Here is a 55,745-nt window from a genome sequence, read left to right as displayed (position 1 = left end):
GGCACGTCCGGTCATCGTCGGAGTCGATGATCCGCGCACGGCCGGCGACGCGGTGGATTGGGCGGCGGCGGAGGCGCAGCTGCGCGGGGAGCGGCTGCACCTGGTGCACGCGTGGCTCTGGGAGCCGCACCAGGCACCGGAGTCGCTGGACGCCGTGCGGGCCCGGCGGGCGGGGGAGGAGGCGCTGGCCTCGCTCGCGGAGCGGGCGAGGGCGCGCCACCCGGGCCTGGAGATCAGCAGCGGAGTGGTGGCCTCCGACGCGCGCGAGGCGCTGGTCGCGCTGAGCGCCGCGGCGGGGGTGCTGGTGGTCGGCTCGCGCGGTACGGGCGGCTTTCCCGGCCTGCTGGTCGGCTCGACCGGGCTGTACGTCGCCGCGCACGCGGTCGGCCCGGTGGTCGTCGTCCACGACGGCCACGCGGGGAGGGCGGGCGGTGTCGTGGTGGGACTACAGGGACGGGAGCCGGACCAGCACCTGCTGACGTTCGCCTTCGACAGCGCTCGACGGCGCGGGGCCGCGCTGCACGTGCTGCACGCCTGGAGCTTTCCGCCGGTGCTGGGGCCCGGGCACGACTTCCCGCCCGTGTACGAGGCGGAGCACGTGGCGGCGGAGGAGGAACGGCTGGTGGCCGAGCGCCTGGCGGCGTGGCGGGAGCGGTACCCGGAGGTCGAGGTCTCGGTCGAGGCGGTCCGCGCCGGGCCGGCGAAGCGCCTGGTGGCGCTCTCGGAGCGGCACCGGCTGGTGGTGGTCGGTCGGCGTGGCCGGCCGGAGGGGCTGCTCGGGCGCCTCGGCTCGGTGAGCCAGGCGGTCGTCCAGCACGCGCGCTGCCCGGTCGCGGTGGTTCCCGACGAGTGGTCGCCCGAGGAGTAGCCGCTCCGACGCCGTGGGCGAGGCCGCGTTCGCCGGGCCTGGACGGTGGTCGAACAGGCACGAAAGGACCGGTGCGAACAGCGCACCGGCCCTCGTCACTCCATCAGGAACCTGCAAGGTGGGCTTCCTACGCCGGTATTGTCCGGATCAGGTGATGGAGGTCGCCGTCAGGTCTTGCATGCACCGTCCGGCCTCTCAGGCTGGTCGTTGAACGCTGTCTCGCGATGGCCCGTTCGTCATCTCGGGGCTGCTGCGGCCAGGCTCCCTCGCTCGCCCTGCAGGCTGTTACCTACGCTACTCGCTTCTGGCTCGCTGACAAGGGGGTAGACGAACATTCCGGCCGGCTGACACCGCCGCCCCCGAGTTGCCGGCCCGCACTACCCCAACCTGCGGGTGGATGGCATCATGGCGCATCGCATCGGCGTCCTGCGCGATGTCCTGATCGAGCGCGGAGTCCGTCTTTTGCTCACCTCTGTTCGCGGCACGGCCGCCCCGGCCGACCTTCGGCGTGTCCAGCGCGGCTGGTACCTCAACGACTGGGCCAACGCGGCCTTCTCGGCGACCGTCCTCACCGTCTTCCTGGGGCCCTACCTCACGGACGTCGCCACCAGGGCCGCGGACGCCCACGGCGACGTCCACCCGCTGGGCATCCCGGTGCGGGCCGGCTCGTTCTTCCCCTACACCGTCTCCGCGTCCGTGCTGCTCTCGGTCGTCGTGATGCTGCTGGCGGGGGCCACGGCCGACCGGACCGGACGGCACCGGACGCTGCTGGGCGCGTTCGCCTACGTGGGGGCTGCGGCGACGGTCGGGATGTTCTTCCTCGACGGCGACCGCTACCTGCTCGGCGGCGCGCTGCTGGTGGTCGCGAACATCTGCTACGCGGTCTCGGCCGCGCTGGCCAACTCCTTCCTGCCCGGACTGGCCGCGCCGGCGGAGCGGGACGCGGTCTCGTCCAAGGGCTGGGCCTTCGGTTACGCGGGCGGCGGGCTGCTGCTCGTGCTCAACCTCGCGCTCTTCCTCGGCCACGGCGCGCTGGGGCTGTCCTCGGGGACGGCGGTGCGGCTCTGCCTCGCCTCGGCGGGTCTGTGGTGGGCCGGCTTCACGGTGTTCCCGATGCGCCGCCTGCCCCGCCGCCCGGCCACCGCGCCCGTGGGGCAGGCGGACGAGCAGCCGCTGGACGAGCACGCCGGCGGCACCCTGCGCGAACTCGCCGGCACGCTGCGCGGGATGCGCCGCTTCCCGCTCACCCTGCTCTTCCTGGCCGCGTTCCTCTGCTACAACGACGGCATCCAGACCGTCATCTCGCAGGCCTCCCTCTTCGGCAGCGAAGAGCTGCACTTGGGCCAGACCACGCTGATCGCGGGCGTGCTGCTGGTGCAGATCGTGGCGATCGGTGGCGCGCTGCTGCTCGGTCGGATCGCCCGGCGGTACGGCGCCAAGCGGACCATCCTCGGCTCGCTGGTCGCCTGGGTGGTCACACTGGCCTTCGGCTACGTGATGCCGGCGAACCAGCCGGTCTGGTTCTACACGCTGGCCGCCGCCATCGGCCTGGTCCTCGGCGGCAGCCAGGCGCTGTCGCGCTCGCTCTTCTCGCACCTGATCCCGGCGGGCCGGGAGGCCGAGTACTTCAGCCTCTACAAGATCAGCGACCGCGGGACCAGTTGGATGGGCCCACTGGTCTTCGGCCTGGCCTTCCAGATCACCGGAAGCTACCGGGTGGCGATCATCTCGCTGCTGATCTTCTTCGCCATCGGCTTCGCGCTGCTGGTGCGGGTCCCGGTCCGCCGGGCGATCGAGGCCGTCGGCAACCAGGCCCCCGACCTGCTCTGAGCGACCCGCTCCGAGCACCTGAGGGGCGCTCACGCCGGGCTGGCGTCCACCGCCAGGTCCCGGCCGATCGTCTCGGGCAGCGCGCGCAGACAGAGCACCGAGACGACGCCGAGACCCACCAGGTACCAGCCCATCGGGGCTGCCGTCCCGTAGTGCGCCGTCATCCGGGTGGCCAGCAGCGGGGCGGTGGCACCGCCGATCACCCCGCCGAGGTTGTAGGTGAGCGCGGCGCCGGTGTAGCGGACCCGAGTGGGGAACAGCTCGGGCAGGTAGGCGCCGGTCGGGCCGTGCAGCACGCCGAGTGCCAGCGCCGAGCCGAGCATCGCGAGCAGGATCAGCGCGGGCCGCAGGCTCTCCAGCAGCGGGAAGATCGCCAGCGACCAGCCGGCCGCCAGCACGATGCCGATCAGCAGTACCCGACGGCGTCCCCATCGGTCGGACCGTCCGGTGCCGTACCAGACGGCCAGCGCGCCCACCGGCGCGACCAGCAGTTGGAGGACGAGCATCAGGGTCCGGTCCACCCGCAACTCCGTGGTCGCGTAGGCGAGGACGTACGAGCTGCTGAGGTAGAAGAAGGCGTAGCCGAAGGCGAGCATGCCGGTGCCGAGCAGCACGCCCCGCCAGTGGTCGCGCAGCACCTCGAACACGGGCACCGCGGGCCGCCCGGTGGTCGTCTGCCGGGCGAAGGTGGGGGTCTCGTCGATCCGCAGCCGGACGAACAGCCCCAGCCCCACCAGGAGGATCGAGCCCAGGAACGGAAGCCGCCACCCCCACGAGGCGAACTCGGCCCCGCTCAGGCCGGCGGAGAGCGTGACGAAGACCGCGGTGGCGAGCACCGACCCGGCGAAGCTGCCGAGCTGGAGGTAGCCCGCGTACCGGCCGCGCCGGCCGTGCGGGGCGTGTTCGGCCACCAGCAGCGCCGCGCCGCCCCACTCGCCGCCCAGGCCCAGGCCCTGGCAGAACCGCAGCAGGACCAGGGTCGCCGGGGCCCAGACGCCCCAGCTGCGGTAGCCGGGCAACGCGCCGACGGCCGCCGTGGAGAGGCCCATCAGCAGCAGCGAGATCACCAGGACGCCCTTGCGTCCGAGGCGGTCCCCGAAGTGCCCGAAGACCACGGCTCCGACCGGACGGGCCACGAACGCCACCACCGAGACCGAGAAGGACGCCAGCAGGGAGTTCGCCACGCCGAGCTTGGGGAAGAACTGGTGGCCGAAGACCAACGCCGCGGCCATCCCGTAGAGATGGAAGTCGTAGTGTTCGACGGCCGTTCCGGCCAGGGCCGCGACCGTGACGCGGGAGAGGTTCGGTGAACCCGAAGGCGCCTGGGTCCGGTCCACGGCCCGGTCCAGTGGCTGGCCGTGAATTTGCTGTGACGTGATATCAGTTGCCATTTGCCCACCATGCGACCCGGGCCGTCACGACGGAAACCGGAGTGCCACCGCCCGGGTGAAAAGCGGCAGAAGTACCGGGAGAACCATAAAAGTTAACCCAAGAAATGCTGAAGCCAGTGGAACTGGTGCGTATGCAATCCTTGTTGGTCCGGCTTCCGCTGTCCGGCCGGGCGTGATGGGCGTGGTGGCGGTTCGCGACGGCGCCCGGAGCGAGTTGGACCTCGCCGGCGTGGACAACGCGCCCACCACGCCGGCCGGTTGTCGGTCAACCGGCACCAAGCAGCGCTCCACCGGCGGGACTTGTCCGGTCCTCGGCGCGCACCCGGCGAGCGGTGCGGTGACCCGGCGCCGCTCAGTCGGCGGCGATCAGCGTCCACGGGGTGGGCCGGGCCAGCGCCAGCCGGGGCCGGCGGGCGGCCCAGTAGCGGACCGCGCCGGCCATCACCGCGGCCGGGTCCGCGACGGCGTGGGTGGGCTCGAAGGGTTCGCCCATGCTGGTGTAGCTCTGGAACATCGCCAGCAGCTTGACCGCCTGGGTCTGCAGCGGCGAGAGGTACCGCTCCGCGAGCGGCAGGAAGAACCGGTTCCAGCCGTCCACCGGGACGATCGGCGGCCGCTCGATCGGCGCCGCGCCGTGCGCCGCCCGGCACTCGTTGATGGTCCGGCAGGCGACGTCGAGCAGGGTGTCCAGTCGCAGGCTCCGTTGCCCGCCGGCGATCACCTCGGTGCGCGGGGACGACGGCGGCGTGCCGCGCACGGCGCCGGCGATCACGGCGGCGACCTGGTCCACGGGGCTGATCTCCGCACGGCCGCCGGGATCCCCGACCACCACGGCGGCCAGGCCGGAGACCAGCGCCTGCAACAGCGTGTACGGGCCGGAGAAGCGGGAGATCCCGCCGTCCGTCCGCCGTCCCACGATCAGCGGCGGCCGGACCACGGTCAGCGGTCCCCGGTGCTCCTCGCGCACGATCTCCTCGCAGACCGCCTTGGACCACTCGTAGCCGTTGCGGTAGCCGGCGAACTCCTCGCCGCGCAGGTCCTCCGGGTTGCGGGCCCCGCCGACGTAGGCGGTGGACACCTGGACGAGGTGGGTGTCGGTGTCGGCCAGGGCGAGCACCGCCCGCAGCGGTTCGATGTTGGCGGCGACGGCCTCCGAGCGGCTGAGCGTCCAGCGGGTGGAGGCCGCCGCGTGCACGATGACGTCCCAGTGCCCGGACAGCTCGGCGGGCGGCGGCTCGTGTCCGATCCGCCAGCTCACCAGGGCGGGGTCGGTCGGCCGCCGGGCGGTGCGGACGACGCTGGGCCCGCCGTCCGGACCGCTCAGCTGGTCCACCAGCTCGACGCCGACCACGCCGGTGGCACCGGTGACAAGGGTTCGCATGGGCTTCGTTTCCGGCTCGAAGGGTCGAAGGGGTGGACCGTGGGCTGCTGGGGATTCACGGCGGCGCGGCCAGCACCAGGCAGGCGTTCTGCCCGCCGAAGCCGAAGGAGTTGGAGAGCACCGGAGCGGAGGCGACGGTGCGGGGCGTGCCCGCCACCAGGTCCACCAGGTCGCCCTCCGGGCTGGCGGCGAGATTGGCGATCGGCGGGACCACGCCCCGCGCGGCACAGAGCAGCGCGATGGCGGCCTCCAACGCCCCCGAGCCGCCGATCAGATGGCCGGTGACGCCCTTGGTCGCGGTCACCGGTGGCGACTGGCCGCCGAAGCACCGCTCGATCGCGTGCGCCTCCGCGCGGTCGTTGAGCACTGTCGAGGTGCCGTGCGCGTTGATCTGGCCGATGTCGGCCGGTGTCAGGTCGGCGTCGGCGATGGCGAGGCGCATGCAGCGCTCGGCGACCTCCCCGTCGCGGTGCGGGGCGACGATGTGGAACGCGTCGCAGGTGTTCGCGTAGCCCGTGACCTCACCGAGGATCCGCGCGCCGCGGGCTCGTGCCGAGTCCCAGCGTTCCAGCAACAGCACGGCGGCGCCCTCGCCCAGCACGAATCCGTCCCGGTCCGCGTCGAACGGACGGCTGGCCAGCTCGGGGGCGGTGGTACGGGTGGACAGCGCCCGCAGCCGGGCGAAGCCGCCCATGATCACCGGAGTGACGGCCGCGTCCACGCCGCCGGCCACCGCCAGGTCGAGTTCGCCGTACCGGATCCGGCGCGCGGCCTCCCCGATGGCGGTGGTGCCGCTGGCGCAGGCGGTCGAGTAGGTGGTGCACTCGCCCTGGAAGCCGTGGCGCAGGGCGATCCGGCAGGCAGCCGAGTTGGCCATGGTCTTCGGGACGGTGTGCACCGGCATGCCCATCGGGTCGGCGTCGTGGTTCCGGGTGGTGGCCTCCATGCTCGGCAGTCCGCCGATCCCGGTGCCGATCTGCACGCCGATCCGCTCCGGCGGCAGCCCGGTCGGCGGCGGGGCCCCGCCCAGCGCGTCCGCCGCCGCGCAGAGCAGGAGCTCGGTCACGCGGTCGATCTGGTGCGCCTCGCGCCGGCTGACGTAGTCGCCGGTGTCGAACGGCGGTACCAGGCAGCCGAACCGCACCGGGAGGTCCCGCCCGGCCAGCTGCGGCACGAGCGCCGCGGCGGACCGCGCCGCCAGCACGGCGGCGAACGCCTCCTCGACGCTGTTGCCGGCCGGCGACTTCACCCCGATGCCGGTGACCGCGACGCGTTGCCGGCCGCGGGCGTCGCGGCCGCTCAAGGTCGCCCGGCCAGACGGGCGTCGAGCAGGTCGATGGCGTGGCCGACGGTCCGGGCCCGGGTCAGGTCCTCGACCTCGATCCGCAGGTTGAGCGTGCGCTCCAGGCGGGCGCCGATCTCCATCAACTCCAGGCTGTCGATGCCGTAGTCGGTCTCCAGGCTGGTCTGCTCCTGTACCTCGGCGATCTCGGTGCCGAGCACGTCGGAGATGGTCTTCCGGACGGCGATGGCGAGTTGCTCGCGGGTGGGCAAGGCGGTCACTCCTTCCGTTGGGGGCGCACGGGAACCGGCGGGTCGGGTGTGGTGCGGGCCGCGACCGCGAGCGCGGCGTCCAGGATCCCGACCGCCTCCGCGATCTCCGCCTCGGTGGCGACCAGCGGTGGCAGCAGCCGGACGGTGGTCGGCCGCCCCAGACAGGGCGAGACCAGCAGCCCGGCACCGGCCAGTTCGACCACCACCGAGCCGGCGGCCTGCGGCGTGCGGAAGTCGACCCCCCAGAGCAGTCCGCGGCCCCGCACCTCGCCGACCAACTGCGGGTGACGGCGGCCCAGTTCACTCAGCGCGGTCTCCAGGGTCTTGGCCAACTCCGCGCCATGACAGGCGAGTTCCTCGATCACGCCGAGTGCGGCCGGGAGCGCCGCACAGCTCAGCGGATGGCCGCCGAAGGTGGCGGAGTGCAGGAACGGATCGGCTGCCAGCGGTGCGTAGAGCTCCTCGGAGCAGAGCACCGCCGACAGCGGCACCACCCCGCCGCCCAGCGGCTTGCCGAGCAGCACCGCGTCCACCGGCAGGTCCTCGGCCAGCGCGACCGAGCGTTCGCCGCACCGGCGCAGGCCGCACTGGATCTCGTCGGCGATGACGAACGCGCCGTGCCGGGCGGCGTCCTGGCACCACCGCCGGAGCACCGGGACCGGTAGCGGCACGGCGCCGTTCTCGCCCTGGACGGGTTCGAAGACGACGGCGGCCACCTCGCCGGCGGCGATCTCGCGGCGGACCGCGTCGGGATCCGCCGGGTCCACATGGACCACGTCCACCGCGCAACCGAGCAGCCCCACCCGGTACAGCGGACTGTGGGTCAGCGCGAGCGCGCCGAGCGACTTGCCGTGGAAGCCGCCGTGGACCGCGATCACCCGCGCCCGCCCGGTGGCCACCCGCGCCAGCTTGACCGCCACCTCCACGGCGTCGGCGCCGTTCAACCCGAAGTACACCTTCGGCAGCGCGTTGCCGAAGTGCTCGGCGAGCCGGGCCGCCGCCTCGGCCGCGACCGGGTTGGCCAGACTCCGGGTGGAGGTCGGCATGGTGTCCAGCTGGCGGCGGACCGCCGCCAGCACGGCCGGGTGGCGGTGGCCGAGCAGGGTGACCGCGTAGGAGCCGAAGTCCAGCACCGAACGGCCGTCGGAGAGCACCACCCGGCAGCCGCCGGCGGAGGCCTCGACCGCGCCGCGCCCGGCGAACGTCCCGGTGAGGGCCAGCTTCGGGGAGAGGTGGCGGCGCAACCGGTCGAAGGCCTCGCGGGCGTCCAGCGGCGGCGCGGTCATGCCGTGGCCCCGGAACGGGGGCGGCCGGCGGTCAGCCGTTGTTCGAGCGCCGAGAGCATCTGGGCGGCGTTCTCCCGCAGCGCGTCGGCGGCCACCGGGTTGAGCATCTCGGCGAGCAGCGGGATGCCGATGTCGAACTCGACGTGCAGTGAGACGGTGCTGCCGCCGGGCGCGGGGCTGACCGCCCAGTGCCCGACGAACTCGCCCAGGTCCCCGCTGACCTGACGGAAGTCGAAGCGGCGGGCGACCGGGTCGAGCACCTCCGCCTCGCTCCAGCGCAGCACCGATCCCTTGAGCCGCACGGACCAGGCGGTGGTGCGGCGCAGCTCGTCGATCTGCTCGGTGAGGACGACCGAGTCGACGCTCTCCATGCACTCCGGGTAGCTCTCCACGTCCACCACCGCGGCCCAGGCGGCCTCGGGCGGCGCGGCGATCCGCAGGTCCACTTCAACGCACGGCATGACGGTGTCCTTCCTTCTCCGGACGGCCGGTCCGGGCCGCCTTCGTCGCCCGGGCCAGCGCGGCGGAGAGCGCGGCCGGGAGCAGTCGGCGCAGGATCGCCCGGGGCACCGGGCGCAGATGGGTCATCGCGTGGCCCTGCTCGACCAGGTGGCAGCCGAGCTCCAGCTTGGGCTCGTACGCGGTCTGGGCGAACCGGATCCGCTCGCAGCCCGCGGCGATGGCGAGCCTGATCGCCGCGTAGTGCACGTTGTGGTACAGCCGGGCGTCGTGGGCGATCCGGTAGTCCAGGCCGATCCGGGCGCCGGTGGCCCCGCCGCCGGTGAACAGGCAGAGCAGGAAGGCCACCAGACGCTCGCCCTCGAAGCAGGCGACCAGCTGTCGGCGCAGCTCGCCGTCGGCGTGCAGGGCGGCGAAGAAGGGGCCGTCCAGGACGTCCAGGGTCTGGTCGGCCCGGTCCATCACCTGGCGGTAGAGCGCGAGGACCTCGGGCAGCAGGTGCGCGAAGTCGTCGAGGACCTCGATCCGCAGCTCCGGCCGGGCCTGGAAGCGGCGGATCTTGGCGCGGGCGTTGCGTCGGGGCCTGGCCGGCAGTGCGGCCAGGTACTCCTCGAACGAGCTTCGTGCCAGAGGGAGTTCGGTGTCCGGCAGGCTCGGCAGGAAGAAGAAGCCGGAGCTCTCCAGGGCCGGGCGCAGCGGGTCGAGCTCCATGGGAGTGAAGTCCTTGAACACCACGGTGCCCAGCCGCTGCCGCCGGGCGAAGCCCAGGGTCGCGGCCACCAGCAGCCGGCACAGCTCCGGGGGCGGCGGGTCGGGCGCGAGCAGGTGGCCCTGGCCGAGCAGGTTCCCGCAGAACAGCATCGGCACCCGGAGCAGCCGGGGGAGGAGGCGCCTGACCGGCGCCAGCAGCCGGCGTTCGCGCGGCCCGACGACGGCGTCGAGCCGCAGCTCGCGGAAGAGGCAGAGCGGTAGCACGGCGGCCACCTCGCCATCTCGACGCGCCGTCAGGTAGGCGTAGCCGTCGGGGCCGATGGAGCTGCGTTCCATGGCGCCGAAGACCGCGCGGGACCACATCGGGTCGTCGGCGGGAGCCAGTCGCTGCCAGACCTCCGGCGGCAGCGAGTCGATGCCGGACAGCACCTCGACCTGGTAGCCGCTTCGTTCCACGGGGATCACCTGCTCGGGGTCGTCGGGTGGCGTCTCAGGGGGCGATCGGCGGTCAGCCGATCCGCAGCGGCCGCCCGTCGAGGAACTCCCGCAGCGGCGGGCCCATCCGGCTGCGGGACGGTGGGTGGAAGCCGAGCGCGGCCGCGGCCGAGGCCAGGTACGCGCCGTCGGGTGAGCTGATGAACGCCATGCCGCCCAAGGCCGCCAGGCAGGCCCGGCTGGTGCGCGCGATGGCCTCCTGCGCCGCGTAGCGCGCCGTCAGGGCGGCGACCAGCAGCCGGTCGTCCCACTCCTCGTCGGCCATGGCACGCGCGACCGCCTCGACCGAGAGCATCGCCGCCTCGACGCCCACGGTGAACGGGGTGGGGTCGTCCCCGGCCCCGCCCGGTCGGTCGAGCACCCGCTCGACCAGGGCGCTGGCCACCCCGAGGTAGCCGGCGGTCAGCAGCAGCTCGAACCAGAGGAATCCGGCGATGTTCAGGTCGTCGGGGACGGCGTCGGCGCTGACCTCGGTGACCACCACCATCTGCTCGTCCAGCTCGACCTCGGTGAGGACGACCTGCTCGCTCTCGGCCCCGGCCAGGATCGGCGTCCGCCAGAACGGCCGCACCTGGAGACCGGGTGTCCCGGCCGGAATCACCGCGACGGCGAGCCGGTCGACGCCGTCCTCGCCGGCCAGCGCCACCGAGGCGGTCAGCAGGTCCATCGAACGCGCCAGGCTGCACGGCATCTTGCTGCCGTTCAGGACCACCTGCCCGTCCCGGCGCACGGCGGTGATGTGCGGCCGCAGGATGTTCTGACCGGTGTTGCCCTCGGCGAAGCCGGAGGCGAGCAGCAGCCGCTCCTTGGCGATCGCCTCCAGCAGCAGCCCTTCCAGGCCGGTGCCGTACTCGGCGGCCCGGACCAGCCCGGCGACCGAGAAGTGGTGCATGGTGCTGGCCACCGCGAGTGACGGGCAGCGGGCGCCGACGGCGCGCTGCACCCGGACGGCCTGCAGCGGGGTGGCGCCGATCCCGGCGGTCCGCGCGGGGACCAGCAGCGCGGGGCCGCCGGCCTCGCGGAACGCGCGGATCGCCGGACTCGGGGAAGTCTCCAGTTCCTCCAGCGGGTAGCCCGCGAGGGTCTCGTCCAGACCGGGGAGCAGGGCTTCCAGGGTGGCGCGCTCTGTGCGCAGGAAGTTCACGGGCGGGTCCCTTCGCGGGAGTCGGCCAGGGTCGGAGGTCACGTCCTGGACGGGATTCAGCCGTTGGTGAGCAGGGCCAGCTCCTTGAGGGAGCGCAGACTGATCGAGGCGCGCCGCACCGGCGGTCGGGCCAGCGCGAGCCGGGGAAACCTGCTCAGCAACTGGCCCACCAGCGCGACCCCTTCGATCCTGGCCAGCGCGGCGCCGAGGCAGTAGTGCGGGCCGGCGCTGAAACTGAGCACCCTGGTGTCCGGCCGCCGCACGGTGAAGCTGTCCGGGTCGGGGTGCCGCCGCGGATCGCGGTTGGCGGCGGCCAGCACGGTGGTCACGTTGGCCCCCTGGGGAATCCGCGTCCCGCCGACCTCCACGGGCTCCGCCGCGACGCGCTCGGTCATCTGCACCGGGGTGTCCCAGCGGAGCGACTCCTCGACCGCCGCGCCGGCCAACTGTGGCTGGGCACGCACCAGTTCCAGTTGCTCGGGGTGGGAGAGCAGGGCGAAGACGGTCAGTCCGAGCATCGCCGTGGTGGTCTCGAACCCCGCGACGAAGGTCAGCAACAGGGTGTCCGTCAACTCCGCCTCGGTGAGCGGGAGGTCCTCCGCGTCGGAGGCCGCCAGCAGCGCGCTGGTGAGGTCATCGGCCGGACGCAGCCGCCGTTCGCGCAGCAGGACGGTGAGGTACTCGCGCAGGGCGAGCACGGCCCGGTCCGCGCCGTGCCAGTCCTCGGCGGTGCGGACCGGCTCGAGCAGCCGGCTGGCGTCCTGGCCGAGCCGGTGGAACCGTGCCTGGTCGGCGGGCGGCACGCCGATCAGCTCACCGATCACGGCGACCGGCAGCGGATAGCCCACCAGCTCGGGGAAGTCGGCGACGCCGCCGGCCGCGGTGGCGTCGGCGAAGCGGTCCAGCAGGCCCGTGGTGATCTCCTCGACCCGGGCCCGCAGCGCGGTCACCCGACGGGCGCTGAACGCGCCGGCGACCAGCCGCCGCAGCCGCCCGTGCACGGAGCCGTTGCTGCGCAGCATCGAGGAGTAGAAGAAGTCCGCGGCCGGGTGCTCCCGCCAGTCGGGCAGCTCGCGCTCACACCAGTCGAGGTCGGGGGCGAGGAACCGCGGGTCGGTCAGCACCGACTGGCAGTCGGTGAACCGGGTCAGGCAGTAGGTGTCGAGGGTCTTGCTGTGGTGGACCGGCTCGATCCGTCTCAGCTCGGCCAGCGCGTGGTAGGGATCCTCCCGGCCGGCCGGGGAGAAGATCGAGAATAACAGTGACTCTGGATCCATCGGACCCGCCTTCGGATTCCATCGCGGAAGCTGTGACGATCGACTGCGAATCGCCGGAATTCCGGCGGTCCGAGGGAATCCACATGCCATGCGGCTTCCGTCTCGAGCAGGATATCCAAACGCCTTGCCGGGCGCCATGAAACAGGCGTGCGACCAGGCTTTTGAGCGATTTTCCGCTTTTCTCGGAGCCGGTCCGGATCGTGACCGAACTTCGGATGATCGCGGCGGGATCCCGCGCTCGGCGCGACGTCACCGGCGGCGACCGGTGGCCGCGCGGCACGAAACGGTCGAGGCGGGCCGGCTGGCCGCCGGCCCGATGTCGTGGTCCCGGCCGGGCCGGCGGCGGGGCGGCTGGCAACTCGTGGTCGCTCAGCGGGACGCGCCCTGATCCGTCACCTGGACCAGGGCAGCACCCCGGGGCGGCTCGGCTGCGAACCGGGATCGTCGGATTCGCGACCTGGGCCTGGTCGGCCGTGGGCTCCGCCCGTTCCTCGGCTGCCGCTCCCTCACCCGGGGCTACACCGAGGACCGTGTTGTCGCCCACTCGTGCTGTGGCGGGAAGCCGACCTGGGCCGGCGCATCGCTGGAGCGCTGGCTCCGGGTCGCGGCCTTGCAGCGTGCCACAGCTGGGGGAGTCGAGCTGTACGGGCGCTGGAGCATGATCGCGTCGCATCGGTTCGTCACGGTCAACCCGCGCGCCGGCGCGGCGAGTTCGTAGCAGGCGATGACCGCACCGCCGGCGGTGGCGATCGAGATGTACGGTCGGTCGAGCCGGCGGCGAACCTCCAACCGGGCACCGGTCAGATGCCTCGGCACCGCGTAGGAGTTTCCCTGGTACCGGACCAGGCCGTCGGCGCTGACGGTGCTGGTCGAACAGACCCACAGCGGAACCGGTTTGTCGGGAAGGGGGAGCAGCGGTCCGTTGCCGGCCACCTTCTGGCCGGCGACACAGAGGTGGCTGCCGAGTCTGCCGGCCGTGTCCATGCAGGCCGCGAGCTGGTCGAGGGTGCGCTGCGCGGCCTGGACGCTACCGCCGGCGGCCACCGTGCCCGACCACCAACGCCGGATGGTCGCACGGATCGCGCCGCACGCCGCACAGCGCCCCCCGCCGGGCGGCCCGGCCAGGACGCGGACGCCGTAGTGCCTGGCGACGGCGGCGAACGGCGGAGCCACCTTGGCACTGTCCGCCGAGAACACGGCGGTGGCCCGGTCGAACACCCAGCAGCCCGGAGTGCCGCCCAACCGTCTCAGGACCTGGTCGATGGCCTCGGCGAGGTGCGCGAGGTCGACGCCCTCCGCCAGGGCCGCCCGCCACCGGCCGGAGTGTGGAAGCAGACCGACCAGCAGATGGGCCCGATCGGCCCGGCCCCAGCCCGGCGGCGACTCCGGGAGCTCGACCCAGTCGAACCGCACGGTTGCCTCGGACGGTGCGGAGGCGACCGCTTCACCCTCGTGTGTGCGCCCGGCGCACTCCGGGCAAGGGGGGCGCAGGCCTTGGTTGCGCAGGACGCGCGTGAAGGTGGAGTACGCCCCCGGGTAGCCCAGCTCGACGATCTCGGTGTAGAGGCAGCGGGCCGGCAGATGGGGGTCCTCCGCCAGCCGCTGGCGGCAGTACGAGAGATATCTCAGTGATTCGTCCTGGGCCGTTCTGCGCTTCTCCGGAACACGTCTGCCCTTGACGTAGGAGCTAACCGTCTTGCGATCCCGTCCGAGTCGGCGGGAGATCTCCGCAATGGACCAGCCCTGGTGATTCAGCGCCAGTAGCTCGAGGTACTCGTCCAAGGTCAGCATGTAACCGTCCTCAGCCCTTTCGTGATCGTCACCAGAAAAATCGTGCGACCTTTTCGCTGGAGGTCCGAACCGTAACACGGATGACATCCGCTTGGAAGGTGAAAAAACGCTTCTTCTGTTGTCTTGGCCGGGTATTTTCGTAGAGCGCGTCGAGCATTGCATATCGAACGACACGGCATCCGGGCAAACCAGACGAGGAAGCCCGGAAGGGCGCCACCTCGCGCCACCCCGGTGGAATTTTGGTGAGCGTGCCTGGAGCCCATATCAAACGACTCGGGTAGGCCTCAGAAACCAACGTCGAGGGCCCTCGTTGGTGAGGTGTGAACGCACTTCGACCGGCTTTCGTGCCGACTCTTCGTTATCGTGAACCGGTCACCAGCTGTGGCAGGTGGCTCTTTGTCCCGGATCGCAGGAACATGGCCGGCGACGTCAGTACCGGATATCTCAGCAGAAACGGCGTGCGAGTGCCGCTCCCGTACACGTCGGGTCTGCTGGCCGATTTCATGCGAGAAATTCGTGAGATGGAAGAGGAATTCGCGGTCCGCTGCGGTGCGCGCCCCTCCGCGGTCGAAGGTGACGGAACGGTCGCCGTTCCGCCGGTGAGCGTCTGCTGAAAGGAGAACGATCAAACATGACGGACGACATAAGAGAGTGGTTCGGCCACACCGCCCAGCTGGGTGGTCACTCGCTGGGGGAGGAGCTCTTCCTCGATCAGCTGGACTGGTCCTGGGGGGAGGTCGACCACACCTGGTTCCGCGCGACCGACGACCGGCTTCGGGAGGATCCGCCGCCCGGGTCCGGCGCCGCCGGCGAGGCCGCGGCTGCCGAAACGGCTCCGCCGTCCTGGTTCGCGGAGCAGGTGTCCGGGGCGCGTTCCACGCAGCACCGGCCGGCTGGGAGACCGTCGCCCCGGCACCGGCAACCGGCCTGGTTCTCGGGGGTTTCCTGGACTCGTGTCATCGGATCCCTGTTCGGTCTGCTGACGGCGCTGACGGTCACCGTGGTCTGCCTCCTGGACTGGCTGTTCACCTATCACCCCCTGCAGGATGTCGCATCGGCGCGGACGCCACGCGGGCTTTCCCAGCTCTGGCCGTTAATCGTTTACGGACCGTGGCTCACCGGTTGTCTTTCCGTCCTGCGCACCGCCCTGGACCGGCGGCGCGCCGCCCATTCCTGGGCGGTGGTCGTCGTTTTCTCCGGCGTCGCCACCGGCCTCTGCATCTTCGACGTCCACCGCACGGCGGCGGACGTCATCGTGGCCGGCCTGCCGCCGATCACCGGAGTCATCTCGCTCCATCAGCTGGTGCGGCAGCTGTCCGGTAACCAACCGCCGGCGAAAAGGCCGATCGGCCGCCGCCGCTCCCACCGGGCGCGGCGCTAGCACCCGACGAGTGGAGCGGTCGCCGTGCGGGTGGCGGCCGGCGAGCTCGGAAAAGGCCTGCCCCCCTCTGGGCGGCAGGCCTCCGGCAGGCTACGCCCCCCCGATTATTCGCAGATAGCGATGGACCACGAGCGAGACCCCGATGGGCGGGCGGAGACTTCGTTGATCACCGACCTCCGGGATCGGTCCCACGGCTGGAGTCGAGCGTGCCCGAGCACCTCCGTAGTCCAGGCGAATGGCCTCCGCGACCAGCTCGGCCAGCGAGCCACCGTCCGAGGAGTAGTCGTATTTAATGTGCACTCTGCCATTCTCCTCTGCCGTCGTCCCGTCATGACTCACCATGAGAAACCCTGGCAAAGATCTATGGCATATGCCGACCCGGACCGTTATGAAAACGAGATCTACTGGGAGATCAATCCGGCGCCTCGCCGAGCCGTTGGCCGTGACCTCTACGGGCCCGGTAGAGGATTCGGTGGGAGCGCGCGGCGGCGCTGCGTCAGGCCACCCTGATGCCGAAGGTCACCGTCCGGACCTTGGCGTCCGGGTCGTCGGGGTTGGTGACGGTCGCCATCCCGCCGGACAGCTTCGAGTGCGCCGGCACGGTCGGCGACACCCGCGCCGGCACGAGCACGGCGGCCGTCCGCTGGTTGCCGAGGCCCGAGGGGAAGGCGCAGGTGACGGAGGTGCCGGTCAGGTTGCTCAGGCAGCCGGCGGGGAAGAAGCGTCCGGTGGCGACGACGTTCTGGGGCAGCGTGACGCTGACGGTGAAGGAGTTGCCGGTCGCGTTCGGCCCCTCGTTGACCAGCAGTACGCGCACCGTCAGGTTGCCGCCCGCGGGTACCGGATCGGGGTCGATGTGCGCGACGTAGACCCGTGACTTCTTCGCCGCCGCACGGCCGTCCGTCGGGACAGTCGCGTCCGCGGTCGGGGCCGCCGTCAGGACGCAGGCCGTCAGTACCGTCCAGAGCAGCGCTCGGCGGAGCTGACCTGAGCTGCGGGTCATGATGAACACCTGTCTTTCCGAGAGTTCGATCGCGCGGGCGCGGGTGCGGACGTCCCGGGTTCGCCGAGGTACCCGGGCGGGGTGGGCGAGGTCCTCATCGCCACACCTGGACGTAGTGAGCGGAGAAGCTGATCGGGTTGTTGCTCTGTGGTGCCGGGTGGTAGGTTCCGGCGCAGATCGAGAGGTTGAGGATGATGTAGGCGGAGAAGGACGTCCCCACGCCCTTTCCGTCGGAGAAGACCTTGACGCCGTTGACGTACCAGTCCACCGAGTTGGCGCCGTAGAGCGCGCCGATCTTGACCCACTTGCCGTAGCCGACCGCGCTGGAGTTGGTGTAGTAGTCCTGCGCCGCGTTGATGTGGTTGGTGAGCTCCAGCAGGTTGGGGTTGTCGGGGTGGTACTCGTACTTGTCGATCTCGGTGTCGCCGTTCTTCCAGCTCCACAGGGCGGGCCAGGCGCCGTAACTCGACGGCATCAGCACGTACCCCTCGATGTAGTCGTTGGTCCTGACCTGGAAGCCCTGGGTCGACCCCTCCGTCGTGATCAGCCCGGTGGTCCACGCCTTCTTGCCGTTCGCCAGGACGGTGGAGCTGGGCTGTGCGGTGAAGGTGACGGTGCCGCCGCCGGAGGCCACCGCACTCGGGTTCAGAAGGTCGAGCTTGTCGTCGTTCGGGTTGCTGTTGCCGTACTGGTAGGCGCTGGTCGTGTTGGCCACCCAGCGGCTGCCGAAGACGATCGGGGAGGTGAACTCCTCGTCGAAGGCGAGGGACTTCCCCGCCGTGGGCGTCCCCGGCGTGCCCCCTGAGGCGACGGTCAACGTGAGTGAGGGGAGGTTGTGGTAGCCGGCCGCGTCCTTGTAGTAGCCGAACTCCGTGTAGCTGCCGGCCGGGAAGGTCTGCGAGCCGGTGACCAGCGTGTAGCCGCTCGGGCAGATCGAGACGGTGCCGGTCGAGCCCGGGAAGTCGAAGTTGTTGCCGGACGAGTCCCGGACCGCGACGCCGAGTTGGAGGACCGTGACACACGCGGACGAGTGCACCCGCAGGGTGGCGGTGACCGGGGTGTTCGGCGCGGCACTGGTGGGTGTGAGGCTGTCCTGGGTGATGGTGGTCGCGGCACCGGCGCGACCGGGGAACGCGAGGACGAGCAGCAACGCGGCGGCCAGCATCGCGATCCGGTTCGTGAACCGCATGGTTCTCCCTTCGTAGGACGGACATGTCGCATTCACCGGGCGTCTGCATCGTCAGCCGTTCCGGCGCGTTCGGCAGCGGTGAGCGCTCAGCTGCACACGTTTTCATGCTGGCAAGTGCGACTTCGGCATTGACGTCTGACGGGAAAATCCTCATATCATCCGAGGCTGCGTCCGGGCTCGCGCGAAATGGTCCGGGGCCAGGGGAAGTCGAGGGCACGGTCCGGCCGGGCCGGGCGGCGCGGCCAAGTGGCCGGTCAGGCTTGGACCTTCGACGTCCCCGGGCCGGAGGTGGTGAACGCCGGCCGGTGCAGCGCCTCGGTCAGCGACTCGCGCCAGTCGGGTGGTTCGGCGATCCCGACCGTCGCCCAGCGGGCATGGCCGAGGACGCTGAACGCGGGCCGCCGGGCGGGGCGGGGGAAGGCCGCCGAGGTGGTCGGACGGACCCGGTCGGGGTCGAGGCCGGCGAGCTCGTAAGCCGTGCGGGCCAGCTCGTACCAGGTGGTGCGACCGGACGCCGAACCGTGGTAGACGCCGGGCGGAGCCTGGTCGGTGCGGCCGAGCGCGACCAGCGACCGGGCCAGATCGCGTGTCCAGGTGGGCTGTCCGTGCTGGTCGGCGACGACGTCGATGGTGTCACGTCGGGCGGCCAGGCCAAGGACGGTCGTGACGAAGTTGCGGCCGTGCTCGCCGTACAGCCAGGCGGTGCGGACGACGTACCCGGTGTCGGGCAGGAGCTCGGCGACCGCCCGTTCACCGACCAGCTTGCCGCGGCCGTACGCGTTGATCGGGCTGGTGGGGGCCGACTCGGGATAGGGCTCGGTGGCGTCGCCGGACAGCACGTAGTCGGTGGACACCTGCAGCAGGCGGGCTCCGGTCGCCCGACAGGCGAGCGCCAGTTGGCGAACTGCCCCTCCGTTGACAGCGGTTGCCGCGACCTCGGCACTCTCGGCGGCGTCCACGTCCGTCCAGGCGGCACAGTTGATCACCACGTCGTGGTCGGCGACGGCGCGGTGGACGGCCTCCGGATCGGTGATGTCCAGCGCCGCGCGGTCGAGTGCGGTGGTCCGCTCGTCCGCCAGCAGGGTTCGCAGCTCGCGGCCGAGCATCCCGCCGGCGCCGGTCAGCAGCCAGCGGGTCACGACAGAGCCGCCCGGGCCTTCAACGGCTGCCACCAGGCGCGGTTGTCGACGTACCACGCGACGGTATCGGCCAGGCCCTCCACGAAGGAGATCCGCGGCCGGTAGCCGAGTTCCTGTCGGATCCTGCTGAAGTCCAGGGAGTAGCGCCGGTCGTGCCCCTTGCGGTCGGGCACCTGCCGGACCATCTGCCAGCCGTGCCCGGTGGCCTCCAGCAGCAGGCCGGTGAGCTCCTTGTTGGTGATCTCGGTGCCGCCGCCGATGTGGTAGACCTCGCCGGCCCGGCCGCCGTGCAGCACCAGCTCGATGCCACGGCAGTGGTCGGAGACGTGCAGCCAGTCGCGCACGTTGCCGCCGTCACCGTACAGCGGTACCTGCCTGCCGTCGATCAGGTTCGTGATGAACAGCGGGATCAGCTTCTCCGGGAACTGGTGGTGACCGTAGTTGTTGGAGCAGCGGGTGACCGACACGTCGAGGCCGTGGGTGCGGTGGTAGGCCAGTGCCAGCAGGTCGGATCCGGCCTTCGAGGCGGCGTACGGCGAGTTGGGGGCGAGGGGCGACTCCTCGGTCCAGGAACCGTCGTCGATGGAGCCGTAGACCTCGTCGGTGGAGACCTGGACGAACTTGCTGACGCGATGCCGGACGGCGGCGTCCAGCAGCACCTGGGTGCCGACCACGTTGGTCCGCACGAACGGTGCCGCTCCGGAGATCGAGCGGTCGACGTGCGTCTCGGCGGCGAAGTGGACCACCGCGTCGTGACCCGACATCACGTCGTTCACCGTCCGCGCGTCGCAGATGTCGCCGTGAACGAAGGCGTATCCGGGGAGACCGGCCACCGGCGCCAGGTTCTCCCTGACGCCCGAATAGGTGATTTTGTCCAGGACGGTAATGGCGGCCCGGGGATCTGCTTCCAGTAGGCGACGGACGAACTCGGAACCGATGAAACCGGCACCGCCGGTGACCAGGATGCGCATGGTGGCGAAGTCTAGCTCGACTCCGGATAGCCGACATGAATCACCGTCAGCAGACTTCCGATCGACCGTCGGCGCACTACGCTGCCCTGCCATGCGAGGAATCCTGCTGGCCGGTGGCACCGGCTCGCGACTCTGGCCGGTGACCCGATCGGTGTCCAAACAACTGCTGCCGGTCTTCGACAAACCGATAGTATACTATCCACTTTCTACTCTGGTGATGGCCGGAATCAGTGAAGTCCTGATCGTCACCACGCCCGAGGACCGGCCCCAGTTCCGCCGACTGCTCGGCGACGGCGAACAGTTCGGCCTCCGCCTCGAGTACGTCGTACAGGGGAGCCCGGGGGGCATCGCCCAGGCGTTCCTGCTCGCCGCGGAGTTCATCGGCGGCGAGGCGGTCGCCCTCATCCTGGGCGACAACATCTTCCATGGCAGCGGGCTCGGCACCCGGCTGGCCCGGCAGGCGGACCTGAAGGGTGGTCGGGTCTTCGCGTACCCAGTCGCGGACCCCTCGGCGTACGGCGTGGTGGAGTTCGACGAGGCGGGCCAGGTGCTCTCCATCGAGGAGAAGCCGAGCCGGCCGAGGTCCAGGTACGCGGTTCCCGGGCTGTACTTCTACGACAACCGGGTGGTCGACATCGCCCGGGGTCTCCGCCCCAGCCCCCGTGGTGAGTTGGAGATCACCGATGTCAACCGCAGGTACCTGGAGCTGGGGGAGCTCTACGTCACCCGGCTCGACCGGGGCACGGCCTGGCTCGACACCGGCACCTTCGTCTCCATGGTCCAGGCCTCGGAGTTCGTCCGGGTGATCGAGGAGCGTCAGGGCTTCAAGGTCGGCTGTGTCGAGGAGGCGGCCTGGCGCGCCGGGCTGATCAGCGACGCCCAACTACAGCTGCTGGCCGAGCCGTTGCTCAAGAGCGGATACGGCCGGTATCTGCTCGATCTGCTGGAGGAGGACAGGCAGTGCGCATCCGTGAGCTGACCATCGAGGGTGCCTTCGAGGTCGTCCCGCAACTCCACGGCGACCAGCGGGGACTGTTCACCGAGTGGTACAGGTTCGATCGGCTGGCCGAGGCGGCGGGCCGGTCGCTGCGACTCGCCCAGGCCAACCTCTCGGTGTCCTCCCGGGGTGTGGTGCGCGGTATCCACTTCGCCGACACGCCGCCAGGGCAGGCGAAGTACGTGACCTGCGTGCGCGGTGCGGTGCTGGACGTGGTGGTCGACCTGCGGGTCGGTTCGCCCACCTTCGGTCGCTGGGAGGCCGTCCGGCTCGATGACGTCGAGCGCCACGCGGCCTTCCTGCCGGAGGGGTTGGGGCACGGGTTCTGCGCGCTCACCGACGTCGCCACGTTGAGCTACCTGTGTTCGGCGACGTACAACCCGGCCGCCGAACACGCGGTGCATCCGTTCGACGCGGAACTGGGTATCGAGTGGCCCGGCACGACGCCGCTGCTCTCCGCCAGGGACGCCGCGGCGCCGACCATGGCCGAAGCGGCGGCGGCCGGACTGCTGCCCTCCTACGAGGTGTGTCGGTCCTACCTGGCTTCGCCCAGCCACCTCCCGTGACGGGGCGGGGCCTGCGGGTCTGACATTTCAACAGCCCCCGCGACACGCAAGGGCGTTGTCGTTCGCGATGGGGAAAAAGGGCGATTCTCCGCACGGCCCGGCGCACGTCGGAGAATTTCGTCGGGGCTGACCGGGTGATCTACTGAAGGCGGAGCTCCGGTGCCACCGCAGGCCGGTGGTGCGCACACATAATTTCCTTGCTCGGCAAGCACTGCAGTGCCCGTGCGCGGTCGTGAACTTTTATGCGTGGCCTGCGTGTTCACTCTCAGTTCTGCAGGAAGGCACGGAATGAAGAAGAATTCGCTCCGCAGATCTCATATCAGGGCCGCCACCATGGTATCGGCGGCGAGTGCGCTGGCCATGGTGGTCAACCTGGCCTCGACGACGATCGCGGTGGCCGAGGCGATCGAGAAGCCCGGTGTCCACCACACTCACGTGGTGCCGGGCCCGAACGGCGCCCTGAGCGCCGACATCGCCCACCGCGCGGCGCAGCTGCTCAGGCAGGACGACCCGCCAGGGCGTGATCACCATGAGCGTCCGGGGCCGCAGGGTCCCCAGGGCGTCCCCGGTGCGCAGGGCCCCCAGGGCAACAGCGGCCCGCAGGGGGTTGCGGGGATCGCGGGCCCGCAGGGCCCGCAGGGAGTCACGAGCGTCGGTGGTGGGCCGGGCCCGCAGGGGTCCCAAGGGTCGCAGGGCTTCCAGGGCGGCCCCGGGCCGCAGGGTGCTCAGGGCAACACGGGTGGCCCGGGTCCTCAGGGTGGCATCGGTCCGCAGGGTTTCCAAGGTTTCCAGGGTGGCCCCGGTGTGCAGGGTGGGCCCGGTGTGCAGGGTGCTCAGGGTGACACGGGTGACACCGGTCCGCAGGGTTTCCAGGGTGGGCCCGGTGTGCAGGGTGCTCAGGGTGACACGGGTGACACCGGTGCGCAGGGCGGCCCCGGTCCGCAGGGTTTCCAGGGTGGCCCCGGGGTGCAGGGTGGGCCCGGTGTGCAGGGTGCTCAGGGTGACACGGGTGACACCGGTCCTCAGGGTGGCATCGGTCCGCAGGGTTTCCAGGGCGTCCCCGGTGTGCAGGGTGGCATCGGTCCGCAGGGTTTCCAGGGTGGTCCCGGGGTGCAGGGTGGGCCCGGTGTGCAGGGTGCTCAGGGTGACACGGGTGATACCGGTCCTCAGGGTGGCATCGGTCCGCAGGGTTTCCAGGGTGACCCCGGTGTGCAGGGTGGCCCCGGTCCGCAGGGTTTCCAGGGCTTCCAGGGTGGTCCCGGTGTGCAGGGTGGGCCCGGTGTGCAGGGTGCTCAGGGTGACACGGGTGATACCGGTCCCCAGGGCGGCATCGGTCCGCAGGGTTTCCAGGGTGGCCCCGGGGTGCAGGGTGGGCCCGGTGTGCAGGGTGCTCAGGGTGACACGGGTGACACCGGTCCTCAGGGCGGCATCGGTCCGCAGGGTTTCCAAGGTGACCCCGGTGCGCAGGGTGGCCCCGGTCCGCAGGGTTTCCAGGGTTTCCAGGGTGGCCCCGGTGTGCAGGGTGGCCCCGGTGTGCAGGGTGCTCAGGGTGACACGGGTGACACCGGTCCTCAGGGTGGCATCGGGCCGCAGGGTTTCCAGGGCGTCCCCGGTGCGCAGGGCGGCATCGGTCCGCAGGGTTTCCAGGGCGACACCGGAGTTGGCGGCGTCGCGGGCCCGGCCGGCCCGCAGGGTCTCTCGGGTCCCGCTGGTCCGGCAGGTGTCGCGGGGCCGGCAGGTGACGCAGGCCCGGCAGGTGAAGCAGGCCCGGCAGGCCCGCAGGGCCTCTCCGGTCCCGCTGGTCCGGCAGGTGTCGCGGGGCCGGCAGGTGAAGCAGGCCCGGCAGGTGAAGCAGGCCCGGCCGGCCCGCAGGGTTTCCAGGGCGTCCCCGGTGCGCAGGGTGGCATCGGTCCGCAGGGTTTCCAAGGCGACACGGGCGTCCAGGGTCCGCAGGGTTTCCAGGGCAATACGGGCGTCCAGGGTCCGCAGGGCACCAGCGCCGGGGCGCAGAGCCAGGTCGTCACGGGTCCTCAGGGCATCACGAGTATCGCCACGTGTCCGGCCGGCACCTTCGCCATCAGTGGTGGCTTCTCCAACCCCGGCAGCGCCACCATCCTCTCCAACGGTCCGGTTGGCGGTTCGCCGGCCACCGGCTGGCAGGTGACCTCCGTCCTCACCCCCGTCACCGCGTTCGCGGTGTGTACTCCGTAGCCAGTCGCACGTAGTGACGCCATGCCAGCCATCCGTGGTGAGCATGACGGCAGTGAGCGGTGGTGCCCCGGGTTCTCCTCCGGGGCACCACCGCCATGACCGCCGCTCTCCTGGCGGGCCGAGTCGTCCTATCCGACATCCGACATCCGACATCCGACGAACGAGGTGAACCGTGAAGCGAACTCGACTGTGGACAGGACTCGCCGCGGCAGCCGTCGCCGCCAGTTCGGTGATCGGCTGGGTGCAACTGTCCAAGGCGGACCCCTCCACCAGGAAGGTGGTGTCGTCCCGTCCCCCGACCTCCGCCGACCGGGCGCAGGCGGACGCCTTGCTCCAAGCAGCCGTCCAGCAGGGGCAGATCCATGATCTCGCCGGCGCGGCACGGACCCTCAAACGCGTGCTGGAGCTGGACGCCGGCAACAAGCGGGCCTGGTACAACCTCGGCGTCATCGCCCAGCGCGACAACCGCACGGCCGACGCCCGGGCGGCCTACGACAGTGCCCTGAAGTCCGACCCGAACTACGAACCGGCCCTCTACAACAAGGCGATCCTGATCGAGCCGAGCGACACCGATCAGGCTGTCGCGATCTTCCGGCGGATCGTGGCGGCGGACCCGAAGGCCGCCACCGCCTACCTGAACCTGGGACAGGCCCTGGCGAAGCAGGGCCGGGACGACGAGGCCCAGGGCGCCTTCGGCCATGCCGTCGAAGTCGATTCGTCGCTCCAACAGCTCGTGCCGGACAAGTTCCGGAACGCCACGAGTGCAGCACCGTCACCGACAACAGAGAGCCACTCAGGCAGGTAGCAACAGATGACGTCGTCAGCGACACCGAAGTTCTCCGTCTTCACCCCCACCCACCGACCGCGCTTCCTGGACGACTGCCTCGCGAGTCTGCAGGCGCAGACCTGCCCGGACTGGGAGTGGGTGGTGCTGCTCAACAACGGTGCGCGGTGGCGCCCGGAACACCCCGACGACCGGGTCCGGGTGGAAGTCTCGGACGATCTCAGGGGCGTCGGAGCGGCCAAGCGCCGAGCCTGCGAACTCGCGCGCGGCGAGATCCTGGTCGAGCTCGACCATGACGATCTCCTGGCCAGGGACTGCCTGGCGGAGCTGGCGAGAGCCTTCGACGCGAACCCCGAGGCCGTCCTCGTCTACAGCAACACCGCCCAGATCACCGAGGACGGCGGCCGGGACGACACGCGTTTCAACGCGGAGCACGGCTGGCAGTACGAGGAGGTGGACGTCGACGGTCGCCGGTTCCTGCAGGCGATCTCCATGGCGCCCACGCCGCACAACGTGTCGTACATCTGGTACGCCCCCAACCACGTACGGGCGTTCCGCAGGGACGTGTACCAGCAGGTCGGCGGGTACGACGCGACCCGTACGGTGCTGGACGACCAGGACCTGATGTGCCGTCTCTTCCAGGCGGGCGACTTCCACCACATCCCGCGCTGTCTGTACCTGCAGCGGATGCACGCCGCCAACACCCAGCGCGACGAGGAGGTCAACGCGCACATCCAGCGGGAGACCGTCGCGCTGTACGACAAGTACGTGGAGGCCAACGCGCTCGCCTGGACGAAGCGGCGCGGACTGCTCGCGCTGGACCTGGGCGCGGCGCACCGCAAGCCGGCCGGCTATCTGGGGGTGGACCAGTACCCGGGGGACGGTGTCGACATCGTCGCGAAGCTGCCGGACCGGCTGGACCTGCCGGACGACTCGGTCGGTCTGGTCCGCGCGGTGGACTTCCTGGAGCACGTGCCGGCGAAGATTCCGTTGATCAACGAGTTGTACCGCCTGCTGGCACCGGGTGGCATGCTGCTCACGCTGACGCCGAGCGCCGACGGGCGTGGGGCGTACCAGGATCCGACGCATGTCGCGTTCTACAACGAGAACTCCTTCTGGTACTACACCGATGACCAGTACCGGGTCTTCGTGCCGGAGATCCAGGCCCGGTTCCAGAATTCACGGTTGGTCACCTACTACCCGACGGAGTGGCACTCCAGGAACAACATCTCCTACGTACTGGCCAATCTGATCGCGATGAAGAACGGCGCCGAGCGGTGCGGCGGGCTCCTGTTGGTGTGATCCCCTGAGCGGGGCGACGTTCCGAGGCGGCGGGGACCCGTGGGGCGGCCGGTGCACGCACCCGGTCCCCGCGCCGTGCCGAGGGCGCCGTGCCGGTCGACCGTTCCGCGGAGCCACCGGTCGCCGGTCCGGCGGATTTTCTGACCCGCCGTGCGCGGGAGGCTTGCGCTGCCCGGTAAACGGGCACCTTGAAGCTGGAGGCGGCCGATGCGTCGGACCCCACGCCGGCGCTGTCACCGGCCGCCTCCCAGCGCGTCCCCTGGCCGTCCTCGGCGCCGGGTCTTCTGATGCCCCGTCGACAGCCCCTGCCCACGCCGCCCCCGGAGCCGGTGTGGGTCGTCTCCGTCCACCGTCTGTCAGCACCGGGAGCCCGCAGCATGATCGACCACCAACCCCAACCCGGGGACATCGGACTCACCACCATCACCGGCGCCGTCGGCCGGGCGATACGCGTCGGCCAGTGGCTCAACCGCGACGGCTTCGCCAACTACGAGCACGCGTTCGTCGTACTCGACGACGAGACCCTGATCGAGGCCGAGCCCGGCGGCGCCGTGATCCGCCCGCTGACCGAGTACCAGGACCGTCATGTGCTCTATGCGTCACCAGAGTTGACTCCGGAGCAGCGGGACCGGATAGTCCGGCGGGCTCGCCGGATGGTCGGCGTGCCGTACAGCTTCCTCGACTACGCGGCACTGGCCGCGCACCGTTTCCGGCTGCCCGTTCCCGGGCTGCGTCGCTACGTGGCCGCCACCGGCCACATGATCTGCTCCCAGCTCGCGGACGCGGCCTACCGGGAGGCCGGAGTGATCCTTTTCGGTGACGGCCGCTGGCCCGGCTACGTCACCCCGGCCGACCTCTACGACCTGCTCGGGCGGGGCGGGCGGCAGGGATCCGCTCAACACCTTTCCGACCAGGTTGGCCCTGACCAGGACCGCCAGTAGAGTGCGGGGTATGTCTGGGGATCTGGTACCGGGGGATGGCGGTCTGCGGGCCTCGCACGAGGATCGTGATCGCGTTGTGGAGCGTTTGCGGGTCGCGGCGGGCGATGGCCGGCTGACCGCCGAGGAGCTGGAGGAGCGCCTCGACGTGGCGCTGAACGCGCGCACGTACGGCGAGTTGGAGGTGCTGCTCACCGACCTGCCCGCCGAGCAGGTCGCCCCGGGCCAGCTGCCGGTGGCTCCGGCCAAGGAACTGGTGCGCCTGCAGGCACGGGGCGGCAACATCAACCGGGTCGGGCCGTGGGTGGTGCCGCGTCGCATCGAACTGGAGGTGCGCGGCGGCAACGCCCGACTGGACTTCACCCAGGCCCAGTTCGCCGGCTCGACGTTGGACCTGGCCATCGCGCTGCGGGGTGGCAATCTGCATCTGGTCGTGCCGCCGGAGGTGGCGGTGGACGTGGACAGCGTCTCGACGCGCGGCGGCAACGTCCGCCAGCTGGTCCGTCGCGATCCGCAGGCCGCGCCGGTGCCGATCCGGCTGCTGGTGACCCTCTCGGGTGAGGTCACCGGCGGCAACGTGATCGTGCGCGGTCCGCGTCGCGGTTTCTGGGCCCGGCTGTTCGGCCGCTAGGGGCCTGTCCCGAAGCGAGGTCCCGCACCCGCCGTCTCGTTCACGCCGACGGCCGAACCGGCGGCGCGGGCACGGGCAACAGCGGTTCCGGCCGTCAGGTCGAGCCGTCCCGTCACGGTTGGGGCGGCCACTTCAGGTCTCCGGTGTTCAGGTTCTTCCTGGTGGACGAGCCCTCCACCGGAGACCTCGCTTGCTTCACGATCACGACACGCGCGTGACACCGGACCGCGAGGTGGACCCCGGGTGCCTGCTGCCGAGGCGTGACCGACGAGCGTCAGAGCGGGTTGAGGCGGGCCTTGAGCAGGCAGAACTCATTGCCCTCGGGGTCGACCAGGACGTGCCACTGCTCCTGCCCTGTCTGGCCGATGTCGGCCGGGCGCGCACCGAGCCGCAGAAGGCGTTCGAGCTCGGCGTCCTGATCGCGGTCGGTGGCGTTGACGTCGATGTGCAGCCGGGACTTCCCCCGCTCCGGTTCGTCCCTGGGACTGAGGATGATCGTCGGTTGCGGACCACCGAAACCTTCGCGCGACCCGATCTCCACCGAGCCGTCGCCCGGGCGATCGAGCACGACGAAGTCCAGGACCTCGCACCAGAACCGCGCCAGCACCTCAGCGTCGCGGCAACCGAGCACGAGTTCACTGATACGACATGCCATGACGAAACCCGCTCTCAGCCTGGGAACTGGCGGGGAGGCCTCATGGGCTCCCGGCAGTGAGGACAACCCTGCGACCGTACCGGACGAGGCGGGCACGGGCGAGGTGTTTTCGGGGTCGACCCCGGCCGGACAGCCGGGCAAGGCCGTCGGCCGCGCGGTGGGGAAGCCGAGCTCGGGACACGACCTGGGCCGGCACAGTCGGATCGGTGCCGGCCGCAGGTGCGCCGTCGCCCCGTCGCGCAGGTGGATGGTGCGGTGGCCAGCCGGGTGAGGGTGGGCCGGTGAGTGGTCATCACGACGGACGGTGCCCCGGCGGCCGTCCCGGTGGGGCGTCAGCTCGGGTCGGTGTCGACCGGCAGGCGGATCGGGCGCAGCAGGGCCCAGCCGGCGAAGGCGGCGGCGACCAGGAGCTGCGCGATGCCGGCCCACAGGTTGATGTTGCCGCCGTCGGCCCTGGCCAGTTCGGCGGGGGAGGTGAAGGCGGCGCCCAGGACGGTCAGGACGGTGCCGTAGAGGGCGAACAGCAGGGCCAGGATCCAGCGCAGGTCGAACAGTCCCGCGGTGCGGCGTGGCGACCGGGTGTCGGATGCGGTCATCGGTGAACCTCCTTACCAGAAGAGGACGTTGAGGACGCATGCCAGTGCCAGCGCCCCCACCGCCAGCACGCCCGGGCGCCGGTACCAGCCGCCCTCGCCGATCCCGACAGCACCCACCGCGGTTCCGTCGCGCGTCGCCTGCGGGGTCAAGGACCAGACCAGGCCGACCAGTTCACTCTCCACCCGAGGCCTGGTGACCAGCGAGAGTGCGACGCTGACGGCGATGTCGCAGACGAACGCCGCGCTCGCCGCGACGAAGCTGGGCCCCTGCCCCGACAGGCGCAGCACGTGGTGCCGGCTCAGCTGGTCCACGGTGAACGCCGCCGCCGTCCCCGTGATCAGCCCCACCCCGCCGGCCGCCGGTGTCATCCGCTTCCAGAACATGCCCAGCAGGAAGGTCGCGAACAGCGGTGCGTTGAAGAAGGAGAACAGCGTCTGCAGGTAGTCCATGATGTTGTCGTAGCCGCTGGCGATGAACGCCGTTCCGATCGCCACCGCACACCCCAGCACCGTCACCACCCGTCCCACCCGCAGGTAGTAGGCGTCCTCCCGGTCGCGTACCACGTAGGTCTGCCAGAGGTCGTAGGTGAACACGGTGTTGAAGGAGGAGACGTTGGCCGCCATCCCCGCCATGAATGCGGCCAGCAGCCCGGTGATCGCCACGCCCAGCATCCCGCTGGGCAGTAACTGCCCGATCAGCAGCTCGATCGCGTTGTTGTACGTCACCCCGTTCGCCAGCGTGCCGCCGCTGGCCTTGTACGCAGCCAGCGACGGTGAGAGGACCGCCGCCAGCATCCCCGGGATCACGATCACCAGCGCGATCAGCGCCTTCGGGTAGGCGCCGATCAGCGGAGTGCGCCGGGCCGCCGACATGTCGCGTGCCGCCAGCGCCCGTTGCACCTCGGCGAAGTTGGTCGTCCAGTACCCGAAGGAGAGCACGAAGCCCAGCCCGAACACGATTCCCAACACCGACAGTGTCGCGTTCGTGATCCCGGTCAGGTTGCCGCCCGGCCACGCCTGCAGCTGCGCGCCCGCCCCCGCGCCCGTCGCCTCGATCGACCGGGTCAACCCGGCCCAGCCGCCGGCCTTGTGCAGGCCCACCACGGTGATCGGCACCAGCATCGCCACGATCACGAAGAACTGCATCACCTCGTTGTACACGGCCGCCAGCAGGCCGCCGAGTGCGGTGTAGGCGAGCACGATCAGCGCGGCCACCACGATCGAGACCCACAGCGGCCAGCCGAGCAGCAGGTTCACCACGGTCGCCAGCGCGTACAGGTTCACCCCGGCGATCAGCACCTGCGCGAGCGCGAAGCTCAGCCCGTTCACCAGGTGCGCGAACGGCCCGAACCGGCGCAGCAGGAACTCCGGCACGCTGCGCACCTTCGAGCCGTAGTAGAACGGCATCATCACCAGCCCGAGGAAGACCATGGCCGGGATCGCGCCGATCCAGTAGTAGTGCACGGTGGGGATGCCGAACTCGGCGCCGTTGGCGGTCATTCCGAAGATCTCGACGGCACCCAGGTTCGCGGAGATGAACGCCAGTCCCGTCACCCAGGCCGGCAGTGACCGTCCCGACAGGAAGAAGTCGAGGCTGGAGGAGACCGAGCGGCGGGCGAGGGTGCCGATGCCCAGGACCATCACGAAGTAGACGGCCAGCAGGGCGTAGTCGATGGGCTGGGCGTTCAGCCGCAGGTCGGCGGCGGCACTCAACTGCACCTGGGTTCCCTCCCGCCGCGCCCGGGCGCGCTCGCCGTGGTGGCCGCGTCGGCGCGGCCTGGGCCGGCCGTCAAAGGGGCGGCCCGCGTGCCGGCATGCCCGCGCCCCGCCCGGGGAGACCGGGGCGCGGGGGCCTTCCGGCACAGGGGATGCTCGCACGCCGCCGCCGGCGCCCAGCCGCTCGCGCGGCCCTTGCTCACCCGGCCGGGGGAGTGGCGGGAGCGGCCGCGCCGCCGAACGGCCGATGTCGTCCCAGATGCTTGGCGCTCTCAATTATTCAGGTCGCGGTCGTTCGCGTTGCTCGGGGACCTCAGCCATCGAGATTTTCGCGGCGCCTTCGCCGAGTACTTCGCCGCGCCCGTCGGGTACGAGGAGGGCTTGATCGAGCGTGTGCGTGCACACGCACTGGGTGGCGTGGACGCCGTGCTCGACCTCGTCGGCGGCAGGCGCTGACCGACTCCCCGCAGCTGCTGGCCTCGATCGCGGACGACGCGGTCCTCGGGCTCGGCGGGCGCTTCGTCTTCGTGCGGCGCGACGCGGCTGATCTGGCCGCGCTCGGGGAGCCGGCGGACGCCACCCACCGGCTCGCACCTTTCGATGGCGCGAAGCGTGGGGTGTCTGTCGTTGACGCCATCCGGCACCGGACCGCACGGTGGAGGGGTGGAGCAGCGCCGCATCGTCTTCGTGATCTTCGAGGGTTTCCAGCCCCTCGACCTCTCCGGTCCGTACGAGGTCTTCCAGCACGCCCACCGGCTCACCGGCGGGTACACCTGCCAGATCGTGGCACCGCAGCCGGGCCTGGTGCGCTCCGGCAGCGGCCTCTCGGTGCACGCTCCCCACGGCGTGGCCGATCTCGACCCCACCGGGATCGACACGGTGGTGGTGGCCGGCGGCGGCGGAGTCGACCGAGTCCGGCACGATCCGGCGCTGACGGACTGGATCGCCGCCGCCGGAGCCACCGCCCGGCGCGTCACCTCGGTCTGCAGCGGGGTGTTCCTGCTGGCCGCCGCCGGACTGCTCCGCGGACGCAGGGTGACCACCCACTGGGCGCGCGAGCAGCAGCTCATGCGGGAGCACCCCGAACTGGTCGTCGACTGCGATCCGATCTTCCTCAGGGACGGGCGGGTGTGGACGTCGGCCGGGGTGACGGCGGGGATGGACCTGGCACTCGCCCTGGTCGAGGACGACCTGGGCCGGACCGTCGCCCACGCCATCGCGCAGGAGATGGTGCTGTTTCTGCGCCGCCCCGGCAGCCAGTCGCAGTTCAGCGTGCCGTTGTGGTCCACGCAGCCGACCACCGACCCCATCCGTGCCGTGGTGGCGGCGATCCACACCGATCCCGGTGCCCGGCACGGCATCACCGACCTCGCCGGGTACGCCGGGCTGAGCCCCCGCCATCTCCAGCGCAGGTTCACGGCCGAGCTCGGCGTCCCGCCCGCGGCGTACGTCGAGGGCGTCCGCCTCGAGGCCGCCAAGCGGGCACTCGCCGAGGGCGACCATCCCGTCGAGACCATCGCGCATCGGTACGGCTTCGGCACCGCGGAGACGCTGCGCCGCGCCTTCCACCGGCGACTGGGTGTCGCACCGTCCGACTACCGCGACCGATTCCGATCCACCAGGGAGTACCTGTGACCACTTACGGTCTACTGATCTTTGACGGAGCAGAGGAACTGGACTTCACCGGGCCGTGGGAGGTGTTCACCGCCTCCTCGATGCTGCGCGACCACGCCGACACCGTGCTGCTCATCGCCGAACGCCCCGACGCCGTCCGCTGCAACAAGGGCATGCGGGTCCTGCCGGACCACACCCTGGACGACCACCCTCCGCTGGACGTCCTGCTGGTCCCGGGCGGCAACGGGTCCCGCCGCGAGGTGTCCAACCCCGCGCTCATCGACTGGATCCGCGAGACCGCCGCCGGCGCCGTCTGGACCACCAGCGTGTGCACCGGCGCCCTGCTGCTGCACGAGGCGGGCCCGGCCCGTGGTCGCAGGGTGGCGACCCACCACCTGTTCGAGGGCACCCTGGAGGCCCGGGGTGACGTCACCGTGGTCCGCGACGCCCGCTACGTCGTCGACGGGAACCTGGTCACCAGTCAGGGCGTCTCGGCCGGAATCGACATGGCCCTGTGGCTCGTCGGCCGCCTGCACGGCCGTGACCACGCCCGCGCCGTCCGGCGGTACATCCAGTACGAGCCCGCCCCGCCCTACCTCGCCGACGAGCCGGTCGCCGGTTAACCCGACCCGGGCGGGCGCCCGGCACGGGAGGCGACGTCGCCCCGATCGGCGTTCCGTCGGCGGTGTGCCCCACGCCCGGGGCGCACCGGACCGCACTGAAACCGCTGCCGAGAGTTATCTACTGACTACTCTCAGGATATGACCGCACCCGCAGACTCCGGTCCGAGAGTCCGGATCCTCCCCTCGGTGCCCGCCGCGCGGCGCCTGCCCTCCGTGCTGGCCTTCGTCGCCAGCATCGGCGTCTTCGTCACTTCCCTGCGCCCGCTGCCCGCCGGCTGGCTCGTCGCCCTCGCCTGCGCCTGGCTGCTCGCCGTCGCGGCGGGGGCGACGGCGCCCCGGCGCGGGCCGCTGATCCTGACCGTGCTCGCCGCCGTGGCGAAGGTGGCCACCGTGGTGCTGGTGGTCCGGGCGGTCGCCCATCCCCACGGGCGGCTCGGCCCGCACACCGCGTTGGCCTGGGTTTCGCTCGGCGTGCTGAACGTGGCCACCGGGTTGTGGCTGCTCACCGTGATCCGGCGGCGGGTCCGATGACGGCGGCCACCGCTCGCACGGGCGGCCGGGCCCGGCCCGCGGGGCTCCGCCGACCGTGTGTGCCAGCTCGCCCGTTGCACCGCCCGTGCGGCCGGTGCAACGGGCTGGGGGGCGCGAGCCTCACTCGGGGCGTGCGCGGCCCGGGTCGTGCTTCGGCCCGGTGGCCGGACCGTGCACGGTCGCTCTGTCGGCGGCGTTGATGCGCGCCACGCGGGCCCGCAGCACCTCCGATCGGTCCGCCGGGCGCACCTCGTCGGGCCCGCGCTGCCACTCGATGCCGCCGGCGGGTGGACGGATGTAGAGCTTCCCGTCGCGGAAGTCCATGACGATCATCGTGCGGCGGGTCTTCATGTCGACCACGAACGTCCCCGTGCTGGGGACCTTCGCCGGTACGTCGCTCACTTGGTCAACTCCGCCCGCGCGACGGGGGGTTCGGCCTCCCGAGGGGGCACGACCTCGCCCTGGATGATGTGGCCGGCGCAGTGCGCGTGGGCTTCGATGTGCTCGGCGTAGGCGCGGAGGGTTCTGGCGCTGCACCCGCCGATCTCGATGTGGGCGCCCTCGCGGGTGCTGGTGATCCGGCGCAGCTCCAGTCCCACCAGGGGTGGCAGGAGGGCCAGTTGCTGGGCGTGCTCGAAGGCGGCCGCTGCCGCTTCGGCCTCTGTGCGATGGTCCAGGGCCTGCCGATGCTCGGCGTCGTCCGGGACAAGGTGTCCAGGGCTCACCAGACACTCCTCTCTGTAGTCGTCTCACTACCAAGTGTTGACGCTCGGGGCTACGATCGGAACAACTTCAACTGGACAGTCGATCTGTGTAGCTGGTGAACCATGGTTAATCTGCGGAACATTGACCCCACGTCATCACCGCTCGCGGCGTTCGGCGTGCAGCTTCGCCGGTCCCGGGAAGCAAGGAGACTGACGCAGGTGGAACTCGGGAAGCTGATCAGGTACAGCGCTTCCCTCATCTCCCACGTCGAGCGCGCCGAGCGCACCCCGCCCCGGAGACTCGCGACGCGTGCCGACGAAGCTCTGGTGACCGGTGGCACGCTCGAACTGATGTGGTGGAACCTCAAGCACACCGCGCTGATCGACGGTTTTCCGGAGTTCGCGAGCCACGAGGCGCTCGCCGAGGAGATCAGGATGTTCGAGGTCGGCGTGCTCCCAGGTCTGCTGCAGACCGAGGAGTACGCGTCAGCGCTCTTCGAGTCAGTCGTCCGGCGAGGACACATCACTCCGCAGCAGGCTGCGGAGCGTCTGCGTGTCCGGCTGGCTCGGCAGCAACTGCTGGACCGCAGCCCCGCGCCGCGCGTTCACGTGATCCTTGACGAGAGCTGTCTGCGTCGTATGGTTGGCGGCCCGATCATTCTGGCCAGGCAACTGCGGGATCTCGAACGCTTCTACCGGCGGCCGAACTTCGTCCTTCAGGTCGCGCCGTTCGCGCTGGGCGAGCGGGTGCCGTTCACCAAGGCCGTGACGCTCATGACACTGCCGGAAGGCAAACTGGGCTACACGGAAACGATGGACCGCGGTCTCCTGGAACGTGAGGGGGCAACCCTTGCCGCTTGGTCAAGGGACTACGATCTCCTCCGGGTTGACGCGCTGTCACAGGCTGACTCCATGGCACTGATTCGTGCGACGTGGAAGGAACTACTGAACATGGCCCCTGTCGATCTCCCCAGCGCATCGTGGCTCAAGTCCTCCTACAGCGACGGGGGTGGCGGCCAGTGCATCGAGGTCGCGCGCGGTTACGCGGACGTCATGCCGGTTCGTGACTCCAAGGACCCGGAGGGACCCGCCCTCGTGTTCCCCGCTGCCTCCTTCTCCGCGTTCGTCGCCGGGGTCAAGGCCGGTCGCTTCGGTACGGCCTGATCCCTCCCGCCCACCCAGCCTCGGTGCCACTCACAGGGGCTGGGTGCACCGCGCCGACCGCCCTGGTTCGCCGAGTTGCTTGACCACGCGGTGAAGAGGCCGGTGGGTCGGGCCGTAAGCTGACTCGGATGAGGAGACACATCGCGTTCGAGCGGCTGCACAACTTCCGGGACCTGGGCGGCAATCGGGCCGCCGATGGTCGAACGGTCCGCTGGGGGCGGCTCTTTCGCTCCGACTCGCTGGGCAAGTTGCAGGGCCGGGACTGGGATCGCTTCCTCGCCCTGGGTGTCCGCACCGTGATCGATCTCCGGTATCCCTGGGAGACCGAACGCAGCGGACGCGTTCCGCAGCGGCAGCAGCTGGCCTACCACAACCTGAGCATCGAGCACCGGCCGTACGACCAGGCGGGATTGGGCCCGGAGGTCGAGCCCGCGCGCTTCCTGGCTGACAAGTACACCGAGGTCGCCCACGACGGCGTCAAGGAGCTCCGGCACGCCTTGGAGATCATCGCCGCCGACACCGCCCCGCTGGTGTTCCACTGCCACTCCGGCAAGGACCGCACCGGCCTGTTGGCCATGCTGGTCCTCGCCCTGGTCGGGGTGGACGAGGACGACATCGTCGCCGACTTCACGCTGACCGGGCTGGCCACCGAACGCATCATCGCCGAGTGGCACGCCAGCTACCCCCACCTGACCCTCAGCTGGCCCGCCTACGGCCATGCCCCCGCCGAGATCATGCGACTCTTCCTGGCCGACCTGACCGCCCGGTACGGTTCGGTGCACGGCTACGCCGCCGAACAACTCGGCGTCGACGAGGACCTGGTGGCGGGGCTTCGCAGGCAACTGCTGCAGCCCTGAGTCCGTCCCGGCGCGGGCCACCCCGGGACGGCCCCGGCCGGTCGCGGCAGTCGCTCACCGGCCGGGGTGAGGCGGGTGCCGTGACGGTCGTGAACCAGCAGCTGATCGCTCAACTCGCCTGCCGGTGAGTGGATCTGGCGTGACAACACCGATAGGACGATGCGGGGAAGCTGGGTGGCGCGGCCGAAGTTCAGCTGCTCGGCCCGGGCCATGAAGTGGCGGATCCTCCGCTGATCGAGGTCCGTCGGTTCCGCCTCGCCTCCCCATACCGGTGAAGTGTGGCAACTGGCGGAAGAGGTCTTGGACGCGCCGCGGCGTGGCGGCCGATCCTTGAGGTGTGCCGCCCGACGGCGGCGAGAACAGCACACCACCAGGAGCTCCCGCATGACCACCACCCCCGCCCAGGCCCCCGTCGCGGCGGCCGGCACGCCCTCCCTCGCCGACCGGCACGTTGTCGTGATCGGCGGCACCTCCGGCATCGGCCTGGCCACCGCCCACGCCGCGGCGGCGCACGGTGCGGCGATCACCGTCGTCTCCGCCCGTGAGAGCAGCGTCTCCCGCGCCTTGGCCGAGCTGCCGGAGGGCGCGCGGGGCCACACCGTGAACGTCCTCGACCAGGCGGCGCTGGGCGAGCTCTTCGATCGGATCGGTCCCTTCGACCACCTCGTCTACACGGCGGGCGAGGCGCTGCGCCTGCTGCCGATCGACGGGCTGGAGCTGGACGCGGTCCGCGACTTCCTGCAGACCCGCTACCTGGGCGCGCTGGCCACTGTCGCGGCCGCCGCCGGGCACCTGCGCGCCGGCGGCTCGATCACCCTGACCGGGGGCTCGGCCGGTGTGCGGCCGGGGCCGGGCTGGGCGGTGCCGGCGAGTCTGTGCGGCGCGATGGAGGCGCTCACCCGCGCGCTGGCCGTCGAACTCGCGCCGGTCCGGGTCAACCTGGTGCGGCCCGGACTGGTGCGCAGCTCGCTCTGGTCGGATCTGGACGAGGACGCCCGTGCGGAGCTCTACCGGGAGGGGACCGAGCAGACCCTGGTCGGGCACGTCGGCGAGGTGGCGGAGATCGCCCAGGCGTACCTGTACTGCATGACGCAGACCTACGCGACCGGCGCGGTCATCGCGGTGGACGGCGGCTCGGTGCTGGTGTGACCCGGCTCCGACGGGATCGCCTTCGGAGCCGGGCGTTGTCCACCGGTCTCACCTGGCGGGACGGGCGGCGGCGCGCCTTCCGTCCCGGTGGGATGTCGTGGACGATGGGGAGAATCAGTTCTGGTACGAAACGAAGGTCGGTCCCACCATGAGCCAGCACGTCCACGTCCGACTGCGTGCGGGACTCGGGGTGAGCGACGACGGGGAGCTGGTCGAGCAGTTCGCCTGTCGCTGCGGCGAGACCTGGATCAGGACGTACCAACTGGAAGCGGGTCCGCACGAGGAGTGACCGGCCGGTTCTGATGACGAACGCCCGCCCGGTGGCCGTGCCGCCGGGCGGGCTCGCCGTATCCGTCAGCAGGCACCTCGTGTCGACCGTCAGCTGCCGTGGGTGATCTCGATCTTGCGGCTGGGCTTCTCCATCTTGCTCATGGGTGCCTTGACGGTCAGGACGCCCCTGTCGTACGTGGCGGTGATCTCCGCCTCGCTCGCCCCCGCTGGCAGCTGGACACTGCGGGTGAACGAGCCGTAGCGGAACTCCGAGCGGTTGCCCTCCTTCTTCTCCTCGCTGCGTTCGGCGTGGATGGTCAGGACGCCGTCCTCGACGGTGATGTTGACGTCCCGGTCGGGGTCGATGCCCGGAAGCTCCGCCCTGACCTGGTACATCCCCTCTTCCTGCGACTCCTCGATCCGGATCATGTGCTCGTCCGAGGGCATCCGGAACTCCATGTTCTCGAACCACTCGGCCAGCGTCGGCCAGTGCGGCGTCAGCGGGAACCTTCTCAACAGATCGCCGGCCATGTCGGCCTCCTTGGTCGTGGGTTGTCCGGCTACTTCCAGGGTGCGCCGAGCGACGGCGTCCTGGCTCGGGCCCAACCGTCCGATCAGGACGGGTGGACGGGCGGGTGCGGAGTGCCACCAGGTCGTGGTGTTCGCGCACGGCAGTGGCTGCTCGCGGGGCGCAGTCGCTCAGGCACCTGGGTGTTTCCCCTGGTGCCTGGGTGGCTTGTAAGAGCGATGGTGGCCGTCGCGGTACGTCGCGTGCGGATGTCGTGTCTGGTCTGCTGTGCTGCCGTACAGGTGTATGGAATGGGGGTTCGGTTGCTGGTGAATCCCTGTGTGGCGGCTGGGACTTCCCGACTCGGTTCGGGCAGTGGCCTTGGTGGTTTGGGGGTGTGGTGTGCTGGTGGGGTTGGGGCGTCGTAGAGTTCTCGGTTACCACCGTGTGTTGTGGCGGTGGTTGGAATCCGATGAAATGAGGCAACCCTTGGCAACCATCTCTCGAGTCCACGGCGATGTGGAGTCCACGATCGCGCTGCTGGAGCGCGAGTTGCCGGCGCTGGAGGAGCAGAAGCAGCGCCTGGAAGGCGAGTTGGGCTCCGTGACGGAGCGGTTGGCGGCGGTGCGTGGCGCGTTGGAGAGCCTGCACTCGCTGGCGACGGCGCCCTTCCTCCAGGAGAAGGGCACGGAGGCCGCCGAGCCCGAGGCGCCCAAGAAGCCGGTGCGTGCGCGGCGTGCCGCGAAGGCCGCTCGTACCTCGGCCCCGGCGGCGAAGCGGAAGGCTGCCGCGCCGGCCGGTGGCGCCCGTGGCCGGGCCAAGGCCGCGCCCGTGGCCGAGGAGGCCGCCGCCCCGCAGGCCGCCGCCAAGCGTGCGTCCGGGCTGACCGAGGCCATCGTCGCGCACCTGCTCCAGGCCGGCGGGCCGGTCAAGGTCCGTGAGGTGGCCGAGGCCCTGGGGCGCGACGCCACCCCGTCGGCCGTCAACACCGTGCGCACCTCGTTGGAGCGTCTTGCCAAGGCATCCCGCGCCCAGCGTGTGGGCCGTGGCCTCTACCAGGCGCAGGCCGACTGAGCAGGTCGACCGGGTCTGCGGGCCGGCCGGGACCGGTCGCGCGGGTGGTGGGGTGGCGCCGTGGGTGTCGCGTCTCGCTCGCGCGCCGGTCCGTACCGGCATGCCCCTGTCGAACGGATATCCGCTCTGGTGATCGGGTAGTTGGCCCGGCGTCGGATCGCGCGTGCGGGGCGGAGGATTCTGCGGTCATCCGACAAGTCGGCGAGTAGGCTGTTCTGGGGGCGGTTCCAGGCCGATGGTCGGTCGAACTCCTGTGCTGTTCAATGGGGTTGATGCGCTGTCCAGAGCGGGCATGTGCCCGGGGCAGGAGATTTTTTCGACGAGGTGTCGCCTTCAGGGGTGAAAGCGGTCGTTTCGCTCTGTGTGGGCGGGCATGCTGGGAGAGTGACTGCGCAGACTGAGGCGGCCCTGTCGCCGACGCCATCGATGCCGCCCGCCGGGGGCGGGCCGCTGACCGAGCCCGACGTTCCTCCTATGACCGCTCCAGCCTGCCCGCCGATCGGGGCCGGCGCGTCGCTGCCCGGGCTGCGGTCGGGTGCCTCTGCGGCGGCCGCGCCGCGGATCGTGCGGGACCTGACCCGGGACCTGTCCCGAGCGGCCGGCGCGGTGCGGGCGCTGCCCGTGACCAGTTGCGGGAGTGGGGACGTGACGGTGGCCGCCCACAGTGTGGTGGTCTGCACCGCCGACAGTGCCGCGCGGGCGTTGGAGGAGGCGGCGGCCTGGTGCCGGCAGGCTCCCGAGGCCGAGGTGCACTGCACCGCCTGGGCCAGGGTGCCCGGTCACCGCGAGGACGTGTGCGAGTACCGGATCAGCCTGACCGTCTCCTTCCCGGACGACGACACCGGCGAGTATCCGGGCGACACCCACCACGCCCCGTGCCGTTAGGGCCTGTCCGGCGGATCTTGCCGGGCGCCGATCCTGCCGGACCCCGGCTCGCGTCGAACGGCGGATCGCCGAGGTCCGCCCACTCCGCCGCCGGGGCCGGCCCGGGCCGCCGGCATCCCGAGCCCCGGGCGAGCCGTGCTCGTCTCGACCGGGGCAAAGGCGTCCCCATGGCGTCGCCGGGATGACGGGATGGAGCATTGACCTTTCCGCTACGTCAACTTCTAGTCTCACTGCTGCGGCCGTGGCACCAACTCCGGTGATGGGAGGCGATGACAGACAAGGCAATGGCTCACTCGATCGCAGACGTGGCCAAGATGTCCGGGATCAGCTCTCGCACACTCCGCCACTACGACGAGATCGGCCTGCTCGTGGCGACGCGGAACGAGAGCAACGGCTACCGCTGCTATGAGGAGCAGAGCCTCCAACGGCTTCAACGGATACTCATGTTGCGGGAGTTGGGAATGGGCCTGAGTGAGATCTCCGAAGTGCTGAGTCAGCAGACCGACGAGATCGAAGCTTTGAAGGCGCATCGTGAACGACTCCTGGCTGAATATGACCAGCTGAGAGTGCTCGTCAACACGGTCACTCGCACGATCGTCATGCTGCAACAGAGGAAGGACGGGACGACCATGTCGAAGATCAACCGGCCGGAAAACCTGTTCCGCGAGTTCGACGCGGCCAGGCACGACGCCTACACCCGCACGCGCTGGCCCAGGGAGTGGGACGAGTCCCGCAAGGCGCTCGAGTCCCTGACCCCCGCCGACTACGAGCGCCTCCAGCGCGAGCGGACCGCGGAGATGGTCCGGGTGGCCGAGTTCATGGAGGCCGGCAGGCCCGCCAACGACCCGGAGGTGCTCGAGGAGATCGCCGTGCACTACCGGGGCGTGAGCGAGTTCTGGACGCCCGACGCCGCGGCCTTCAAGCGCCTCGCCCAGACCTACGTGGACGAGAGCGAGTGGAAGTCGGTCTTCGAGGCGATCGCCCCCGGCCTGGCCGAGTACCACCGGGACGCGATGATCGCCTTCGCCGAGCAGCGCCTGAGCTGAGCGACCGGCGCCGATCCGATCTGGTGGTCGGGTTCCTGGCCGCACGAACTCGAGAACCCGACCACCAGCCGCATCGGGGGCCACCCACCCCGCCCCGCACCAACGGCCGCCAGGCCGTGATCCCACCGGCGCATCCGAACTCCCTTGCCAGGAAGTGGATTTGGAAAGGGAACGCGCCGAGTGGCGGAGGACCGCCGAGACACCGGCGGGCCCCCGACGCTGAAGCCGCGTCGGGGGCCCGCCGGTGTCTCGCGCGCCAGGAAGACCTGGGGGGTCTGGTCCGGTGCCGTGTTGCGGACGGCCTTCGGGCCCGGTCGGGAGAGAATGCGGTAACGGTGGCTGTCCGCAGGGATGACGGGGGGTGCGAACTCCCGCTCCCCACGGCAGCCACGCACTGCCGGGGCGCGCGACGGCAGCAGGGCGACAGCGGCTGTGTCGCGCAGGCCTTCGGCGCGAACCATCGGCGGACGGAGCAACGGTGATCCAGGTGGCGGTGTGCGGGCCCGCGGAGTGCAGCGCGGCCGAGGAAGCGGCTGCCAGGGAAGTCGGTGCCCTGCTGGCGCGCTCGGGTGCGGTCGTGCTCTGCGGGGGCTACGGCGGTGTCATGGCCGCCGCCGCGGAGGGTGCGGCCGGCGCGGACGGCCTCGTCATCGGCGTCCTCTCCGGGGTCGACAGGTCCGGGGCCTCGCCCTACTTGACCGCCGCCGTCGCCACCGGCATGAACCAGGCCCGGAACAGCGTCCTGGTCGGTTCCGCGGACGCGGTCATCGCCGTCGGCGGGTCGTGGGGCACGCTCTCCGAAGTGGCCATGGCCATGAGACGAGGCGTCAAGCCGGTCGTCAGCCTCGGCGGCTGGCGGATCACGGACGCGCTGGGCGAGGCCGTCCCCGGACCTCTCCTGGCTGACAGTCCGGCGGCGGCCGTACGGCTCGCCCTGGCCGGCCGGGGTTGACACCGGCGTCACCGGCACCGCGCGGTGGTCGAGAGGATGACGGCGAACTGGCGGCCCGCGCCCTCGACCAGCGGACCGTGTCGAAGACCTGACGAGGTGGTCCGGACGTTCCTCGCCTCCGTACGGGTGTCGCGCCCCGGGGAGGAGCACCGGGCGCCGTTGATCGACAGGAGCTGCCCGGTGCCCCCGACCGTGTCCTACCCGAGAGCCGGCACCGGCCGCTGACCCGGGCCGTCGTAGCAGGCCAGCGGCCGGATCAGGGCGTTGTGGGCCAGTTGCTCGGTGATGTGGGCGGTCCAGCCGGTGATGCGGCTCATCACGAAGACGGGTGTGAAGGTGCGGGTGTCGAAGCCCATCAGGTGGTAGGCGAGCCCGGCGGGGTAGTCGAGGTTGGGGTGGATGCCCTTGTGCTCCAGCATCGCCTCGCGCAGCGCGGTGTGCAGGGCGGCCAGCCGGGCCGCCGCGGGGTCGGTGGCGCGGGCCACCAGCTCCTCCAGGGCGTTCTGCATGATCGGGACGCGGGAGTCGCCGTGTTTGTAGACGCGGTGGCCGAAGCCCATGATCTTCCGCTTCGCGGCGAGCGCCTCGTCCAGCCACGCGGCGGCCCGGGCGGGGTCGTCGATCTCCTCCAGCATGTGCATCACCGCCTCGTTGGCGCCGCCGTGCAGCGGGCCCTTGAGCGCGCCGATCGCCGCGGTGACGGCGCTGTAGAGGTCGGAGAGGGTGGAGGTGACGACGCGCGCGGTGAAGGTGGAGGCGTTGAAGCTGTGCTCGGCGTAGAGCACGAGGGAGATCTCGAAGCAGCGGACCACCTCCGGTGCCGGGACGGTGCCGAAGCACATGTGGAAGAAGTTCTCGGCGTAGCCGAGGCCGGGGTCAGGGGCGATGGGGTCCAGCCCCTGGCGGCGGCGCTGGTCGGCGGCGACCACGGTGGGCAGTCTGGCCAGCAGGGTGAGTGACTTGGCGAGGTTGGGGGCCGGCCGGTCGTCGTCCTCGGTGGGGTCCTCGGCGCCGAAGAAGCTGACGGCGGTGCGCAGGACGTCCATCGGGTGGCAGGTCTCGGGCAGCTTGGCCAGCAGCTCGGAGGTGGTGCGATCGAGCGGGCGCAGGGCGCGTTCGCGGGCCTGGAAGTCCCGCAGCTGCTCGTGGTCGGGCAGGTCGCCGTGCCACAGCAGGTACGCGACCTCCTCGAAGGAGCGCTGGGCGGCGAGGTCCTGGACCGGGTAGCCGCGGTAGGTCAGGGAGTTGGTCTCCTGGATGACGGTGGAGATCTCGGTGGTGTCGACGACGACACCGGCGAGGCCACGGTGGATCTCGGGTGCGGTGGTCATGGTGGTGCCTCCGGTGCGTCAGGTGCCGGGCGGGAGGGTGAAGTCGAAGACGGCCGAGTCGAAGGCCGTGTACTCCGGGTAGCCGAGGAGTTCGTAGAGGCGGGAGCGGGTCTGCATGCGTGGCAGCAGGGATTGCTGGGTGCCCTCGCCGGCGATGGTGCGCAGGCCCTCCTCGACCGCTCCCATGGCCAGGCGCAGCAGGGTGACCGGGTAGAGGGCGATGTCGTAGCCGAGGTCCTGCAGGGTGTGGGCGTCGAGGAGCGGGCTCTTGCCGAACTCGGTCAGGTTGGCGAGCAGCGGCACCCCGGGGAGGGCCTTGCGGAAGGCCTCGAACTCGGCCTCGTCGGCGAGGGCTTCGGGGAAGATCGCGTCGGCACCGGCGTCGACGTACGCCTTGGCCCGCTCGATCGCCGCGTCCAGTCCCTCGAGGGCTCGGGCGTCGGTGCGGGCCATGAGCAGGAAGTCGGGGTCGCGGCGGGCGTCGACGGCGGCCCGGACGCGGCGGGTCATCTCCCCCCGGGGCACGACCGACTTGCCGTCGAGGTGGCCGCAGCGCTTGGGGTTGACCTGGTCCTCCAGGTGCAGGCCGGCCAGGCCCGCGTCCTCCATCAGCTGGACCGTGCGGGCGGCGTTCATCGGCTCACCGAACCCGGTGTCGGCGTCGATCAGGACGGGCAGGTCGGTCACCCGGGTGGTCTGCTGGGCGCGCGCGGCGATCTCGGTCGACGTGGTCAGGCCGATGTCGGGCAGGCCCAGATCGGCGGCGAGGACCGCGCCGGACAGGTAGGCGGCCTCGAAGCCGGTGTCCTGGATCAGGCGGGCGGACAGCGGGTTGATGGCGCCCGGCACGGCCAGCAGGCGTCCGGTCGCCAGCCGTTCGCGCAGCGCGCGGCGGCGCTGGGACGCGGTGGTGCGGGTGTGCAGCATCAGAACAGGCCCTTCGGCAGGCTCGCGTCGTAGTCGCGCACGGCCCGGGTGTCGACGGCGGGGAACAGCTCGTCCAGGTCGCGGGGGGTCAGGTCGGCGAGGTTCTCGGCCGCGGACAGGAAGCGGTCCTGGTCGGCCGGGGTGACGATGCCCTCGGTGAGGGTGCGGAACTTGGCCGCGTAGGCCGGTCGGTCGAAGGGGCGGGCGCCGGCCGGGTGGGCGTCGGCGACGGTCAGCTCGTCCTCGATCACCGAGCCGTCCTCCAGGGTGATCACCGCCCGACCGCCGAAGGCCCGCCGCTCGGGGTCGGGGTCGTGGTAGCGGCGGGTCCACTCCGGGTCCTCGACCGTGGTGATCTTCCGCCACAGCTCGACGGTCTGCGGGTGCCGGGCCCGCTCGGGGGCGTAGGAGCGCTCGTGGTGCCAGACGCCGTCCTCCAGGGCGACCGCGAAGATGTAGGGCACCGAGTGGTCGAGGGTCTCACGGCTCGCGTTCGGGTCGTACTTCTGCGGGTCGTTGGAGCCGGAGCCGATGACGTGGTGGGTGTGGTGGCTGGTGCGGAGCACGATGGAGCGCACCTGGTCGAGCGGTCCGGCCTTCTCGCGCAGGCGCCGCGCCAGGTCGATGATCGCCTGCGCCTGGTACTCGGCGGAGTGCTCCTTGGTGTAGGTGTCGAGGATCGCGCGCCGCGGCTCGCCGTCCTCCGGCAGCGACACCGTGTAGGCGGCGCCGGGTCCGTCGAGCATCCAGGCGAGGAAGCCGTCCGCGCCCTCGTAGATCGGCGACGGGGAGGTCTCGCCGCGCATCGCCCGGTCCACCGCCTCGATCGCCGCCTTGCCGGCGAAGGCCGGGGCGAACGCCTTCCAGCTGGAGATCTCGCCCTTGCGGGACTGCCGGGTCGCCGTCGTGGTGTGCACGGCCTGCTGGACGGCCTGGTACGTGACGTCGGCCGGCAGCCCGAGCAGGGCGCCGATCCCGCAGGCGGTGGCCGCGCTCAGGTGGGCCACGTGGTCGATCCGGTGCTCGTGCAGGCAGATCGCCCGCACCAGGGCGACGTGGATCTCGTACGCGGCGGTGATGCCGCGCAGCAGGTCGGCGCCGCCGCGGCCGGTGTGCTGGGCGACGGCCAGCAGCGGCGGGATGTTGTCGCCCGGGTGGGAGTAGTCCGCGGCCAGGAAGGTGTCGTGGAAGTCGAGCTCGCGCACCGCCGTGCCGTTGGCCCAGGCCGCCCACTCCGGTGACACGCGCACGCCGGGCGCCGTGCCGAACACCGAGGCGCCCGGTGTGCCGCCGTGCGGCAGCGCCTGCGCGCGGGCGACGGCGACCGGACGCCGCCGCAGCGAGGCCACGGCAACGGCCGCGTTGTCGATGACCCGGTTGACCGCCATCGCGGCCACGTCCTGTTCGGGCTGCCCGGTGCCGCAGGCCACGGCGGCGAGCTTCCAGGCGAGCTGCTCCGCACGGGGCAGCGCCTTCGTGCTCGGGTGGACCCGTACCTGATGGTAGATCACAGGACTCCTCGACGGTTCGGCCCGGCGGTTGCCGGGCTCCTGCTGGATGGGTGGCGCTCCGCCCCCCGGCACGGTGTCGTGCCGATGACGGGAAGTCCGGGGCGGCCCGGCGCGCACTTGCAGCATTCCCCGGGCCGAGCCCGTGGTCGACCCGTCCATCCTGCGAAATCCGTCCAGGTCAGCGATGCGAAAGTGCGGATTTTGCGAAATCCGCGGCTGTTAACTTTGCAGGGTCGTGCGCCGCCGACGACGAGCAGGAGGACCGTGAACCGCACCCCTGGCCAGAAGGTCTACGCCCACGCGAAGCTGCGCCGGCTGCGTCGCGACCACGGGCTCAGCCAGGTCGAGCTGGCCCGCCGACTCGGGATCTCCACCAGCTACCTCAACCAGCTGGAGCACAGCCAGCGCCCGCTCACCGCGCCGGTGCTGCTGCGGATCGCCGAGGTCCTCGGCACCGACCCGGAGTTCTTCTCCGACAGCGGTGCCGGTCGGCTCACCGCCGACCTGCGCGCCGCGCTCGCGGACGAGGCCAGTGGCGAGGAGCTGCCCGCGGACGAGCTCGCCGAGGTGGTCCGCGACCATCCGGCGGTCGCCCGCGCCCTGGTCGCCGTGCACCGCCGCTACCGTGATGCGGTGGAACGCGCCGTGACCCTCGCCGGGCCAGGGGAGTCCACCGGTCTGCCCGCCGAGCCGCACGACGAGGTCCGCGACTTCTTCTACGAGCACCACAACCACATCGCCGAGCTGGACACCGCCGCCGAGGACGACGCCGCCGCGCTGGGCATCGTGCCCGCCCGGGCGGCGGACGCCCTGGAGCACCGGCTCGCCTCCCGGCACGGCATCCGCGTCGTCGCCACCGCCCCGCCCGGGCCGGCGGCCGGCGACGTCCGCAGGTACGACCCGGCGGCCCGCCTGCTGCACCTCTCGCCCTGGCTGACCGACGGCCGCCGCGCCTTCCAGCTCGCCACCCAGCTCGCCGTCCTCGAACACGGACCGCTCCTCGAGCACCTCGCCGACGCACCCTCCCTCGGCTCCCCGGCGGCCACGGCGCTCGCCCGCATCGGTCTCGCCAACTACTACGCGGGCGCCCTGCTGATGCCGTACACGGCGTTCCACGCCGCCGCGGAGGAGCTGCGCTACGACGTCGAGCTGCTCCAGACCCGCTTCGGCGTCGGCTTCGAGACCGTCTGCCACCGCCTGAGCACCCTGCAACGGCCCGGCCTGCGCGGGGTCCCGTTCTCCTTCCTGAGGGTGGACCGGGCCGGCAACATCTCCAAACGGCAGTCCGCCACCGACTTCCACTTCTCCCGGCTCGGCGGCACCTGCCCGCTCTGGACGGTCTACGAGGCCTTCTCCGCCCCCGGCCGGATTCTCACCCAGGTCGCCGAGATGCCCGACGGCAAGCGCTACTTCTGGGCCGCCACCACCGTGACCCGCAGCGGACCCGGGCACGGCGCCCCGCGCACCACCTTCGCCCTCGCACTCGGCTGCGAGCTGCGCCACGCCCACCGGCTCGTCTACTCCGAGGGCGTCGCCCTGGACGACCCCCGCGCGGCCACCCCGATCGGCCTCGGTTGCCGGATCTGCGAACGGCAGGACTGCGTCCAGCGAGCCCGGCCGCCGGCCGGCGGCCCCCTCGTCATCGACGAGAACCGCCGCACCACCGTGCCCTACCCCGTCCTGCGGCGGCACGAGCACTGACCCCGGCGCGCCGCGCCCGCCACCAGCCGGCCGCCGACGGTCGACGAGCACCTCAGCACCTTCGCCCCGGACCCGGTCCGCGCCGACTCGGCGGGCTGGGCTCGGGCGCGCGGACCGTCCGACGAGTGGTGCCCGCTGCGGCCACCGGGGCGCCCGGCGGCTCACCGCTGCGGGGCGGTCCCGAGCTCTCCACGGCCGGAATCCCTCCCACGCCACCATCCGCGATCCGGACAGTCGATGCCGGAGCTGCCCGATGGGCCTAGGCTGTGACTCGCAGTCGGTTCGCCCTGCCAGCCAGGCAGGCGCGTCGCAAGAGGGAACCCGGTGGGAATCCGGGACTGCCCCGCAGCGGTGAGTGGGAACGACCGCCGTCACACGCACTGGGCCCCAGCGGGGCCCGGGAAGCGACGGCCAGTAGGTGCCGGACCAACAGGCCCGGCGTGCCCACGAGTCCGAAGACCTGCCACTGCCCGCGTGCCACCGGTGCGCGGTGATCTCGGTGACCTCGTGGGAGGGTCGGCGGGCTGGGCGGGCACCCCCTGGTGCCGCGTCCCCCCACTCCCGTACCCTCGTACCTCCGTGCTCTCCCGGGATCGCAACGCGACTCGCGAAGGAGAGTTCCGTGTCATCGAGTTCCACCACCCCGCAGGCCACCGTCCACGGCTACCCGAGGCAGGGCCCGAACCGGGAGCTGAAGAAGGCGATCGAGGGCTACTGGGCCGGCCGCGTCAGCGCCGAGGTCCTGCGGGTCACCGCCGCCGACCTGCGCCGCGACAACTGGCACCGGCTGGCCGAGGCCGGCGTCACCGAGGTGCCCACCGGGGACTTCTCGCTCTACGACCACGTGCTGGACGCCACGGTCGCCGTCGGCGCGATCCCGCCGCGCCACCGGGCCGCCGTCGCCGCCGACCCGCTGGACGGCTACTTCGCGATGGCCCGCGGTACCCAGGACGTCGCGCCACTGGAGATGACCAAGTGGTTCGACACCAACTACCACTACCTCGTGCCCGAGTTGGGCCCGGACACGGTCTTCGCCGCCAACTCCACCAAGGCGGTCGCCGAACTGCGTGAGGCGCTCGCCCTCGGCCACCGTGGCCGCCCGGTGCTGCTCGGCCCGGTCAGCTACCTGCTGCTGGCCAAGCCCGCGCCCGGCGTGGCCGCCGACTTCCAGCCGATCACCCTGCTCGACCGGCTGCTGCCGGTCTACGCCGAGCTCCTCGCGGACCTGCGCGCGGCCGGTGCCGAGTGGGTCCAGCTGGACGAGCCGGCGCTGGTCCAGGACCGCACCCCGGCCGAGTTGAACGCCGCCGCCCGCGCCTACCGCGAGCTGGGTGCCGTGACGGACCGACCAAAGCTGCTGATCGCCTCCTACTTCGACCGTCTCGGCAAGGCACTGCCAGTGCTGGCCAAGGCTCCCATCGAGGGCCTGGCGCTGGACTTCACCGGCCCCGCCGCCGCCAACCTGGACGACCTCGCGGCCGTCGGCGGCCTGCCCGGCAAGCGCCTGGTCGCCGGCGTGGTGGACGGCCGCAACATCTGGATCAACGACCTGGAGAAGTCGCTGTCCACCCTGGCCGTACTGCTCGGGCTGGCCGACCGGGTCGACGTCGCCCCCTCCTGCTCGCTGTTGCACGTCCCACTCGACGCGGACCGGGAGCGCGACCTCGACCCGCAGGTGGCCCGCTGGCTCGCCTTCGCCCGCCAGAAGGCCGCCGAGGCCGCGCTGCTCGCCCGCGGTCTGGGCGAGGGCGCCTCCGCGATCACCGCCGAACTCGCCGCCAACCGCGCCGACCTGGCCTCCCGCGCCGCCTCCGCCCTCACCTACGATCCAGCCGTGCGGGCCCGGACGGCGGCCACCACGGCCGCCGACGCCCGCCGCGCCCAGGCCTACCCCGAGCGCGCCGAGGCCCAGCGCACCCGGCTCGGCCTGCCGCTGCTGCCGACCACCACGATCGGCTCCTTCCCGCAGACCCCCGAGCTGCGCACCGCCCGCGCCGACCTGCGCGCCGGACGCATCGACGCCGCCGCCTACCGGGAACGGATGGAGGCCGAGGTCCGCGAAGTGATCGCCTACCAGGAGAAGGCCGGCCTCGACGTCCTGGTGCACGGCGAGCCCGAGCGCAACGACATGGTCCAGTACTTCGCCGAGCAGCTCACCGGCTACCTGGCCACCCGGCACGGCTGGGTCCAGTCCTACGGCACCCGCTACGTCCGCCCGCCCGTACTGGCCGGCGACATCTCCCGCCCCGAACCGATGACCACCGACTGGTACCGCTACGCCCAGGGACTGACGGACCGCCCGGTCAAGGGCATGCTCACCGGACCGGTCACCATGCTCGCCTGGTCCTTCGTCCGCGACGACCAGCCGCTCGCCGAGACCGCCCGCCAGGTCGCCCTCGCCCTGCGCGACGAGGTCACCGACCTGGAGGCGGCCGGCGCCGCCGTCATCCAGGTCGACGAACCCGCCCTGCGCGAGACCCTCCCGCTGCGCGCCGCCGACCGGGCGGCCTATCTGGCCTGGGCCACCGAGGCCTTCCGGCTCGCCACCTCCGCGGTTCGGGCCGACACCCAGATCCACACCCACATGTGCTACGCGGAGTTCGGCGCGATCATGACCGCCATCGACGACCTCGACGCCGACGTGATCTCCCTGGAGGCGGCCCGCTCGCACATGCAGGTCGCCGGTGAGCTGGCCGAGGCCGGTTATCCGCGCGAGGTCGGCCCGGGCGTGTGGGACATCCACTCGCCCCGGGTGCCGAGCACCGAGGAGGCCGCCGGCCTGCTCCGGGCCGGGCTGGCCGCCATTCCGGCCGAGCGGCTCTGGGTCAATCCCGACTGCGGCCTGAAGACCCGCGGCTGGTCCGAGACCCGCGCCTCCCTCGGTCACCTGGTGGCCGCAGCCCGCGAGGTCCGCGCGGAGCTGACCGGCTGACGCCGTCGCCGGGGCAGCATGGTGATCACCATGCTGCCCGCCGGCCGGCAGTCCTCGACCTCCACGGACCCGGCGGGCTGCTGGCCGCCGCCGCGACCACCGCGCTCGACCGCGATCCGGCAGCGGGCGACCGCGGTCAGTCCTCCGCCCGATGGGTGATGAGCGCCTCGGTGCGGTCTCCCAGGAACTCGTACCACCGCCGCTGCAGGCAGACGTATCGCGTATCCGCCTCGACGAGGCTGAGGAAGGCCGACACGGTTTCGGTGAGACGCTGCTGCAGCCCGGAGTCGGCCAGCTGTCCGTCCTCGGTGAACGCCTCGTAGGCGGAGGCCAGGCTGAACATGTCCGGATAGACGCGGGTGCCGAGGTGTTCCAGGGGGACCCGCAGCGCCCACAGCCCGCGGTTGCCCCCGACCAGGGACGGCGAGGCGGAGACGAGCATCGCGTGCTTGGTCTTGAACGGCTGCGGTTGGACCCGTGAGACCCAGTCGATCGCGTTCTTCAGCACGCCGGGCACCGAGCCGTTGTACTCGGGGGAGGAGATCACGAAGGCGTCGCACCGCTCGAGCCGCTCGTACAGCGCGAGGGCGCCCTCCGGCAGCCCCGCGGTGGACTCCACGTCGCCGTCGTACAGGGGCATCTCGAACTCGCGCATGGTGGCGAGGTCGACGGTGGCACCGTCGTCGGCGATCAACCGGGACACGAGGGAGGCGAGGCGGCTGTTGATCGACTCGGCCCGCAGCGCGGCGCCGAAGACGAGCACCCGCAGCGGACCAGGGTGGCCGCGGTCCGTGGGCATGGGGACGTCCTATCGTCAGCTGCGTACGCGTCGGTCGGGGCGGACAAGGACCAGCGTGGTCCCGGCAGGGCTGACCCGCGACCGGATCTGGGCCTTTCGGATGAGGAGCCGGGGCGAGGCGGGGGCAGGCGGCTGAACGTCCGGTGGCGAGCCAGCCATTGGCTACTCGTGAGGTGGCTCCTCGTCCGGGAGGCGGCCCGGATCCGTCGGGCCCCAGCCGTGGCCGGCGACCGGGCCGGGTCGGTACGGAACGTCAGTTGGAGCTTCTCCTGGGCATGGTGGGACAGCTCACGGGTGGGTGGAGTCCGTACCGGCCCGTTCCCGGTCGGGCTGCCCCCTGGGCGATGGGCGGACCCGGAAGCCGCCCCAGCCGGGGTACCGGGTGTCGCGGCGGCTTCAGAACTCGTCGTGGGTGAAGGGCAGGAACTCGGTGCGCAGCGCGGCGTCGAGTTGGCGGGCCGCGCCTGCCGTGCGCTCGGTGACGAGTCCGGCGTGCGCGAGTCGGCACAGCCGGGTGTCGCCCAGGTAGCAGGCGGCCAGGTCGCGGACGTCGAGCGCGAGGTCGGCGGGGTCGGTGGTCGGCTCGTACCGGCCGCCGTTCGCTCCGCCACCCGGGTCCGCGGTCAGGCGGAACCGGCCGTGGTTGGCCGGGATCGCCTCGTCGCGCACCTCCAGCACGAGGTCGACGGGTTGGGCCCAGGTGCGGGCGGTCAGTGCCGCCCGCACGTCCACCAGGCGTAGCCAGAGTGCCGGGAACTGTTGGGTGACCCGTACCTGGTCGCGGTCGGCGGCCAGCAGCGGCAACGGATCGTCGGCCGCGCGGCCCCAGGCCCGCACCCGGCCGGTGAGGTCGATGGAGGCGAGGTAGCTCCACAGGGCCGCCGTCACCGGGGCGGTCTCGCTCTCCAACTCGTAGACCTGGACGAGCCCGGCGGCGCCGTTGTCGTCGTCGCCACCGCGGGTGCGGTAGATCGCGTAGCCGGCGCACGGGTCCTCGCCCGCCACCACGATCCGCGGCGGGCTGAGCTCGTCGTCGTCCTCGTCCTCCTCGGGCAGGACCTGTTCGCGCCACCACAGGCGGTCGCGGGCCGGTCGGCCGGCCCGCCGGGACCGGCTCGCCTCGTAGCGGGGGCCGAGCAGGTCGGGTGCCTCGGCGGCGTCCAGCAGGCGCAACGGGCCGGGGTCGGGAGTGAGGCGCAGGGCGAGCGGCCGGGTGGAGTCGATCTCGATGGTGGAGAGGTGGGTGGCCGCGCCGAAGCCGTAGCGGCCGTAGATGGCGGTCTCGGAGGCCCACAGCGCGGCGAGCGGGCGGCTGCGGGCGGCGCAGCCGCGCCACAGCTCCGCCATCAGTGCCGAGAGCACGCCGCGGCGGCGGTGAGTGGGCGCCACGGACACGAAGGTCAGCCCGGCGCAGGGCAGTTGGCCGCCGGGGACGGAGAGCTGGAAACGGTGGGCGGCGAGCAGGCCCACCAGCCGGTCGTCCGCGTAGGCGCCGATCCGGTCGCAGCGGCGCAGCAGCCTCCGGTACCGGTCGCGCTCCTCCTTCTCGTAGGTCTCGTGGAAGACCAGGGAGGCGAGGTCGAGGGCGCGGTTGAGGTGCGCCTCGGGGACCTCGCGGATCCGTGGTGCCGCGGGCGCGTTCGCGTGCGGGGTGCTCACCCCACGGGATGGTAGCGGGATGTCGGCGGCTCGACCGGGAGGTCGGTGCCGGCGGGAATCGGCGTCGCCCGCCGGAGCCAGGCGGGACCTCCCCGGCGCGACCCCGACCCGAGCCCCGGGCGGGGCCACCGCCCGCCCGCCCCGGTGCCCTGCTCGCCGACCGGGGGCCGGGTGGGCTTCCGCGGCCGAACCGACCGGCCGCGGAAAAACCACTGGACGGCGGGGGAGTTGAACTCCCTATCCTGCTCGGATGACGGACTTCGCCCTCCTCGCCGCTCCCTCCGACTGGCAACCCGGCTACCGGCAGCGCCTCGTCGACGCCTACCGGGCGACCGGTCTGCCGGGGCCGGCCGCGGACGAACTCGCCGCCAGGGCCGTCGAGCAGAGCGACGGTTGCACGGCGGCGGCGATCCTCGACGAGGACGGCCGCCGGATCGGGCAGGTCGTCGTCGGCCTCGCCGAACGGCACAGCGGCCCCAGTGGCCGGATCGGCGAGCTGTGGACCGACCCCGGCCACGACGAGCAGGGCAGCCACCGCCGAGCGGCCCACGCCTGGGCGCGCCGCTGGTGCGCGGAGCGCGGGGCGGAGCGGGTGGTCGTGCGACTGGCCGCACCGGACGAGGTCTTCGCCGACTACCCGGTCCGTGGTCAGACCCGGATCAAGGTCATCAGCACTCCGGCCGAGCCGCCGGCCGGGGTGAGCCACCGGCCGATGACGGAGGCCGAGTACCCGGCCTGGCAGGCTGCCGGGAAGGAACGCTACGCCGCCGACATGGTCCGGGCCGGCTCCTGCACGTCCGAGCAGGCCCGGCAGAAGGCGGAGGAGGACTACCGCACACTGTGCTCCCCGAGGGCGTGGCCACCTCCGACACCTCCCTCCTGGTGCTCCGGGCCGAGGGCGAGCCGATCGGCAGCGGCTGGCTGAGGCACGGTCACCTTCCCGGAGTCACCTACGGTTACTCGCTGGTGGTTCACCCGGAGTTCCGCGGCCGGGGCCACGGCCGCTCGGCCATGGCCGTCGGCGAGCAGGTCACGCGGGCCGTCGGCGACCAGGTCCTGATGTTCAACGTCTTCGGCGGCAACGAGGTCGCGATGTCCCTCTACACCGCGGCCGGTTACCGCGTCCTGGAGGAGGTCCGCTCCCTCGACCTCACCCAGGACGGGGCACCGGGTCGACGGTCCTGATCGCCGCGGCCTCCGTGAGTGCCACGGAGGCCGCAGGCGCGAGGCGGGTGCGGTGCGCGCACGGGCCGGGTGGGTTCGGGTGCCCACGGCCCTGAGCCCTGGGCGCTGCCGATCTCGGTCGGGCGACCGGCGGGGGTGCCGGCGCCAGTCGTCGGCCGAGCCCGCCCCAGGACCCCGACGCGGTCCCCGCCACCAGCTGACCTGCCGTGTCCGCCGGGACACGGGTGGCTGGAGGACCTCGCCACCCGTGTCCCGGCGGAGGGGCCGGTGTGTGGAACGCGGTCGCGCCTGCTCTCCGGGGGCCTGGCGGCCTCGACAGTTCATCAACTGCGCAACTCTTGAAGAGAAGGTTTGCCTAACCTTAGACTGCCGCCGTCCTCGTTTCCCGCGAGGGCATGCAGCGTCAGCGAAGTCCGGTGCGAATCCGGGCTGTCCCGCAGCGGTGAAGCCCCGTTCGGGGACGAGTCCGACCGGTGTCACTGCATCCACGGAACCCAGCCCGCAGGGGGGCGGCCCGGTCCCGCCCCCCCGGGGCCGTGGTCCGGACTGTCGGCCTGCGACCATCCCGAGGAGGATGCCCCAGTGTCAGCTGACCTGTCCGAGTCAACGCCGGCGAGAGAGTTGTCGGCGGTGGGAACGGCGGAACTTCCCCGCCGCCGGCGCTTCTCGCTGACCCGGCGCCAGTGGATGATCGCCACGATGCTGGCGGCGTGGGGTCCGGGCCTGATCGTGATGCTGGCCGACACCGACGCCGGCTGCATCATCACGGCCGCGCAGTCGGGTGACCAGTTCGGCTACGCCATGGTGCTGCCCCAGCTGCTGCTGATGCCCGTGCTGTTCGCGGTGCAGGAGATCACCGTGCGGCTGGGCATCGTCACCGGCAAGGGCCACGGCACGCTCATCCGCGAGCAGTTCGGCAAGTGGTGGGGGCTGCTCTCCGCCGGTACGCTGCTCCTCTCGGCGATCGGCGCGCTGCTCACGGAGTTCGCGGGCGTGGCGGGCGTCGGCGAGCTGTTCGGCATCTCCAAGTGGGTCACCGTGCCCACCACCACCGCGTTCCTGGTCGGTCTGGCCTTCACCGGTAGCTACCGGCGCTCGGAGCGGATCGGTATCGCCATCGGCCTGGCCGAGTTGGCCTTCGTGCCCGCCATGCTGCTCGCCCACCCGAAGGTGCACGACCTGCTGCACGGCATGGGCACCTTCCCGGTCGGCAACACGCAGTACGTCTACCTGCTGGCCGCGAACATCGGCGCGGTCATCATGCCGTGGATGATCTTCTACCAGCAGAGCGCCGTGGTGCAGCGGAAGCTGTCCATCAGCGCCCTGCGGCAGGCGCGTTGGGACACCGCGGTCGGCACGGTGCTGACCCAGGGCATCATGATCGTCGTCGTCATCGCCCTGGCCGCCTCGGTCGGACGCAAGGACACCAACGCAGCGCTCAACGACGTGGGCCAGATCGCCGGCGCGCTCACCCCCTACCTGGGTTCGGGCAACGCCAAGTGGCTGGTCGGGGCGTCCATCCTGGGCGGCGCACTGGTCGCGGCCCTGGTGGTGTCGCTGGCCGGCTCCTGGGGCATCGCGGAGGTGCTGGGCTGGAAGCACAGCCTCGACGAGCGGATCAGCCGCCGCAACGCCAAGTTCTACGTCACCTACGCCCTGTCCCACATCATCGGCGCGGTCCTGGTGCTGGCCAGCTTCAACCTGGTCAGTCTGGCCGTCGACTGCGAGGTGATGAACGCGCTCCTGCTGCCCGTCGTGCTCGGGTTCCTGCTGGCGCTGGAGGCCAAGGCGCTTCCCACCGAGCACCGGATGCGCGGAGCCTACCGGGTGATCATCACCGCGCTGTGCGTCATCGTGATGGGCTTCGGGCTGTACATGGTCCCCAACACGCTCGGCTTCTGACGCCGGGCCCACGCGTTCCACACCTCGCGGGCCGGGGGGGGGGGGCGCCCGGGGGGGGGGGGCCCGCCGGGGGGGGCCCCCCCGGGCCGCCGCGGGGGGCGGCGCGGGGCCCCCCCCGGCGGGCCCCGCGCGGGCCCCCCGCCGCCCCGGGCGCC

53 protein-coding genes and 1 riboswitch (1 of these 54 only partly in view) are annotated in these 55,745 nt (G+C 71.6%); of the genes, 26 read left to right on the top strand and 27 right to left on the bottom strand.

Going from position 1 to position 55,745, the window contains the following annotated elements:
• Together ACIGXM_RS11340 and ACIGXM_RS11335 are read left to right on the top strand one after the other, a co-directional pair.
• Window positions 1–868, top strand: partial view of a universal stress protein gene (locus ACIGXM_RS11340; RefSeq protein WP_396559369.1) — the 3' portion only. Its footprint begins 2 nt before the window's first position; 868 of the gene's 870 nt are visible here — the last part of the coding sequence; only part of the start codon is in view: it crosses the left edge, with 1 base visible at window position 1; its stop codon occupies window positions 866–868.
• A 405-nt stretch (window positions 869–1,273) separates the two neighbouring features.
• Entirely contained in the window at window positions 1,274–2,698 is a 1,425-nt protein-coding gene (locus ACIGXM_RS11335) for an MFS transporter (RefSeq protein WP_396559367.1), read from the top strand.
• Between the two features lie 29 nt (window positions 2,699–2,727).
• Here ACIGXM_RS11335 and ACIGXM_RS11330 read toward each other — a convergent pair whose 3' ends face one another.
• From ACIGXM_RS11330 to ACIGXM_RS11285, 10 genes are all read right to left on the bottom strand, one after another.
• On the bottom strand, window positions 2,728–4,089 hold the full coding sequence (locus ACIGXM_RS11330; protein WP_396559365.1) for an MFS transporter: 1,362 nt from the start codon (window positions 4,087–4,089) through the stop codon (window positions 2,728–2,730).
• Between the two features lie 352 nt (window positions 4,090–4,441).
• Window positions 4,442–5,470, bottom strand: a complete 1,029-nt coding sequence (locus ACIGXM_RS11325; protein ID WP_396559363.1) for an SDR family oxidoreductase — start codon at window positions 5,468–5,470, stop codon at window positions 4,442–4,444.
• A 55-nt stretch (window positions 5,471–5,525) separates the two neighbouring features.
• The gene (locus ACIGXM_RS11320; RefSeq protein ID WP_396559361.1) at window positions 5,526–6,773 is read right to left on the bottom strand and encodes a beta-ketoacyl-[acyl-carrier-protein] synthase family protein; all 1,248 of its coding nucleotides are present in this window, start codon (window positions 6,771–6,773) and stop codon (window positions 5,526–5,528) included.
• Window positions 6,770–7,024 (bottom strand): acyl carrier protein, encoded by a 255-nt coding sequence (locus ACIGXM_RS11315; RefSeq protein WP_396559359.1) that lies wholly within the window; start codon window positions 7,022–7,024, stop codon window positions 6,770–6,772. Before ACIGXM_RS11315 ends, ACIGXM_RS11320 begins: the two co-directional genes overlap by 4 nt.
• Window positions 7,025–7,029: 5 nt before the next feature.
• On the bottom strand, window positions 7,030–8,310 hold the full coding sequence (locus ACIGXM_RS11310) for an aspartate aminotransferase family protein (RefSeq protein WP_396559357.1): 1,281 nt from the start codon (window positions 8,308–8,310) through the stop codon (window positions 7,030–7,032).
• Window positions 8,307–8,771, bottom strand: a complete 465-nt coding sequence (locus ACIGXM_RS11305) for a type II toxin-antitoxin system RatA family toxin (RefSeq protein WP_396559355.1) — start codon at window positions 8,769–8,771, stop codon at window positions 8,307–8,309. The genes ACIGXM_RS11310 and ACIGXM_RS11305 overlap by 4 nt, the downstream gene beginning before the upstream one ends.
• The gene (locus tag ACIGXM_RS11300) at window positions 8,758–9,936 is read right to left on the bottom strand and encodes a GNAT family N-acetyltransferase (protein WP_396559353.1); all 1,179 of its coding nucleotides are present in this window, start codon (window positions 9,934–9,936) and stop codon (window positions 8,758–8,760) included. Before ACIGXM_RS11300 ends, ACIGXM_RS11305 begins: the two co-directional genes overlap by 14 nt.
• Before the next feature lie 52 nt (window positions 9,937–9,988).
• Window positions 9,989–11,119, bottom strand: a complete 1,131-nt coding sequence (locus tag ACIGXM_RS11295; RefSeq protein WP_396559351.1) for an acyl-CoA dehydrogenase — start codon at window positions 11,117–11,119, stop codon at window positions 9,989–9,991.
• A gap of 56 nt (window positions 11,120–11,175) precedes the next feature.
• A complete protein-coding gene (locus tag ACIGXM_RS11290) occupies window positions 11,176–12,396 on the bottom strand; it encodes a cytochrome P450 (protein WP_396559349.1) in 1,221 nt (406 codons plus the stop codon).
• A gap of 516 nt (window positions 12,397–12,912) precedes the next feature.
• Window positions 12,913–14,187 (bottom strand): Mu transposase domain-containing protein, encoded by a 1,275-nt coding sequence (locus ACIGXM_RS11285; RefSeq protein WP_396559347.1) that lies wholly within the window; start codon window positions 14,185–14,187, stop codon window positions 12,913–12,915.
• A 416-nt stretch (window positions 14,188–14,603) separates the two neighbouring features.
• Here ACIGXM_RS11285 and ACIGXM_RS11280 point away from each other — a divergent pair, with 416 nt between their 5' ends.
• Entirely contained in the window at window positions 14,604–14,801 is a 198-nt protein-coding gene (locus ACIGXM_RS11280; RefSeq protein WP_396559345.1) for a hypothetical protein, read from the top strand.
• A gap of 17 nt (window positions 14,802–14,818) precedes the next feature.
• Window positions 14,819–15,568, top strand: coding sequence for a hypothetical protein (locus ACIGXM_RS11275; protein ID WP_396559343.1), 750 nt, complete (start codon window positions 14,819–14,821; stop codon window positions 15,566–15,568).
• Between the two features lie 496 nt (window positions 15,569–16,064).
• On the opposite strand, the gene ACIGXM_RS11270 is transcribed toward ACIGXM_RS11275, so the two are convergent.
• From ACIGXM_RS11270 to rfbB, 4 genes are all read right to left on the bottom strand, one after another.
• A complete protein-coding gene (locus tag ACIGXM_RS11270) occupies window positions 16,065–16,571 on the bottom strand; it encodes a hypothetical protein (protein ID WP_396559341.1) in 507 nt (168 codons plus the stop codon).
• Between the two features lie 94 nt (window positions 16,572–16,665).
• Window positions 16,666–17,760, bottom strand: a complete 1,095-nt coding sequence (locus tag ACIGXM_RS11265) for a hypothetical protein (protein ID WP_396559339.1) — start codon at window positions 17,758–17,760, stop codon at window positions 16,666–16,668.
• Window positions 17,761–18,014: 254 nt separating this feature from the next.
• Entirely contained in the window at window positions 18,015–18,866 is an 852-nt protein-coding gene (rfbD, locus tag ACIGXM_RS11260) for a dTDP-4-dehydrorhamnose reductase (protein ID WP_396559897.1), read from the bottom strand.
• 29 nt (window positions 18,867–18,895) lie between these two features.
• A complete protein-coding gene (gene rfbB, locus ACIGXM_RS11255) occupies window positions 18,896–19,870 on the bottom strand; it encodes a dTDP-glucose 4,6-dehydratase (RefSeq protein WP_396559337.1) in 975 nt (324 codons plus the stop codon).
• Between the two features lie 91 nt (window positions 19,871–19,961).
• Between rfbB and rfbA the strand changes: the two genes are divergently transcribed.
• Both rfbA and rfbC read left to right on the top strand, forming a co-directional pair.
• Entirely contained in the window at window positions 19,962–20,849 is an 888-nt protein-coding gene (gene rfbA / locus ACIGXM_RS11250; RefSeq protein WP_396559335.1) for a glucose-1-phosphate thymidylyltransferase RfbA, read from the top strand.
• Window positions 20,837–21,433, top strand: a complete 597-nt coding sequence (gene rfbC / locus ACIGXM_RS11245) for a dTDP-4-dehydrorhamnose 3,5-epimerase (RefSeq protein ID WP_396559895.1) — start codon at window positions 20,837–20,839, stop codon at window positions 21,431–21,433. Before rfbA ends, rfbC begins: the two co-directional genes overlap by 13 nt.
• A gap of 240 nt (window positions 21,434–21,673) precedes the next feature.
• Here the strand turns inward: rfbC and ACIGXM_RS11240 are convergent, their stop codons facing one another.
• Entirely contained in the window at window positions 21,674–23,359 is a 1,686-nt protein-coding gene (locus ACIGXM_RS11240; RefSeq protein WP_396559333.1) for a hypothetical protein, read from the bottom strand.
• Between the two features lie 457 nt (window positions 23,360–23,816).
• Here ACIGXM_RS11240 and ACIGXM_RS11235 point away from each other — a divergent pair, with 457 nt between their 5' ends.
• From ACIGXM_RS11235 to ACIGXM_RS11220, 4 genes are all read left to right on the top strand, one after another.
• Complete coding sequence (locus ACIGXM_RS11235) at window positions 23,817–24,449, top strand: tetratricopeptide repeat protein (RefSeq protein WP_396559331.1); 633 nt, start codon at window positions 23,817–23,819, stop codon at window positions 24,447–24,449.
• A gap of 6 nt (window positions 24,450–24,455) precedes the next feature.
• The gene (locus ACIGXM_RS11230) at window positions 24,456–25,730 is read left to right on the top strand and encodes a glycosyltransferase (protein WP_396559329.1); all 1,275 of its coding nucleotides are present in this window, start codon (window positions 24,456–24,458) and stop codon (window positions 25,728–25,730) included.
• A gap of 377 nt (window positions 25,731–26,107) precedes the next feature.
• On the top strand, window positions 26,108–26,671 hold the full coding sequence (locus ACIGXM_RS11225; RefSeq protein ID WP_396559327.1) for a hypothetical protein: 564 nt from the start codon (window positions 26,108–26,110) through the stop codon (window positions 26,669–26,671).
• Window positions 26,672–26,681: 10 nt separating this feature from the next.
• A complete protein-coding gene (locus ACIGXM_RS11220; protein WP_396559325.1) occupies window positions 26,682–27,299 on the top strand; it encodes a DUF1707 domain-containing protein in 618 nt (205 codons plus the stop codon).
• Window positions 27,300–27,573: 274 nt separating this feature from the next.
• Here the strand turns inward: ACIGXM_RS11220 and ACIGXM_RS11215 are convergent, their stop codons facing one another.
• The 3 genes from ACIGXM_RS11215 to ACIGXM_RS11205 all read right to left on the bottom strand — a co-directional run bounded on the left by ACIGXM_RS11215 (window position 27,574) and on the right by ACIGXM_RS11205 (window position 30,269).
• On the bottom strand, window positions 27,574–27,954 hold the full coding sequence (locus ACIGXM_RS11215; protein ID WP_396559323.1) for a VOC family protein: 381 nt from the start codon (window positions 27,952–27,954) through the stop codon (window positions 27,574–27,576).
• A 332-nt stretch (window positions 27,955–28,286) separates the two neighbouring features.
• Window positions 28,287–28,550, bottom strand: coding sequence for a hypothetical protein (locus ACIGXM_RS11210; protein ID WP_396559322.1), 264 nt, complete (start codon window positions 28,548–28,550; stop codon window positions 28,287–28,289).
• Between the two features lie 12 nt (window positions 28,551–28,562).
• Window positions 28,563–30,269, bottom strand: coding sequence for a sodium:solute symporter family protein (locus ACIGXM_RS11205; RefSeq protein WP_396559320.1), 1,707 nt, complete (start codon window positions 30,267–30,269; stop codon window positions 28,563–28,565).
• A gap of 660 nt (window positions 30,270–30,929) precedes the next feature.
• On the opposite strand from ACIGXM_RS11205, the gene ACIGXM_RS11200 reads away from it, so the two are divergent.
• The 3 genes from ACIGXM_RS11200 to ACIGXM_RS11190 all read left to right on the top strand — a co-directional run bounded on the left by ACIGXM_RS11200 (window position 30,930) and on the right by ACIGXM_RS11190 (window position 33,034).
• Window positions 30,930–31,901 carry a GlxA family transcriptional regulator gene (locus ACIGXM_RS11200; protein ID WP_396559318.1) on the top strand — a complete coding sequence of 324 codons (972 nt, stop codon included), beginning with the start codon at window positions 30,930–30,932 and terminating at the stop codon, window positions 31,899–31,901.
• Window positions 31,898–32,503, top strand: a complete 606-nt coding sequence (locus tag ACIGXM_RS11195) for a DJ-1/PfpI family protein (RefSeq protein ID WP_396559316.1) — start codon at window positions 31,898–31,900, stop codon at window positions 32,501–32,503. The genes ACIGXM_RS11200 and ACIGXM_RS11195 overlap by 4 nt, the downstream gene beginning before the upstream one ends.
• Window positions 32,504–32,641: 138 nt before the next feature.
• Window positions 32,642–33,034, top strand: coding sequence for a hypothetical protein (locus ACIGXM_RS11190; protein WP_396559314.1), 393 nt, complete (start codon window positions 32,642–32,644; stop codon window positions 33,032–33,034).
• A 120-nt stretch (window positions 33,035–33,154) separates the two neighbouring features.
• Here the strand turns inward: ACIGXM_RS11190 and ACIGXM_RS11185 are convergent, their stop codons facing one another.
• Both ACIGXM_RS11185 and ACIGXM_RS11180 read right to left on the bottom strand, forming a co-directional pair.
• On the bottom strand, window positions 33,155–33,436 hold the full coding sequence (locus ACIGXM_RS11185; RefSeq protein ID WP_396559312.1) for a hypothetical protein: 282 nt from the start codon (window positions 33,434–33,436) through the stop codon (window positions 33,155–33,157).
• Window positions 33,433–33,759, bottom strand: coding sequence for a hypothetical protein (locus ACIGXM_RS11180; RefSeq protein ID WP_396559310.1), 327 nt, complete (start codon window positions 33,757–33,759; stop codon window positions 33,433–33,435). Before ACIGXM_RS11180 ends, ACIGXM_RS11185 begins: the two co-directional genes overlap by 4 nt.
• Before the next feature lie 102 nt (window positions 33,760–33,861).
• On the opposite strand from ACIGXM_RS11180, the gene ACIGXM_RS11175 reads away from it, so the two are divergent.
• Both ACIGXM_RS11175 and ACIGXM_RS11170 read left to right on the top strand, forming a co-directional pair.
• Window positions 33,862–34,902: a Scr1 family TA system antitoxin-like transcriptional regulator gene (locus tag ACIGXM_RS11175; protein ID WP_396559308.1), complete on the top strand. Its 1,041-nt coding sequence runs from the start codon at window positions 33,862–33,864 to the stop codon at window positions 34,900–34,902.
• Between the two features lie 128 nt (window positions 34,903–35,030).
• Entirely contained in the window at window positions 35,031–35,759 is a 729-nt protein-coding gene (locus tag ACIGXM_RS11170; RefSeq protein ID WP_396559306.1) for a tyrosine-protein phosphatase, read from the top strand.
• On the opposite strand, the gene ACIGXM_RS11165 is transcribed toward ACIGXM_RS11170, so the two are convergent.
• Entirely contained in the window at window positions 35,687–36,145 is a 459-nt protein-coding gene (locus tag ACIGXM_RS11165; protein ID WP_396559304.1) for a LysR family transcriptional regulator, read from the bottom strand. The two genes, ACIGXM_RS11170 and ACIGXM_RS11165, sit on opposite strands and share 73 nt — an antisense overlap.
• On the opposite strand from ACIGXM_RS11165, the gene ACIGXM_RS11160 reads away from it, so the two are divergent.
• Both ACIGXM_RS11160 and ACIGXM_RS11155 read left to right on the top strand, forming a co-directional pair.
• The gene (locus tag ACIGXM_RS11160; RefSeq protein WP_396559302.1) at window positions 36,144–36,908 is read left to right on the top strand and encodes an SDR family oxidoreductase; all 765 of its coding nucleotides are present in this window, start codon (window positions 36,144–36,146) and stop codon (window positions 36,906–36,908) included. The two genes, ACIGXM_RS11165 and ACIGXM_RS11160, sit on opposite strands and share 2 nt — an antisense overlap.
• 148 nt (window positions 36,909–37,056) lie before the next feature.
• Window positions 37,057–37,197 carry a hypothetical protein gene (locus ACIGXM_RS11155; protein ID WP_396559300.1) on the top strand — a complete coding sequence of 47 codons (141 nt, stop codon included), beginning with the start codon at window positions 37,057–37,059 and terminating at the stop codon, window positions 37,195–37,197.
• Between the two features lie 89 nt (window positions 37,198–37,286).
• Here ACIGXM_RS11155 and ACIGXM_RS11150 read toward each other — a convergent pair whose 3' ends face one another.
• On the bottom strand, window positions 37,287–37,709 hold the full coding sequence (locus ACIGXM_RS11150) for an Hsp20/alpha crystallin family protein (RefSeq protein WP_396559298.1): 423 nt from the start codon (window positions 37,707–37,709) through the stop codon (window positions 37,287–37,289).
• Window positions 37,710–38,175: 466 nt separating this feature from the next.
• Here ACIGXM_RS11150 and ACIGXM_RS11145 point away from each other — a divergent pair, with 466 nt between their 5' ends.
• The 4 genes from ACIGXM_RS11145 (at window position 38,176) to ACIGXM_RS11130 (ending at window position 41,643) form a co-directional block, all read left to right on the top strand.
• The gene (locus tag ACIGXM_RS11145) at window positions 38,176–38,760 is read left to right on the top strand and encodes a hypothetical protein (protein ID WP_396559296.1); all 585 of its coding nucleotides are present in this window, start codon (window positions 38,176–38,178) and stop codon (window positions 38,758–38,760) included.
• Between the two features lie 474 nt (window positions 38,761–39,234).
• Window positions 39,235–39,645 (top strand): hypothetical protein, encoded by a 411-nt coding sequence (locus ACIGXM_RS11140; protein ID WP_396559294.1) that lies wholly within the window; start codon window positions 39,235–39,237, stop codon window positions 39,643–39,645.
• Between the two features lie 284 nt (window positions 39,646–39,929).
• On the top strand, window positions 39,930–40,691 hold the full coding sequence (locus ACIGXM_RS11135) for a MerR family transcriptional regulator (RefSeq protein ID WP_396559292.1): 762 nt from the start codon (window positions 39,930–39,932) through the stop codon (window positions 40,689–40,691).
• A 478-nt stretch (window positions 40,692–41,169) separates the two neighbouring features.
• Window positions 41,170–41,643 (top strand): TIGR00725 family protein, encoded by a 474-nt coding sequence (locus ACIGXM_RS11130; RefSeq protein WP_396559290.1) that lies wholly within the window; start codon window positions 41,170–41,172, stop codon window positions 41,641–41,643.
• A 197-nt stretch (window positions 41,644–41,840) separates the two neighbouring features.
• Here ACIGXM_RS11130 and ACIGXM_RS11125 read toward each other — a convergent pair whose 3' ends face one another.
• Genes ACIGXM_RS11125 through ACIGXM_RS11115 form a run of 3 tightly spaced genes read right to left on the bottom strand, consistent with a single transcriptional unit; the run spans window position 41,841 to window position 45,412 of the window.
• The gene (locus tag ACIGXM_RS11125; RefSeq protein ID WP_396559288.1) at window positions 41,841–42,974 is read right to left on the bottom strand and encodes a bifunctional 2-methylcitrate synthase/citrate synthase; all 1,134 of its coding nucleotides are present in this window, start codon (window positions 42,972–42,974) and stop codon (window positions 41,841–41,843) included.
• Between the two features lie 18 nt (window positions 42,975–42,992).
• Window positions 42,993–43,901 (bottom strand): methylisocitrate lyase, encoded by a 909-nt coding sequence (prpB, locus tag ACIGXM_RS11120; RefSeq protein ID WP_396559286.1) that lies wholly within the window; start codon window positions 43,899–43,901, stop codon window positions 42,993–42,995.
• Window positions 43,901–45,412, bottom strand: coding sequence for an MmgE/PrpD family protein (locus tag ACIGXM_RS11115; protein ID WP_396559284.1), 1,512 nt, complete (start codon window positions 45,410–45,412; stop codon window positions 43,901–43,903). The genes prpB and ACIGXM_RS11115 overlap by 1 nt, the downstream gene beginning before the upstream one ends.
• A gap of 264 nt (window positions 45,413–45,676) precedes the next feature.
• Here ACIGXM_RS11115 and ACIGXM_RS11110 point away from each other — a divergent pair, with 264 nt between their 5' ends.
• Both ACIGXM_RS11110 and metE read left to right on the top strand, forming a co-directional pair.
• Entirely contained in the window at window positions 45,677–47,113 is a 1,437-nt protein-coding gene (locus ACIGXM_RS11110; protein ID WP_396559282.1) for a short-chain fatty acyl-CoA regulator family protein, read from the top strand.
• A gap of 261 nt (window positions 47,114–47,374) precedes the next feature.
• A riboswitch (cobalamin riboswitch) is annotated at window positions 47,375–47,596 on the top strand.
• Window positions 47,597–47,735: 139 nt separating this feature from the next.
• The gene (gene metE / locus ACIGXM_RS11105; RefSeq protein ID WP_396559280.1) at window positions 47,736–50,045 is read left to right on the top strand and encodes a 5-methyltetrahydropteroyltriglutamate--homocysteine S-methyltransferase; all 2,310 of its coding nucleotides are present in this window, start codon (window positions 47,736–47,738) and stop codon (window positions 50,043–50,045) included.
• A 136-nt stretch (window positions 50,046–50,181) separates the two neighbouring features.
• On the opposite strand, the gene ACIGXM_RS11100 is transcribed toward metE, so the two are convergent.
• Together ACIGXM_RS11100 and ACIGXM_RS11095 are read right to left on the bottom strand one after the other, a co-directional pair.
• Window positions 50,182–50,844: an NADPH-dependent FMN reductase gene (locus ACIGXM_RS11100; RefSeq protein WP_396559278.1), complete on the bottom strand. Its 663-nt coding sequence runs from the start codon at window positions 50,842–50,844 to the stop codon at window positions 50,182–50,184.
• Window positions 50,845–51,240: 396 nt separating this feature from the next.
• Window positions 51,241–52,503 carry a GNAT family N-acetyltransferase gene (locus ACIGXM_RS11095; RefSeq protein ID WP_396559276.1) on the bottom strand — a complete coding sequence of 421 codons (1,263 nt, stop codon included), beginning with the start codon at window positions 52,501–52,503 and terminating at the stop codon, window positions 51,241–51,243.
• Window positions 52,504–52,753: 250 nt separating this feature from the next.
• Between ACIGXM_RS11095 and ACIGXM_RS11090 the strand changes: the two genes are divergently transcribed.
• The 3 genes from ACIGXM_RS11090 to ACIGXM_RS11080 all read left to right on the top strand — a co-directional run bounded on the left by ACIGXM_RS11090 (window position 52,754) and on the right by ACIGXM_RS11080 (window position 55,590).
• Window positions 52,754–53,428 (top strand): hypothetical protein, encoded by a 675-nt coding sequence (locus ACIGXM_RS11090; protein ID WP_396559274.1) that lies wholly within the window; start codon window positions 52,754–52,756, stop codon window positions 53,426–53,428.
• The gene (locus ACIGXM_RS11085) at window positions 53,359–53,688 is read left to right on the top strand and encodes a GNAT family N-acetyltransferase (RefSeq protein WP_396559273.1); all 330 of its coding nucleotides are present in this window, start codon (window positions 53,359–53,361) and stop codon (window positions 53,686–53,688) included. Before ACIGXM_RS11090 ends, ACIGXM_RS11085 begins: the two co-directional genes overlap by 70 nt.
• 630 nt (window positions 53,689–54,318) lie before the next feature.
• Window positions 54,319–55,590, top strand: coding sequence for an NRAMP family divalent metal transporter (locus tag ACIGXM_RS11080; protein ID WP_396559271.1), 1,272 nt, complete (start codon window positions 54,319–54,321; stop codon window positions 55,588–55,590).
• Window positions 55,591–55,745 lie beyond the last annotated feature (155 nt).

The organism is Kitasatospora sp. NPDC052896 (assembly GCF_044547075.1).
In the GTDB taxonomy this organism is placed as follows: Bacteria; Actinomycetota; Actinomycetes; order Streptomycetales; family Streptomycetaceae; genus Kitasatospora.
The sequence above is the reverse complement of the archived record's forward strand: the minus strand, read 5'-3'. Positions and strand labels throughout refer to the sequence as shown.

Excerpts from the sequence above, each read along its gene's own strand:
- ACIGXM_RS11335 (WP_396559367.1), top strand. The coding sequence starts at position 1,274 with ATGGCGCATCGCATCGGCGTCCTGCGCGATGTCCTGATCGAGCGCGGA.
- ACIGXM_RS11330 (WP_396559365.1), bottom strand. The coding sequence starts at position 4,089 with ATGGCAACTGATATCACGTCACAGCAAATTCACGGCCAGCCACTGGAC.
- ACIGXM_RS11325 (WP_396559363.1), bottom strand. The coding sequence starts at position 5,470 with ATGCGAACCCTTGTCACCGGTGCCACCGGCGTGGTCGGCGTCGAGCTG.
- ACIGXM_RS11310 (WP_396559357.1), bottom strand. The coding sequence starts at position 8,310 with ATGACCGCGCCGCCGCTGGACGCCCGCGAGGCCTTCGACCGGTTGCGC.
- ACIGXM_RS11305 (WP_396559355.1), bottom strand. The coding sequence starts at position 8,771 with ATGCCGTGCGTTGAAGTGGACCTGCGGATCGCCGCGCCGCCCGAGGCC.
- ACIGXM_RS11290 (WP_396559349.1), bottom strand. The coding sequence starts at position 12,396 with ATGGATCCAGAGTCACTGTTATTCTCGATCTTCTCCCCGGCCGGCCGG.
- ACIGXM_RS11285 (WP_396559347.1), bottom strand. The coding sequence starts at position 14,187 with ATGCTGACCTTGGACGAGTACCTCGAGCTACTGGCGCTGAATCACCAG.
- ACIGXM_RS11280 (WP_396559345.1), top strand. The coding sequence starts at position 14,604 with ATGGCCGGCGACGTCAGTACCGGATATCTCAGCAGAAACGGCGTGCGA.
- ACIGXM_RS11275 (WP_396559343.1), top strand. The coding sequence starts at position 14,819 with ATGACGGACGACATAAGAGAGTGGTTCGGCCACACCGCCCAGCTGGGT.
- ACIGXM_RS11270 (WP_396559341.1), bottom strand. The coding sequence starts at position 16,571 with ATGACCCGCAGCTCAGGTCAGCTCCGCCGAGCGCTGCTCTGGACGGTA.
- ACIGXM_RS11265 (WP_396559339.1), bottom strand. The coding sequence starts at position 17,760 with ATGCGGTTCACGAACCGGATCGCGATGCTGGCCGCCGCGTTGCTGCTC.
- rfbD (WP_396559897.1), bottom strand. The coding sequence starts at position 18,866 with ATGCTCGGCCGCGAGCTGCGAACCCTGCTGGCGGACGAGCGGACCACC.
- rfbB (WP_396559337.1), bottom strand. The coding sequence starts at position 19,870 with ATGCGCATCCTGGTCACCGGCGGTGCCGGTTTCATCGGTTCCGAGTTC.
- rfbA (WP_396559335.1), top strand. The coding sequence starts at position 19,962 with ATGCGAGGAATCCTGCTGGCCGGTGGCACCGGCTCGCGACTCTGGCCG.
- ACIGXM_RS11230 (WP_396559329.1), top strand. The coding sequence starts at position 24,456 with ATGACGTCGTCAGCGACACCGAAGTTCTCCGTCTTCACCCCCACCCAC.
- ACIGXM_RS11225 (WP_396559327.1), top strand. The coding sequence starts at position 26,108 with ATGATCGACCACCAACCCCAACCCGGGGACATCGGACTCACCACCATC.
- ACIGXM_RS11220 (WP_396559325.1), top strand. The coding sequence starts at position 26,682 with ATGTCTGGGGATCTGGTACCGGGGGATGGCGGTCTGCGGGCCTCGCAC.
- ACIGXM_RS11215 (WP_396559323.1), bottom strand. The coding sequence starts at position 27,954 with ATGGCATGTCGTATCAGTGAACTCGTGCTCGGTTGCCGCGACGCTGAG.
- ACIGXM_RS11210 (WP_396559322.1), bottom strand. The coding sequence starts at position 28,550 with ATGACCGCATCCGACACCCGGTCGCCACGCCGCACCGCGGGACTGTTC.
- ACIGXM_RS11190 (WP_396559314.1), top strand. The coding sequence starts at position 32,642 with ATGACCGCACCCGCAGACTCCGGTCCGAGAGTCCGGATCCTCCCCTCG.
- ACIGXM_RS11175 (WP_396559308.1), top strand. The coding sequence starts at position 33,862 with ATGGTTAATCTGCGGAACATTGACCCCACGTCATCACCGCTCGCGGCG.
- ACIGXM_RS11170 (WP_396559306.1), top strand. The coding sequence starts at position 35,031 with ATGAGGAGACACATCGCGTTCGAGCGGCTGCACAACTTCCGGGACCTG.
- ACIGXM_RS11160 (WP_396559302.1), top strand. The coding sequence starts at position 36,144 with ATGACCACCACCCCCGCCCAGGCCCCCGTCGCGGCGGCCGGCACGCCC.
- ACIGXM_RS11165 (WP_396559304.1), bottom strand. The coding sequence starts at position 36,145 with ATGCGGGAGCTCCTGGTGGTGTGCTGTTCTCGCCGCCGTCGGGCGGCA.
- ACIGXM_RS11155 (WP_396559300.1), top strand. The coding sequence starts at position 37,057 with ATGAGCCAGCACGTCCACGTCCGACTGCGTGCGGGACTCGGGGTGAGC.
- ACIGXM_RS11150 (WP_396559298.1), bottom strand. The coding sequence starts at position 37,709 with ATGGCCGGCGATCTGTTGAGAAGGTTCCCGCTGACGCCGCACTGGCCG.
- ACIGXM_RS11140 (WP_396559294.1), top strand. The coding sequence starts at position 39,235 with ATGACCGCTCCAGCCTGCCCGCCGATCGGGGCCGGCGCGTCGCTGCCC.
- ACIGXM_RS11135 (WP_396559292.1), top strand. The coding sequence starts at position 39,930 with ATGGCTCACTCGATCGCAGACGTGGCCAAGATGTCCGGGATCAGCTCT.
- ACIGXM_RS11125 (WP_396559288.1), bottom strand. The coding sequence starts at position 42,974 with ATGACCACCGCACCCGAGATCCACCGTGGCCTCGCCGGTGTCGTCGTC.
- prpB (WP_396559286.1), bottom strand. The coding sequence starts at position 43,901 with ATGCTGCACACCCGCACCACCGCGTCCCAGCGCCGCCGCGCGCTGCGC.
- ACIGXM_RS11100 (WP_396559278.1), bottom strand. The coding sequence starts at position 50,844 with ATGCCCACGGACCGCGGCCACCCTGGTCCGCTGCGGGTGCTCGTCTTC.
- ACIGXM_RS11090 (WP_396559274.1), top strand. The coding sequence starts at position 52,754 with ATGACGGACTTCGCCCTCCTCGCCGCTCCCTCCGACTGGCAACCCGGC.